We start from the raw sequence: 57671 nt of genomic DNA, 5'->3' as shown, positions 1-57671 counted from the left end.
CTTCTTTGCAGGCTTTGTTGATTGTGTTGCAGGCGGCGGCGGTATGATCACCATTCCAACTTACTTAGGAGCAGGCGTGCCACCTAATTTGGTGTTAGGAACAAATAAAATGGTGGCTTCAGTTGGGACTTTAACTGCTGTAATGCGGCTTGTGCGTTCGGTAAAAGTTTATTGGCGCAATATTCTTTTAGGCATTTTCTTTGCTTTTTTGGATCACTTTTGGGGGCGAAATTAAGCGCTTATCTTAGTCATAATACTATGACGATTTTACTTATTATTGTGATCCCTACAATATTGATTATTGGACTTTTTAAAAGCTATCGAGAGCAAAGTGAATATACACTGAATGGTTGTTTTTTTGTCAAACTTGCGCTGATAAGTTTTATTATTGGTGGTTATGATGGTTTTTTTGGGCCGGGGACTGGAACATTTTTATTTCTGGCATTTATGTATTTGTTATCAATGTCAGCAAAAGAGTCTGTCACTAATGCTAAAATTATCAATTTTGTCGCTAATTTTAGTGCATTGCTGTATTTCTTATTTGCTGGAAGAATTGACTGGAATATTGTTTTAATTGCGCTTCCAGCCTCAATATTGGGCTATCAGCTTGGCGCGCATTTTGTGCTTAAGGCTGACCTTAGATGGGTGAAAAAAGTAGTCACAGTCGTGCTAATTGGGCTTATGGTGAAGCTTGTTTTTTTGAGTTAATACTTATTTCATAAAAACTTGTCTTTATGCCTTGACAGTCAGACTAAAGCGCTCTAGAATGCATCCTGTTTTCGGAGCAATGCTCCACCTAGGCAGATACAGTTTTTGTGTCCCCATCGTCTAGAGGCCTAGGACATCGCCCTTTCACGGCGGTAACAGGGGTTCGAATCCCCTTGGGGACGCCAAGCATTGAAGGTCGCAATTTTGCGGCCTTTTTTGTTTCTGATGTTTTAATTTGATTCAGTATAACCCTGTCATATCTTATGATGCAGTCATGACGATTTAATGATACCTTTGTCTTCATAAAGCTAATTAATATGCATTATAACAATGCGCTTTATTTTATTAGTGGGAAGGTTGGCAGAAGCGCTATCGATATCAATAACAGGTTATATTTGTTTTATTATTTACAAAATATGGACTTATCAATAGTTTTAATCTTGTGTTTAGTGATGTTTACACTCAAGTTTTGTATATTTTTTATAAAAATGTAATTTATTTTAAATTTTTTATTGTGACCATGCTGGACATGCTTTGGGATCGTCGGCATGATGAGCGTGCTCTTGTGATAAGGGCGTGGGAAATCAATAAAAGATGATGGAGTATAAGATCATTATGAAAAAGAAAATTATCCTTGGTTTGGCAGGTTTATTAATCTCGAGTTCAGCATTTGCAGGATTTCAATTGATTAGTAATGTAAGTTCAATTAATGCAAAAACAACTGTCGTTAGCTGTGGGGGAGGGAATCCAATTCCAGCGATCTTCAATCAAAATGTTCAGTGGGGTGTGGTCAAAATGATTTTTCTGGGTGGGAAATCTTCTGCAACCTGTACATTTACATATACCCCGAGTAATACAGTGATTGGTACAGGAATGCTGACTATTGCAAATGATTTACATTCTGGAACTGTAACAAATATCACATCAGGAGCAAACTATAAGGTTGATGTTTCTGGTAACGGCACTGAAAATGTTAATTTGACATTAAGCAGTAAATAAAAGAGCTAACGCTTAGGCTTGAGTATGCTCTGGAAAAACTAAGGAAATCTGCTTCAAGGATGAAGTACAAAACAAACTTATATATGTTATAGCTATATTTTTTGTGGTTATAGCAAGCGGGAGCTTTTAAAGAAAGGGAGGGGAATGTGCGTAATTTACTTGCGTTTGGTTTAATGGTGGTTGGCTATGGCACATGCTTTGCAAGTGCCTATCAAATTTTTGAGCAAGATGCTGCAAGCCTTGGGACAAATCATGCAGGCTCTGCAGCTGCTGCCAATGATGCATCAACTGAGTGGTATAATCCTGCGGGGATGACAGAGTTAAAGCAACAACAGCTAAGTGTGGGCGGAGAAATGGTTTATACCAGAATTATGTATTCAGGGACACAAACCACAGGATATATTTCACCTATAACTCCATCATCACCTTTTACTGTTAATGGTGGAGGCTGGACACCTGTGCCGAATATTCACTACGTTCTTCCCGTTAACAACTGGGCATTTGGTATTGGTGTTGTAGCACCTTTTGGTGCTGAGACAAATTATGGGGATGGAACACAGCTGAAATATACTGGAACAAAAACCCAGCTTCAAGCAATAGATATCACCCCTGCAATCGCTTTTAAACCATGGCAGTTCTTATCTTTAGGTATTGGTGCGGATATCGCTTATGTCACAGGTGAATTCGATAATGTAGCAACAATGAGTGGGAGTGCTTTTGATTCAACTTCCACCAATAAAGGCCATGACGTTACCTATGGGTATCATGCTGGATTTTTAATTAATTTTAATAAGAATAATCGTTTTGGTTTGGCGTACCACTCTAAGATGGTTGCAAATTTGCATGGGACTAGTGACTTAGGAGACCCTATGGGAACCTTTGTAACGTCAAGCCACAGTGATTCCTTTGAGACACAAATTATTTTACCCGCATGGTGGAATGCCAGCTATTACTTTCAAGCAACACAAAAGTTAGCATTAATGGCTTCTGTTATGTATACCGAATGGGATGCTGTTGGTGATATTACGCTGAAAAATGTTGTGGGAGTAAACTCCTCATTAATCAGCGTTGATATTCCTCAAAACTATAGCAATACTTGGAATTTTTCGCTAGGGTCGAGTTATTGGTTAACTCATAGTTTGAAACTGAAATTAGGATTTGGCTATGATATGACACCTACAAATGATCAAGATAGGAATATACAGGTGCCAGATCAAAATAGGTGGATTATATCAACTGGAATTGAGTATCAGTTGTTAAAGTCGCTTTCTATCGCTTTAAGTTATGCGCATTTCTTTGTGCAGAACGCGAGCATTAATAATACAGTTAAAATTAATGGCGTAGACCAAACAACAAATGGTACAGTGGAGTCCTCAGCAGACCTAATTGGCTTGCAGCTAAAATGGAATTTATAAGCTAGCTGAAAAGTGTTAATGATCTCAAATATTCTCGGTACTTTACATCTTTCTATTGAAGAGTAGATGGTTTTTTCTGTGGCAGTCATAGACTAAATGAACTTAATTTGTTACGTTGTTAGTTGTTTCAAGGAAAGGAGAAATTAAATTGATTAAGGACAACGTTATGAATAAGTCACTTGCTATTATTGGACTTTCGGTACTTACTATGGGCGTTTCGTTTGCAATGCCAGAAGCGGTTCCTGTAACAAAGCCGATTATACTAACAGCGAATCTCTCTGTGCCGCAAGAAGCTTCACAAACAAGTGTGAAAACACCTGCAGTCGCTCGTGGTACAAGCTCTTATTTGTTTAACCCCAAGACAAGAGAGTTAGATTTCACAATCGATTATGCAGGCTTAAGTAGTGCTCCTTTTATGGCGCACTTTCACTTAGGTTCAGCGACAACCAATGGACCGATTTTGCAAACTATTTTTGGTAAGCCAGATAAGCCTGCTATGCCTTTGATTAAGGACTCTCAAAAGCAAGACTATGGTGTGCTCACAGGGAAATGGATTGTACCTAAAGATGAAGTTCAAGATCTACTGCACGGTAGAATTTATGTAAACCTTCATACGAAATTGAATCCTGGCGGTGAAATTAGAGGACAACTTTTGCCGGCTTAATTCTATTTCTTTAATATGGCACCAATGGATGCCAAGCGCTTTTTCAAGCTTGGATGTGTTGAGAACATATCTTCCATGTTGCCTGCTGCAAATTTTGCACTTGCTGGATCATATAAATAAGAAGCACGGCGCATGCGCTCATTTGCCGTTTGCTTATAGCTTTGAGCGGTTTGTGGCTCAGCATGATTTTCACTTATTTTTATTAAGGCATTGGCCATAGGTCTATTATCACGCATTAACTCAACAGCGCCAGCATCAGCCATATATTCACGTGTGCGAGATAAAAAGAGCATTAACATTGAGGTGATGATAGGCAAGATAAAGCGTAAGATCATGACAACCATGAAAATAATCGCCATAACATTATTGCCATTGTTATTATCACGCCTGTTTGAGCGATTACCGCCAAATAATAGTGACCAAAATAAAAACTCAATCATAAACATCAGCATATTGGATAGTACAATTGTGAACAAATTAAGCTTGATATCTTGGTTGCGGATATGGGTTAGCTCATGCGCCATAACAGCTTGTAGCTCTTCTCGGTTGAGCTTTTGCGCCAATGCTCTTGTTACAGCGACCATTGAGGACTTTTCAGAAAAACCAGATGCAAAGGCATTCATATAATTCGCTTCAATAATATACACTTTGGGTATAAAAGGCATATTCGCGGCAATTTTCATCTCCTCTGTCACATTGTAGATTCTCTGACAAAGTGGATCGGGATCGCCGGGGTGGATTTCATGGTACTCGGTGCCAGCGAGCATGATTTTGTCATAATAGCTGAACGTGACAAGCAGCCAAATAAGGGCAATGGCACTTGAAATAATCGTTGCCCAAGGCACAATTTTAAGTGTGATAAGTGCACAAAATACAGCAGAAAATGGAATCGTGTAATTTGGATAATAGCTTGTGATTTGTGTGTAGCGCCAAATAACATCAATTAAAAGGCCAAGCGCAAAGAAGATAATTAAAAAAAGTGCGATGACAATGTAGGATTTACGTGTGTTTTTGCGAACAACTTCACGCCAATCCATGCTTTGTATATCAAGCATCTATAATTCCTTTATAACTCTACGCGTGTATTTTCAAGCTCTGCACGCTTCTCATCACTGCCAACATTCCAGTAGATAAATTCTTTATCAAGCTTTGATTTGAACATATTAACAACAATGCCTGCAATCATGGATTTTTTGTGCGCATTATATTTTTCTATTCCATCATTAAAAGCCTGTTTAGAGAACGCAAGCTTATTTTCGGTGGAGGTGATTTCCTCTTGTAATTGCAGTACATTTTGATTGGCTTTTAAATCAGGATAATTTTCAAATTGCACATTAAGGCTGCCGGCAATTTTAGAGATCTCATTTTCAGCGGCCATACGGGTTTGTACATCACCCTCAGATTTAGCATTATTCGCCTGTGTTCGAAGATCAGTGACATCTTTAAGGACGGTTTTCTCATAATCCATATACTTTCTAACGGTATTGATCAATGAGTCAAAGACTTTGGCGCGGCGATCAAGTTGCACATCAATCTGGCGCTCAGAGTTATCTACAGCCTCAATTTCAGCAATAAGACTATTATATGTTTTAATCACATACGCGATGATGATGACAACGATCACGATAATAATGATTAGTGTGATCATAAAGGTATTCCCCGTTGGTTTACTAATAGACACATATCAATTTGCCACGGATGATGCTGGCATTCAAGCATATTGTCATTCATAATGTCGATTATTTTCAGTGAGATATTGCTTAAATATGCAAGATAGTGTTGTAATTGAGCCAAATATGCCAGCAGATAGTGCGGTAATTTGGCTGCATGGCCTAGGTGCTGATGGTCATGATTTTGAAAGTGTTATTCCAGAGTTGAACCTGCCAGAGAATCATAGGGTACGATTTATATTCCCACATGCCCCAATTCAGCCTGTTACGGTGAATATGGGTTATGAAATGCGAGCATGGTATGATATTAAGAGAATTGATGATATTGATAGAGAAGTAGATCTTAAAGGTATTGAGGATTCTATCGCGCGTATTCAGGCATTGGTGGAAAGTGTAATACAATCAGGGATTTCACATGAGAGAATCCTTATAGCTGGCTTTTCACAAGGCGGGGCAGTGGCTTTATTGTCAGCATTAACGCTAGCATATCAATTTGCAGGCGTGATGCTTTTGTCAACCTACTTACCGGATTGGGCATACTTTAAAGAGAAGCTAACAAGCGCAAATAGAGCGACAGAGTTTCTTATTGCGCACGGTGAGAATGATCCTATTGTGCCAATTCAAGCAGCAAAAATAATGCTGAGAACACTAGAAGAGCTGGGTTTAAATGTAACTGCACATTACTATCCTATCGAGCACTCATTGTGTTTGGAGGAGATTAAAGTATTAAGTCAGTTTATTCAGACGCAGCTAAAGATTCAATAAGGATTCACATGGAAAATCTAGCGCCAAAGCAGCTTGTGATCGCAACCAGAGAAAGTGCCCTTGCGCTATGGCAAAGTCAATATGTATTGTCGCTGATTGAAAAAAGTGCGCCGGAAACGAAGTGTACTTTATTAAAAATGAAGACCAAGGGCGATAAGATTTTAGATCGTGCATTAAATGAAATTGGTGGCAAGGCGCTTTTTATGAAAGAGCTTGAGATTGCGATGGAAGAAGGTAAGGCTGATATTGCTGTTCACTCATTGAAGGATGTGCCTTATGAGCTCCCAAAGGGGTTTTCTTTAGTGGTTTATACTAAAAGGGAGAATCCACATGATGCTTTTGTCAGTAACCATTACCATTCGTTGGATGCACTGCCAAAAGGTGCGGTAGTGGGAACATCGAGTCTAAGAAGAAAAGCACAGATTTTAGCCTATCGAGATGATTTGATTATCAAAGAGTTAAGAGGAAATGTCAATACTCGGCTCAATAAGCTTGATAATGGAGAGTATGATGCCATTATCCTTGCCGCAGCAGGCTTGATTCGCCTTGGATTTGAGCAAAGAATTCAGATGCTTATCCCTTTTTCTATTTCTCTTCCAGCTGTTGGTCAAGGGGTTGTTGTGGTTGAATGTTTAAATAAAGATCAAACATTGATTGAGAGCTTATCGGCAATTAATCACACTGAAAGCATGCTTTGTGCAAACGCTGAACGTGCTTTTAATGAAGCGCTTGAAGGGGGCTGTCATGCGCCAATTGCTGCGCATGCATCATTTAAAGGCGATCTATTACAACTCTCTACAATGGTTGCAAGTGAAGATGGGCAAAGGCTTCTCAAGATGAATGTGAAGGCATTAAAGGATGAAAAGCCAGATGAGCTTGGGCGAAGAGCCGCTAAGAAGATGATTGCGCGTGGTGCAAGAGAAATTTTAGATAATAAGGGATAGCTGCAATAGATGAAAAAACTTGATCAAGCAAAAATTTGTGCGCTTACTAAAGCTGCGCATGAATCACCAAGAAAGCGTAGTCACCATAACTTTCATGATGAGTTATCAGATCCGGTTAACCGGCTGTGTATTACCTTAACAAAAGGGACTTATATCAGGCCACATCGTCACTCAGAGCTACATAAGTGGGAGATGATTATTTCGCTTTTTGGTAAGATTACAGTGCTTATTTATGATGACAGTGGGCGGGTGGTAGATAAATTTATCTTAGCATCTGATGACATAAAACTGTTTGAAATAAAACCAAATACATGGCATTCTATGTATGTGGTATCTGAAGAAGGTGCTTTTTTTGAGGTGAAGCCAGGTCCGTTTAAACCAGCCTGTGAGAGTGACTTTGCGCCTTGGGCGCCAAAAGAAAATGAACCAGAAGTAAAGCATTTTCTTCTCTGGGCTGAAAAGGCTAAAGTTGGGGATTATTACCAAGCGAGCTAACGAGGGCCTTATTGATGAGGCTGACCAACTATATGAAACTTAATTTTTAATGGGGTATGTTAAAAAGAGAATGATATAAAGGGGATGGCGCTATATATTGTAGAAGATAGAGCTAGTATGGGGTATTGGCTTTAAGTATATGATCTGTAGTGTTGTATGAATCAATAAATCCCTTGATATGGTTTTCTTTTTAAATATAAAGAGAGGATTGAATAGGTGGTATTATCGGATCAAGACTATGCCGGTATCTATAAAATTATTGATAACAATAGAAATCATGAAAGAGTGGTTCGCTATATAAAAGATAATGTATTATCAGATTTGTCAAATAATACGGCATATTTAGATATTGGCGCAGGTGATGGCAAAATTACATGTCAAATTGCGCCTTATTTTAAAGAAATAATGGCAATTGAGCCAAATCCTGTATTTTTTGAAGGTCTTAGAGGCACAAAAGATGCAAAGTGTATAGAAGCTGATTTTTTACAAGTAACACTGACGGGGAAGTATGATTTTATTCTCTGTTCGCATGTGCTTTATCATGTTGACCCTAAGGATTGGACTCGGTTTGTTGACAAGGCTTATGCGCATTTAAATACAAATGGAAAAATGCTGTTTATCTTAGGTGGCGATCGAGGGGATAATTTTGAGCAGTATAAAAAGCATAATGATAACTATGCAAGTTCGGCAATTTTAAGAGAAATTTTAACCCAAAAAGGGATGGCGTTTTCAGAGGAAATTATAGAGGATAGCTATCAAACAGATTCATTTAGAGACATGTTATCCTTGAGTAAATTTTGTATTTTAGAGAATTGCTTTAATCAATATGCTGAGAAAACAATAGATAGCTTTGGTGTAGAAAAAGCAGAAGCGCTTTGTCTTGAATATGCAAAGAGTAAAAAAATCAACGATGGACTATATGTCATGAAAAGAGCACCTGCCTATGTTACTATTACCAAGTCACAAGGGTTGTAAGCTTAGTTGGTCAGCGAACAAGATAGGCAACATAATGTCTAACATGTGCCTCTAGGTCCTTATCTTTAATCCACTGTGCAATGTTTCCATAGGGGTTGGCATCACGAAATTTTTTGCGTGCAAGTTTGATATGTGTTCTTACGGTTTCATGGGAGCAGTTTAAGATTTTGGCAATATGTACAGTGCCATAGCCTTCTGTATTCAGCATCCAGCAGCGTATTTCCTGTGGCGATAGTCGAAAATCTCCAGCTTTGAATGCTTGCAATAGCTTGTGTAGAAAAATCTGCTCTTTAAGTGCTTTTGATTCATAAGCTTTGTTAATAATCTTTTGTGCTTTTTGTTCAGTGGTTAATGCACTAACCATTTCATCGAAGTTTGTCGTCAGTATATTATATTGTTGAACATGGTCGTTAATATAGAAAAAGTTAAACTTACACTTAAGCGTAATGGTGTTATTTGTAGCTTGAATGCCTAAAAAATTTCCAATGTGTCGGAGCTTTTGTTCCACTTCCAGATAAACGATATCATTATCATAGCTTTTTTGTAAGTAATTAATCTCGAGTATCTCAAACATGCTATGATACATCTTAAGATCATTAATGATTTCATTAGGACCCTTTGAAAAGTCAAATAATGAAATATTCAAGCTGTTTTCCGGGATAAACTTAGCGACAGCGGAGTAGTCTTTATCTATTAAAACACGATGAATATAGGCGACGCATGCGTCAATACGTTCACTTGACAACTCTACACTCCTTGTTGCTAATCACACATATGTATAATATCACGACAAATAAAATTATGGTATTGTTCACAAAATGATATAAGATTCTTTTGCCTTTAAAGAGAAAAATATCGACAAGCTAGAGAAAATATTATAGACTCACACGCCTGTGAGCAGCATATCTTTTTAAAATGAAGATAGAAGCTAGATAAGTTTGCAAAGACTTTATATGAGCTTGACTTGTCAGTTGGGTGTGATGCTGCAAGTGTGAGGCGCTTTTAAAACTAAGTTAGTAATATATATAGTAAATGAGGATAGAGTAATGAAAAGAACATTTCAGCCAAGTAACCTTAAAAGAAAAAGAACACATGGTTTTCGTGCAAGAATGAGCACATTAAGAGGCCAAAAAGTGATTCGTAACAGACGTGCAAAAGGCAGACATAAGCTTGCTGCGTAACACGCTGGCAAAAGAGAATATCCTTCGAGGCAATGAAATTTCAGCTGCCTTTGATCATATCTTTCATAAAATCTACACCCCACATTTTAGCTTTCTGATTGCTGAAAAGAGCGATGAGATTCCAGCTGTGGGCGTTATTATTGCAAAAAAAAAAGTAAAATCCGCGGTGAAACGCAATTTATGTCGCCGTTTAATCAAAGAGTCATTTCGCAGACATAAGCACTTATTTGTCGGCAAAGCAGTTGTTGCTATTGCTACAAAATCAGCTAAATCTGCGCAAAAAGGTGAACTATGGCAATCGCTCGAGCAGTTTATAAGCGCCTCAGAAGTGTTATAGCTTTACCGTTTATCCTAATCATTCGTTTTTATCAGCTGGCGATTAGTCCAATGCTTGGTACTCGCTGTCGATTTTATCCAAGCTGTTCACAATATGCGCTGGAAGCAATTAAATTGCATGGAATCCTGATTGGTCTTTGGCTAATGAGCAAAAGACTGGTAAAATGCCATCCAGGCTCAGAAGGTGGGTTTGATCCTGTGCCTGTAAAAAAGGCGCATAAAACCTCTTGCTGCGATAAGAAAAAAGTTGAAAAAACAACAAACGAAACGTGCGTAAAAGAGAGTAGAGAAAAGGTTTAAGTTAAATGAAATCTAATTATATCAGAATATTTTTGTTGGCAATTATAGTGGTGATTTTTCTATCACTGACCTCAAAATGGCAGGAAATGTTTGCCCCAAAGCCAGCACCTAAAGCGCAAGCATCTGAGCTGTCTCAAAAGACTGCAAATAATGCGGCTACAACGACAAATAAAAACACATCTCAAACAACGCTCTCTCAAAGTGCTGATAATGCCCCTGTAAGTACGCAGAGTTATAATGTTGCTGACCATAAGCCAATCACTATTAATACAAATGTATTTAAGAATTTGCAAATCTCTCCAGTTAATGGTGCTATTATTAATGCAGCACTGATTGACTACAACATTAGCCTTGATAATAAAAACCCGATGCCACTATTGAATAATGACAAGGCATCTCGTTATATTGCGGAGTCTGTACTTGTCGTTAATGGTAAAAGAGAGAACATTCTCTTTAATCACGAGTCAACAAAGAAGGTTTCTGATGGTGTTGTTGTCACTTTAACTGCAAATGTTAATAACCTTGCGATTACACGAAATTACCACATCGATGAAAACACCTATGCAATTACGGTTAATCAGTCAGTTAAAAATAACACAGGTAAGCCGGTTAGTATTGCATTTGATAGTGAGATTACACGCAAAGTCAATCCTGAAAGTCATAGCTTTAGCCTATTAGATGCGCATTCATATTCCTTTACAGGAGTAGGTCTTTCTTCTACTCAAAAGCCTTTCCAAAAAGAAGCCTTTAAAGATTTAGCAAGTAGCGTAGCACCAACTGAAGTTTCAACCAAGACAGGTTGGGCTGCAATGATACAGCATTACTTTGTAAGCCTTTGGGTGCCTAATAACCCACAAGCAAGCTATAAAGTCTATGCAGATAAAGTTGATACAAATATCTATCAAGCGGGTATTGAAACCCTGCCGGTTGTTTTAAATGAAAATGCAACGATGACTAATAGTAATGTGCTTTATACAGGGCCGACTATTACCAAAAACTTAGAGGCAATGGTCAGTGACTTTGGTGCAGCGACACCTCAAGGTTTAGACAAGCTTGTCGACTATGGTTTGTTGTCTTTTATTTCGGTGATTATTTTCTGGTTAATGGGGATTATTCATAGTGTTGTAGCAAACTGGGGTCTTTCGATTATCCTTGTTACTGTGTTGATCAAAATTCTATTTTACCCACTTTCAGCAAAGAGTTACCGTTCCATGGCAAAAATGCGTATGCTACAGCCAAGAATGAAAAAACTCCAAGAAATCTATAAAGGCGATAGGCAAAAGCTTGGTCGCAAAATGATGGAAATGTATAAAGAAGAAAAGGTTAACCCAGCAAGTGGTTGTTTGCCTATTCTTATTCAGATTCCGGTATTTATCGCACTTTATTGGGTGCTTTTGGAAAGTGTGCAGCTTCGCCAAGCACCATTTATTTTCTGGATTCATGATTTAGCATCAAAAGACCCTTATTTTGTATTGCCAATTTTAATGGGTATATCAATGTTTGTGCAGCAGAAGATAAGCCCAACTTCAGCTGACCCAACACAGGCAAAAATTATGATGTTTATGCCGGTGATTTTCACTGTGTTCTTTGCATCATTCCCAGCAGGGCTTGTGCTTTATTGGTTAACAAATAACTGTATTAGTATTTTGCAACAATGGTATATCACAAGAAAATACACACAAGAGCAAAAAGCAAAGCGCACATAGTCTGCTTAATCTGCAAAATATTTTAATTTAACTACACTCTAGTTGACGCAATTCAATGGATGAATCTATATGGTTGTTAGAGTGTATTTTACAAGACGTTATCATTTCTCAAGTTATTTTATTCGCTTGCTTTCTTGGTCTCACTTTTCACATGTTGAGGTGGAAGTGGATGGATGCTGTTACAGTTCAAATGGATCAAAGGGTGTATATGAGCGAGATACAAAGGCGCTTTATCATTCTCAAGATATGCTCGAGATTTGGGAGAGCAAACTTGATGACACACAAAAGGATAAACTCATTGGTTTCCTAAAAGCTCAACTTGGAAAAAAGTATGATTATTTTGCAGCTTTAGGACTTGGGCTTTGGCGACGTGATTGGTATCACAATGAAAATAGATGGTTTTGCTCTGAGATTATTGATGCGGCATTTAAGCATGCTGAGCATCCGCTTACCAATAAGTACTTTGCCTCCTATCGCCTAACACCCAATGATCTACGCACTTCAGTTAGATTAAAGCGTATAAGTATCAAAAAAAACATTCATCATAAGTCTATTTGGAAGAAGATTTTGAATTTTTTCGGTATTGCAAGCTAAGGGGTCAATATATTGTTTTATTTTCTTCAATCTCTTATCGGCTATAAAATTCGATCTACTTTTAAGATAACAAATCCAATCAAGCTGATAGCGATGCCGGCAAGAATGAATATAATCGGTAAGGTGGTCATTTTGAACATATCAATTAGATAGATCGATAGCGCGGGTATTGGTGCGCTAAATACAGAGTAGCTTAGGTTATAAGAAAGCCCAATGCCACGACAGCGAAATCCAGTACTAAAACTATTTGCAATAATCACTGTATAGGTTGAAGCGAGTATGCCAAAAAGAAAACTGATGGTCATAAATAGCGCGATAGATAAATGCCCTTCATTGGCGCGCTGGTAAAATACAATGGCTAGAATAGCAATCATTAAAATGGAGGTTGTATATAGCATGCGCTTTTTGACATAATCACTCATAAAACCGCCAATAATGCAGCCTAGAATCATGATAATTGAGCCAGAGAACAACATATCGCCAATGAGTTTATTTGAATAGGAAAAGTAGCTATTAAGGTAGCTCGGCAAAAACAAAAAAAACTGAGTGGTAAGCATTGCTGGGGCAGCCACAATTAACATGGATGCAATGATATTGCGTCCCTTTGGTTCTTTCACTGCGCCTTTTGACTGCATGTTCTTTTGATAGTCAAGAAACTCTGGTGTCTCATAGAGTGTTTTACGCAGAATATAGATAACAAGTGTTAATATCCCACCAATTAAAAAGGCAATACGCCATGCATGATCAAATACAAAGCTGCCCTTTGTGAATGAGCTTAGCATCATGTAAACAAATGAAGAAAGTAAAATGCCGACACTGAGAAATGCAAATACGATGCTAACAGCAAGGCCTTGTTTTTTAGGGTAATGTTCAGTGCTAAAGGCAATTGCCGTTGGAATTTCTCCGCCAATGGCAAGTCCTTGAATTAATCTCAGAATAATAAATATCACCGTTGCAGCAATGCCAATACTGTCACTATCAGGCAAAACTGCCATAAGCACTGTGGAAATCATTAAAGATAGCATAGTATAGAAAAAGCCTGTTTTTCTTCCATATCGATCTCCAATAAAGCCAAATAAAAGCCCCCCGATCGGGCGGATAATATAGCCTAGGGCGAATATTAAAAAAGTGTATAGCGTTGCGATTATTGGATGTGAGTTGGGAAAGAAGCTTGTGCCAATCATTGGTGCAAATAGCGCAAAAATGGCAAAGTCATAATACTCAATGCCGGCACCCATGCCAGCTAACATAGCAGTTTTGATTTTCATTGATAAGGTAAATGCGATTCAATCACTTAAGCCTCCATTGTTGTATTTTTTAGGTAAATGTCAACTTGTAATGTAATAAACGGAAGTAAAATAGCTGTATTTGTGCCTAGAGAGATGTGGAATAATTCAGAATTAACATCTGAAAACCAGCTGTCAAGTGGTATACTAAAAAGAGTTTATTGCAAAGAGCTTTTATTTTATGTCCCGTGTGTATTCAACTGAAAAAAAACACTCTATATATCAAGCGTTGCTGCAAAATGTGCCGCTTATCTTAGATCAAGAGAAGGATCTGATTAGCATTATGTCAACGGTTTGTTGTGAGCTTAAAGCTGCATTTAGCTACTTTGACTGGGTGGGCTTTTATCGCCATAGTGGTAATAGTTTACTGAAAGTTGGGCCTTATCAAGGCGGGCACGGCTGTTTAAGTATTCAATTTGATAGAGGGGTTTGTGGAAAAGCTGCGAGTGAAAGAAAAACACAAATCGTTGATGATGTGAATCTTCTGCCTTATCATATCGCCTGCTCAAGTAGCACTGTCTCTGAAATTGTTGTGCCGTGGGTGGTTGGTAACAGACTAATTGCTGTACTTGATATTGACTCTGATGATAAGGCTTGTTTTGATCAGTTGGATAAAGAGTATCTTGAGCGGCTTCTGAGCATATTAGGTGATGCAATTAATGATGAATGAAAAAGAGTTAAAAGCGCTTTTTCAATCAGCGGGACTTAGCGTTCGTGAATCACAGCTGAATATGGTCAATGCCGTGAAATCAGCGCTTATAAATGCTGAGAATCTAGTCATTGAGGCCCCGACAGCAACAGGAAAAAGTTTTGCCTACTTACTTGGCGCTATTTTATATAACCAATATCGTGAATCTAAAGGAAAAGAGAAGCTAAATATAATCGTTTCAACGGCAACAGTTGCGCTTCAAGAACAGCTGATTCATAAAGATTTGCCTTTTATCCAATCGCTTATTGGTGAGGATAAAAAAGATGCTCCCAGTCTCTCTTATACCTTGGCAAAAGGGCGATCACGCTATCTGTGTCCGCGAAAGCTTCATAGTTTTGATTCTAGTGATTCAGCACTAACCGAAGAGGCAGAGAAACTTGATAGATTGTATCAAAAAGACTGGAGTGGGGATTTTGATGATTTAGAGGTGCCGATTTCAAAGGCATTGAATCAGGAGATTTACAATAGCAGCAATGCTTGTTCTTTTTCGCGCTGTGAATACTACAAAACCTGCCCCTTTTTAACTGAAAGAGCAGGGCTTAGAAATCAAGATATTATTGTTGTAAACCATAGTTTGTTATTAGCGCATCTTAATTTAGGCGATGGGGCGATTTTGCCAGCTTTTGAAAAGAGCATTTATATCATTGATGAATGTCACCATCTGCCAGATAAGGCGCTCGATGCTTTCTCGGCCTATAGCTCATTAATCGGGTCACAAAAATGGGTAAATGATGTTGATAAGTTATTAAATGCGCTGCCTCAAAAGCTTGTTGAAAAGAATATGCGTGAGAATTGGCAGCTTATTAAAAAATCATTAATTGAATCGTTAACTGCATTTCAACAAATGCTCCACCCATTGTATCAAAGTGCAACTAAAGAGGATGCTATCTGGCGCATCAAATCGATGTCAGATGAAATGCTGGAAGTGGCTGGGAGTATCAAAAAAGCTGCTGATTATTATGTAAAAGAATGTGAGAGTTTGAAGCGAAAGCTTGAGGACTTTGCTGAAACAAGTGATATACATAAGAAAGACTCACTTGAGAAAACCTTCACACAACTTGGTTTTCTGTTAGAAAGATCGCAAAATTTGCAATCACTTTATACGCTTTTGTTAAATACAAATAGTGTCCCTCCAGTTGCTAAATGGCTTCAGCCTCATGCATCATTAGAGGGAAAAGAAACCGATAAAGGACAGCAAAAACGCCCAGATGATTTGCTGGCTCACCATCAATTTGAAGATTATGACCTTCATGCTTCCCCTGTTGAGGCTGCCTCATTACTAAAAAAAATGTTTTGGGGAGAAGTTCAACATGGTGTAATTCTGTGCTCAGCAACGGTTCGCTCCTTAGGCAAATTCGATCGCTTTTTAAACGCAACGGGACTTAAGAATAATGCGAAGACGCTCCTTTTACCCTCGCCGCTTCCTTATCATAACTCTACATTGTCCATTCCAGATATGCGTTTTATGCCACAAGCACAAGAAGATCATATCAAGGAGACAGCAGCACTTTTAAATGAGCAGTATTTAAAAGGTCATCCAGATGGCGCGCTTGTTTTATTCACAAGCATCTACGCAATGGAGCGGGTCTACTCTCTTTTATCAGCTGAAATTAAACGTTGTGTGTTGGTGCAGGGTGATCGCTCCAAGCAGATGATGATTGCACTGCATAAAAAGAAAATTGATAGTTTTAAACCATCGGTTATTTTTGGTGTCGATAGTTTTTCTGAAGGGGTAGACTTGGCAGGAGCCTATTTAACAAGACTGATTATTCATAAGCTGCCCTTTCAAGTCCCAACCAATCCAATTGATAAGACGCGCTCTGAATGGCTGGAATCAATAGGGCGAAAACCTTTTATGGATATTTCATTGCCACAAGCATCATTAAAACTCACGCAAATGGTTGGACGATTGGTGCGCCAAGAAACAGATGTGGGCGAGATTATTATTTTAGATTCAAGGTTGAAGCAGAAATTCTACGGCAAAGCGCTCTTAGCAGGGCTGCCGCCTTTTGCTATCAAAAAATGATGTTTATACCACTCGCAAACCATTTTACCCTATTTCTGCCATTGAATTTATTGTTCTTTTGAGTCATCGGATATTGCTAATAGTCCCAGCTATTACCTGCAATCCAATGACTCAAAACTATCAAAAACTTCTTCAGCATTAAACACCGAAAAATGATTTGCGAGTGGTATATTCATTGGGTATTGGGTGTGAAAAAAAAGTGGTATAAGACTATCAACGGGAGTTTAGATGATGAGAAGGGAGGGGGGAAATCCCCGTCAGATAGTCTTAAACTTTGAAACTTGCTTCAAGGAGGTCGATATCACAGATATACCGAAAGAGAAGGGAGAGAGAAAAGCGTTCTCTGTAAGACCAACTCTCCTTGAGTGAGTTCATCATCTCAATCTAAACTTAAGATAAACTTAAGAAAACTTAAAAAAACCTAAAAACTGCTAATTTTTTCGAAAAAAGAATACTTTCAGGTATACTGCCTATATATTTTGAATCACATAAACATATTATTGATCAATGAGCTGTATACTATATCATAAAAAAGACTATTACCGGGCACTTGAAGAACCGGAGCAAAAAACACATGCCTCTCCTTTTAGACGAGACTATGCGCGCGTGATCCATAGCGCATCATTTCGAAGGCTTCAGGGTAAAACGCAAATTTTCCCTTGTGTTGAGAGTGATTTTTTTCGTAATCGTTTAACACACTCTTTAGAAGTTGCACAGGTGGCCAAATCTATCGCTTCAATGGTTAATGATGCTCATGCAGGAGTGCAAATTGACACAGATTTAGTTGAAACAGCAGCGCTTTGTCATGACATTGGGCATCCTCCTTTTGGGCATAATGGTGAAAAGGCGCTTCATGCTAAAATGCGTGAATATGGTGGGTTTGAAGGGAATGCACAAACGCTTCGAGTGGTCACAAAAACAGAAAAAAAAGTTCTTTTGGGTGATGTGCCTGTCTATGATGGAGTGGACAATCGTTATGGGCTTAATTTAACGTATCGTACATTGGCATCACTTTTAAAATATGATCATGCGATTCCTGCCTATATTGTGAATTTATCTGATACGCCGATAAAAGGCTATTATGCAAGTGAAAAACAACTTGTTCACAATATCAAAAAGCATGTCTTAAGCCCCTATTCGCCAGAGGATTATAAAGGAAAAGCATTTAAAACGATCGAGTGTGATATTATGGACCTTGCCGATGATATTGCATATTCAACCTATGATATTGAGGATGCGTTTAAAGGTGGTTTCCTTGATCCGTTGTCTATAGTGAATGCTGGTGATGATCTTTTAATGAAGGTGCAGGAGGAAGCGCATCTAGGTGGGCTTAAAGTAAGCCTTAGTGAGATTCGTGAGATTTTAAAATCTATATTTAATGGCATTATTAACTTTAATGCGCCAATGAGTGATATCTATCAGCGCTCTCAGTCTTTGGCAAATTCAAGCTATTTGCGCACACGCTTTACTTCAAATTTGGTGCATTATTACATATCGAATGTTCAATTTACGTTGGATGCAGCGTGCCCTGTTTTATCAAAAGTCTCTTTAACACAAGAGGTGCAAAAGCAAGTGGAGGTGTTGAAATATTTTATTTATGCCTCAGTGATTAACTCACCTAAAATGAACATTATTCGCTATCGCGGGCGTGATATTATTTCAGCGCTATTTGATATTTTGATTGATACAGAAGAAGAAACTTCGCTTATCCCAGAAGATGTTGGTGAAGTTTTTTACTCTTTCTCAAAAGATGATCAGGCAAATAGGGCGCGGGTTATTTGTGATTTTATTGCCAGCATGACAGATCGTTATGCTATTGAGCTTTATAGCCGATTTAAATCAGATACCCCGCAAACTATCTTTAAGCCTGTCTAGTCTCACGTTTATTTATCTAAAATACTTTGTAATAAATCTTTTAAATTAGTGCATCAATTGATATTTCCAAATACCGATAACTGAATTAATATAGCTCTATCAAGTAGATACTTTAAACGTTTATCGGGAGGTTTGTAGATGGACTTTGTGCTAGAAGAACATTATTTGGCAAAAATTACGCCGTTGGTGATTAGCAGAGAAGTTATTAAGGGACAAAATAACTTATTTGTAAAAATAAAAAAGGGAAAGCATGTTGGTATTGGTGAGAGTGTGATACTGGGCGATATGGATGAATCTAAGGCACGTATTTCTCAATTTCTTATGACACTTGATAGTTACATGCCTGTGCCTGCCTATGAGAAAGCGAAGGCATTTGGGTTGAATGCAAGAGAGATTGCTTTGGTTGATCTTGCGCTCTGGGATTTATTAGCAAAAGAAGCAAAAAAGCCACTTTATGAGCTATTGGGCTTAGAGTATAAAGCAGTTGATACATCTATTACTGTTTCTATTGGTAAGCCAGAGTGGGTCTATCAGCGCACGCTGGATTTGATTGTGCAGTATAACCCGAAGTTAATTAAAGTTAAATTAGGTGCTAAAGAAGGCATTAAAGCTGATAAGCTCAGTTTTCAAAGCGTGATCTCGGCGATTAAGGACAGTGCAAAGTCAGATCAAATAGAAGTGTTTGTTGATGCCAATGGTGGCTGGTCGCTTGAAAATGCAAAAGAGATGATGAGCTGGCTTAAACAATATGATATAGCCTACGTTGAACAGCCACTGGCAGAAAAAGATGAACATCAGTTGCCTTTATTATATCAAGATCGTGTGCTGCCCATTTTCATTGATGAGTCATGTAAGTTTGCATCGGATGTGGCAAGACTTCATCAATGTATAGATGGTGTGAACATTAAGCTTTTAAAATGTGGCGGCATTACCGAGGGGCTGAGAATTATCCACTGTGCTAAAGCGCATGGCCTTAAAACCATGATTGGTTGTTTTGGTGAGACGGAAATATCCATCAGTGGCGCGGCGAGTTTGACGCCACTCCTTGATTATGTTGATCTCGATTCGTTTATGAATTTAGATAAGAGTTCATTACATGGATTTAATAGTCAGTTATATTACAAAGATGGTGAGTTAAACTATACCCCGGTGTGCACCGGACATGGAGTGGAATATGTTGGAAATGAATAAGGTTGCCATTTATTTGGATGATGATATTGGCGCTAAATTAAATAAACTTGGGATTTCAGTGATCCTTTTTGCTCCTGAGAAGGTGCTTTGTGTGATTGCGAAAGGCAAAGCAGGTACGCATGTTAGTGACTATGTTGAATATTTACCTTCTGTTGAGATTGTCTCTGATGTGATTGAAGCAAAAAAACTAGGTGCAACCAGTGTGCTTTATGGTATGGCGCCAAATGGTGGGAAGATAAGCGATGAAATTATTGATAGCATTGATATTGCCATTTCTTATGACATGCAGGTGGTTCATGGTTTTCATCAATCAAGTGAGCTTTTAGAGCGCGAGAGTCAATACCCAAATCAGGTAGTGAATTTAAGAAAGCCTGAGGCTAAATATTTATGTAAGGCAAAGGCCTCTGCAAGAAAACTTAATAATAAACGTGTTCTTTTGGTTGGCACCGATATGGCAGTTGGTAAGATGACTGCGGCATTAAAGCTCACGGAGAAAGCCTGTGCGCTTGAAATGAATGCTGAGTTTTTAGCAACGGGACAAACAGGCATTGCTATTTCTGGTTCAGGGGTTCCACTTGATGCTGTGGCGCTTGATTTCACAGGAGGTGCAGTTGAGGTGTTGGTAGAGGACTCTGATGCAGATATTGTCTTTGTAGAAGGACAGGGTTCTATCTTAAATCCAGCAAGTGCGGCAACTTTACCACTGATTAGAGGCTCTGCGCCAACGCACTTTATTTTGTGTCATGATGCATCATTAGAGACGCTCAAAGACTATCCAGATATTAAAATTCCAAACTTGTTAGAGGTTATTGAATTATATGAGAATATCAGCTCGGCATGTGGGCTTTATGCATCTGCCAAAACCATTGGTATTTGTGTCAATACCTCACGCATTCCAAAGGAAAAAAGGGCTAAATATCTTCAAGATTTAAGTGCAGCGACCTCACTGCCAGTTGTTGATCCGGTGAGTGAGTATGATAAGCTTGAATCAATACTAATTAGCTTAAAGGAGCCATCTTTGGCATAAATTAAGACGCTTCATCATGATCGATGGTTCTTCCTTTTGATGGAGTTGAGCCATCTGTATTCTCAGCTGTTTGATTCATGCGTTTTTTCAGCATTTCATTAATTTTTCGTTTAGTAATCCATGCGTAGACAAAAAAACATAATGTTAAAAATACAAGAAGCGGCAAAAGTAAAATGCCAACAATCAGTAAGAATAGAAATTGGATAGGGTTGAGTTTTTTCATTTAATTTATTTTCCTTTAATTACAACTTTAATTTCTGCATGATGAGAGTTGGTGTGGCCTCAAGCTTGAGTTTGCCTCATTATCTCAAATATGCTTATGTATCAATATGGCGCTATATGATTATTTTTCAACTCTTTGTATGGCAAATATCATTTTAAAATAATCAGTATAACTATTGTGAATATTAGTCGGTTTTTTTCTAGGGGCCTTGTGGTATAATCGCCAAAGTTGAGATTTACATAATGGAAAAATGTGCTATGGTCACCAGCCGATTAAGACCTCAAGTTGATAGGGTTTTTTGGTGTGATTTACTGATACTAACGATCGTAATGGCAATAGGACTTTGTCTTTATGGAATACCGGTTCTTTTTACGCCAGATGAAGGGCGCTATGCTGAAATCGCAAGAGAAATGCTGGTAACACATCAATATATTGTGCCGCATTTAGATGGAATTATTTATTTTGAAAAACCGCCAATGATCTATTGGTTAACGGCACTTTCGCTAAAACTCTTTGGCTTGAATGATTGGGCTGCAAGGCTGCCAAATCCGGTTTTATCGTTAATCGGTATCTGGATGAGTTATGTGGTTTGTAGAATTGTTTTTCAAAAGCGTTCATTAGCGCTTTGGGGTGCGATTATAAGTGGGACCTCACTTTTGTATTTAGGGGGCGCACGTTACTTAAACCTTGATGCGGGTGTCGCCTTTTTCTTAAATGCAACAATGCTTTCTTTTTGGGCGTCGATGCAATATAGCAAAAAAAGTTATCAAGGTAATCTCTGGCTTCTAGTTGCTTTTATATTCTCAGGCCTTGCTGTGATGACCAAAGGGCTAATCGGAATTGTCTTTCCAATGATGATTATTGGTCTTTGGTCGATTTTCTTATCTAGATGGGATGTTCTAAAAGATATTCGCTTATATCTTGGCTTAATTGTTGTTGCGATCATCTCTGTGCCGTGGGTGATTATGGTGAATAACATTCATCATGAGTTTTTCCATTACTATGTTATTGTGCAGCAAATTTTACGCTATGCAACGGATGAACAAGGTCGACAGATGAGTAAATTTGTCTATTTTGGCATCTTTATTATTGGCTTTTTCCCATGGTTTGGCTTTTTGCCGCAGGTGTTTAATAAGCTTATTTCAACTTGGCGTGTTAGAAGACATCATGCTGATGAATGGTTTTTGTTTATTTGGGGAATGGCAATTTTGCTGTTTTTTGCCTTTTCAAAATCAATTTTAATTGGCTATCTCATTCCAATTGTGATTCCATTTTCAATTTTAATTGCGATGCGAATTGAATTTTCACTCTCACAGAAAAAAGATGCCAGATCCACAAAAGCAAGCTTCATTGCAGCTTTAATATTGTTTGCTCTTATGGGGATAGCCTTTATCGTCTTGCCATTTATTCCTAATTTCTCGATGTTCTTTAATGAAATTGCAGCGTATTTTTGGCCAGCGGCTGTCGTTTGTTTTATTGTCTCGATCTTTGGCTTTAGGCTTCTTAGGAAAAAGGCATACAAGGCGATGATGTTAAGCTTTGTTGTTACCATGATGATTATCTTAAATTTAGGTTGGTCGGGCGCGCAGTATTTTGCTCAAAAATCAGTGAAACCGCTTATCCCAGTTGTTAAACCAATGTTAAAAGCCTACCCAAATGCCATTGTTGCCAACTATGGTGGCTACTTTTATGATGCACAGTTTTATTTAGATAGACTTACTTGGATTGTAGCTAATGCAGGTGAGCTTGAGAATACCGCTAATATGCCAAACTCAGGCGCAGAAAAAACGCTAAGAACCGCTGAGCAGTTTTGGCCAATATGGAAAAGTGATCAGCGCGTATTTATGTTTACTGACAAAAATAATTATGAGCGCTACTTTGTTTCTGGGAAAGAGCATGGCATTTTGCTTGCTCACACACCCAAACGCTATTTATTAACAAACCACCAATTACCCTATAAGCTTCGTGCATCTGGGTTTAATTTAAACGCTTAAGGTTGAAAAATGACAATTGTAATCTGGTCACTTTTATTATTCGGTGTTTTTTTAAATGCCTGCGCACAACTGTTTTTAAAATTTGGTGTAGATCGTATTGGTGAGTTTAGCTTCACCTTACAAAACTTAATTCCAATCGGTTGGAAACTGGCAACCAATTATTTTGTTATTTTGGGACTTCTTTGCTATGTGATAAGTGTTGTTGTCTGGTTGATGGTGTTGTCACGAATTCCAGTTGGCATCGCCTATCCAATGGTATCAATTGGCTATATTATCACCGCAATTGCTGGGTATTTTTTATTAGGTGAGAGCTTAACAGTAACAAGAGTTATTGGTATCCTAGTGATTATTATAGGTGTGTATCTTGTTGCAAGAGTATAATTTTAATGTGAGAGAAACATGAGAGATTCGTTTTTACCTTTTTCAAAGCCAAGTATTTCTGAGGCTGCAATTAATGAAGTAACAGATAGCATGCGATCTGGCTGGTTAACTACAGGGCCAAAGCTTAAAAAGTTTGAGCAGATGTTGGCAGAATATTTACATGTGCCGCATGCACTTTGTATGAGCTCAGCAACGGCAGGTCTGCAACTTGCATTAATGGCACTTGATATTCAAAAAGGTGATGAAGTTATTACAACCCCAATGACCTTTGCTGCATCGTTAAATGTAATTGAAATGGTTGGCGCTACAGTCAAATTGGTGGATGTTGAAAGAGATACTTATAATATTGATGTTACTAAACTTGAAGCGGCAATTACCAAAAATACAAAAGCCATTATGCCCGTACACTTTGCTGGGCTTCCTGTGGATTTGGATCCCATTTATGCTTTGGCAAAGAAGTATAACCTTGCTGTGCTTGAAGATGCCGCTCATGCGATTGGCGCGGAGTATAAAGGCAAAAAAATAGGCTCTTTTGGTGATCTTCAGGTATTTAGTTTTCACCCAAATAAAAATATGACAACAGGTGAGGGTGGTTGCCTGTCAACCCATAGTGACAAAATTGCTGAGCAAATCTCACTTTTGCGCTTTCATGGTATGGATAGAGAAGCATGGAATCGTTTTGGCAAAGATGGTAGTCCGCATTATAAAATTATCTATCCTGGGTTTAAATACAATATGATGGATATTCAGGCAGCTATTGGCATTCACCAGCTGCCATTTTTGGATGAGTTTATTGAAAAAAGAACAGCTCTTGCCAAACGTTACTTAGAAAAATTAAAAGATTTTGAGTATTTGACTTTACCTAAGTCACCTGATTATCAACATAAGCATGCTTGGCATCTTTTTGCGCCAACCCTAAATGATAAGCTGGCCAAAATTTCTCGCGATGAGTTGATGGCAAAGTTAAAATCGATGAATATCGGCTGTTCGGTGCATTATGAGGCGACACATTTATATCCGTACTATGCCAATAAATATGGCTTTAAATTAGGTGATTTTCCAAATGCCGAAGCCATTGGAAAGAATGTGATTAGTTTGCCATTATTTCCAGATATGACAATAAGTGAGCAAGATGATGTTCTAGATGCGCTTGAGCAAATATTTAATACAAGTATAACAAATTAACAAGCTATAAAGAGACGAGTAGTAATGAGTGATCATAAGCCTTATTTAAGTGTGGTGATTCCAATTTATAATGAAGAGGAAGTGCTGCCAACTTTGTTTAAACGCTTATTTCCAGCGCTTGATAAGACAGGGAAAAGCTATGAAGTTATTTTTACCAATGATGGTAGTAAAGATAAATCTATTGAACTGTTAAAAGAAATGCAAGATGAAAGGCCAGCAGAGGTCAAAATCATCGATTTTAACCGAAACTTTGGTCAGCATATGGCGATTATGGCAGGCTTTGAGCATGTCTCTGGTGATGTGATTGTCACGATGGATGCAGATTTGCAGAACTATCCAGAGGATATTCCACTGTTATTAGAAAAAATAGAGGCAGGTCATGATGTTGTGGGTGGCTATCGAATGGATCGTCAAGATAAAAAATGGCGCTTGTTTGTATCAAAACTGCATAACTCATTGCGATTAAAACTGACAGGGGTTGATATGGTTGATGAGGGTTGTATGCTACGAGCCTATACCCGTGAAGTGATTGATCGAGTCGTTGCAACAGGGGAAAACTCTACATTCTTGCCAGCGCTAGCGCATAGTTTTTCTTCCAATCCGACAGATGTGGGTGTCAGACATGCAGCAAGAGAAGAGGGAACCTCGAGTTATAATTTGTATAAACTGATACGCTATAACTTTGATTTTTTTGCTAATTTTTCCAAGGCGCCTTTAGAGTTTTTCACAATGAGTGGGTTTATTGTTGCCTTTATTAGTATCTTGCTCTTTGTGTACCTTATTGTGAAGCGCGTGATTTTTGGTCCAGATGCAGATGGTGTGTTTACACTTTTTGCTGTGGCGTATTTTCTCATTGGAATGCTTTTGATGGGGCTTGGTATCGTTGGAGAGTATATTGGACGCATTTATGAAGAGGTTAGAAAGCGCCCAAGGTTTATTGTTAGAGAGTATCTTGATACTGATCAGCAGAAAAAACCTAAGCCCGCAAAGTATATAAAAGACTTAGAGGATAGCTTAGATACTGAAGAGGCTGCTGATAAAACAGCGCAAAAAACAACAATAAAAGATAAAGATAGTAAAGAAAAAGAAGAAAATACAAAAAAGAAGGATAAAGAATAATGTCCACAAAATTATTGGTTCTTGGTGTTAATGGCTTTATTGGCAGTAGCATGGTTGAGAAAATTTTGGCTGAAACAGATTGGGAAATCTATGGTATGGATCTCTCTGATCATAAAATCCAAGCGTTTCTTGATCACCCACGTTTGCATTTTGTTAAAGATAATGTACTTGAAAATACAAAGTGGGTTGAAGAACACATTCAAAAATGTGATGTTATCTTCCCGCTTGTGGCAGTGGCTAACCCTGCGCTTTATGTCTCAGATCCGCTATTTGTTTACAAGCTTGATTTTGAATCAAATATGGATATTATCAAGCTATGTGTGAAACATAAAAAACACCTGATATTCCCTTCTACCTCTGAGGTTTATGGAATGAGTGAAGATGTTCCTTTTAATGAGGAAACAAGTGCACTTGTAACAGGACCAATTAATAAACCAAGATGGATTTATTCGTGCTCTAAACAGCTTCTAGATCGTGTGATTCATGCTTATGGCATGCAAGAGGGGTTAAGCTATACGCTATTTAGACCGTTTAACTGGATTGGTCCAAAGCAAGATGAAATTAAATCCTCTAAAGCAGGGAGTGCACGTGTGCTTGCGCAGTTTATCTCCAATATTTTAGATGGAAAAGATTTGCAGCTTGTCGATGGTGGTTTGCAGCGCCGCTGCTTTACTTATATTGATGATGGTATTGATGCGTTAATTGAAATTATTAAAAAGCGTGATACCAGTGCTTATCAGCGTATATTCAACCTTGGTAATCCTGATAATGAGCACTCTATTAAAGAGTTGGCTGAGATGACAATCGATGCTTTAAAGCGCTATCCATCCCTTAAAAAGAAGGCAGAAAATGCTAAGATCATTGTAACCAATTCAGATCAATATTATGGTGAGGGCTATCAAGATGTGCAAAGACGTGTGCCTTCTATTGAGAATGCAAAACAAGCACTTAGCTGGGCGCCAAAATACTCAATGAAAGAGGCGCTTAAAAAGACATTTGATTATCATTTAGTGTAAAGTTAAACCTGCTTCTCCCAGACTTCAAAATCAAAATCAAACTCATTGTTTTGATCTTTAGCATAATGACGCTGACCAATGCGTTTAAACTCACTTTCCTGCCATTTAGGGAAAAAAGCATCAGCTTTTATTTTCGCATTTACCTTTGTGATATAGAGCCGATGAACGTGAGGCAAAAATAGCTCATATATTTCTGCGCCACCGATAATAAATATCTCCATATGTGGCTTTTCTTTTGCAAGATTAAGGACTTTATCAATGCTATCAATAATGATGCACTTCTCTTGTTTGAAGCTGCTATTGCGCGTTAAAATGATATTTTTTCGATTAGGCAATGGGCGCCCAATTGATTCATAGGTTTTTCTACCCATCACAATGTAATTATGCTCAGTGACTTGTTTAAAGTTTTTTAAATCATCTGAAAGTTTCCAAGGGAGGGTGTTTTTGATGCCAATCCCTAGGTTTTGATCATAAGCAACGATAATAGAGAGCATGGTAAGATTAGGTTAATATAAAGTAGTAATGAGGGCTATTGTAACGAATATGCTTATCAGAGAATATGATTATTTTTTAAATTTCTACTGCTTGGAGATGCTAAGTGTATGATGCGCTCTTTGAGTGATAAAATAGCCACAGGTTAAAAGTGCAATAATGATAAACACAAAGCTTAGCGTATAGGAGAGTTGTTTAATACTTTCTAAGGGTAAATACCCCATGATAGTCACGACAAGTGTGGCCATTCCCATATTAATAAAGGACATCATGCCGCTGCTACTGGCTTTATCAGTAGCATTTTGTATTGCTAAATGACTGCCAGGACCCATTATTGCGCCCATGATTAAATATAGAAACATGGTAATGCCAAAAAATACGCCTGCGCTTGCCAAATGACTTACTGAGAGAAGTAGCAGTCCTAAAATAAAAGGTATCGATAATGTCATTAAAATTAGCAGAGTTTTTGCTGTTGAGTATCTTTTCAGTAAAAAAGAAGCCAGAAAACTACTGACAAACATGCCTATGGTGTTAATGATATTCCAATAGCCATAGCTATCTGGGCTTAGATGTAGCACATTCTCTGCATACAAAGGTGCAATTGCTGCATAGCCATAGGAAAATATGGATAAAAGGCTAATTAATAAGGAGAAGATGATTAGCTTTGGCGATTTCAATGCTTGGGTGTAATTGTAAGTAATACGAGACAAGCTAAGAGGTTGTTTATCCTCAAGCGTTTCTTTAAATTGCCAAGTCAAACCCAGCATAATCATCCCATGGAGCAAAAGAAGGTAAAAACAGTCATACCAGATAAGATACTGTGTAATCACCCCACCAAGTGTGACTGAAATGGCAATGCCAATCGTAAAGGCAAGAGTAGAAAATGAAAGAGCGTGCTTTGCTTTACTCTCTGGTAATAACTCATGAATCAGTGTATAAGTAATCGAAAGGCCAGCGGAAGCGCCAAGTGCAGTAACCACTCGTCCAATAAGAAGTAGCGCATATAGGTTATTATAAGCGGCATAAAGAGAGATGATAATTCCGATAAGATTAAGCGTTAACCCACCTCTTAGTGCACTTAACCGGCCATAGCGATTAGATAATGGTCCATAGATTAGTTGCCCTAAAACATAACCTAATAAAAATATTGAGACAACCCAGTTTAGTGCGCCACTTGAGAGCTGAAACTGTATCTGAATATCATGCAGCCCAGGTGTGATAATGGCAGCAGATAATGATGCAATGCATATATAGCTTAATAAGATCGCAATTTTTAAGATGCCGATTGTTTGCATGTTGTTCACTTCGTGATAATGGAAAGTGTGGATAAGTTTATACAATCCTTAAATAACCTATTATAATAATAAGGACTAATTTTTGTTTGAATGTAACATCTGTTGCTCTGGAAACAACTGATACGGAGAGAGGATAAGTAAATGAAAGAGCCGATCCAGTTTATCGATGATAGTAGGCTGCCACTATTTGCTATTACAGAAGAGAATCAAGGTGCAGCGCTTGATGCACATTGTCATAGTAAGGCGCAAATCACTTATGTTGAAAAGGGCTTGATGAAAATTGTTGTAGGTCAGGATATCTATCTTATTCCTTCTGGGTTTTTAATTTATATTCCCAGTAAGTTGGTGCATAGTGCTGAGGTACAAAGTCAAACAACAGCGCATCATTTATATTTAGAAACAGACTATACCCATGAACTGACAAATACTGCATTGATGTTGTTTGCAAGTGGGTTATTAAAAGAGCTTATCATCAAGTTAACACAAATGAGCCTCCATAACCCGGATATTGATAGAGCGTATCTTTCGGTGCTGAGGCTTGAGCTTTTGTCTTTACAATCTGAAGATGTCTATAGACTTTCTGTTCCTAGCCATCCAAGGCTTCAAAAGGTGCTAGAGTATATTAATGAGCATCTCAACCAGCCAATACAGCTTCAATGTGTTGCAGATTATGTTCATCTAAGTACGCGCCATCTCTCGCGAATTTTTAAACAAGAAACAGGAATGTCGTTTTCTTTGTGGCTGCAAAATTATAAATTGCTCATTGCAATTAAGCGCTTAGCAGTCGTGAAAATGACATCGGTTGTTGCAAGAGAGCTTGGTTATGATAGTGACAGCGCATTTATACACATGTTTAAACGCCTAAGTGGTGGGAAAAAGCCTTCAGATTTTTATTAATTGACGCTTAAAAGGCAGAAGAGTATTCAACTAGTATTAGTTAGCAGCCTGCGCAATGCCTTGCTTAATAGCGGTATTACTAACCGCTTTGGAGACACATTCTCTTAGCCTTGGGTCCATAGGTTTTGGAATAATATACTCAGGGCCGAATTGTAAAGCGTCAACATCTGGGTATAGATCAACAATATGCTGTGGAACAGGCTCTTTGGCAAGCGCTTGAATGGCTTTCACCGCAGCAATGCACATGCTCATTGATATTTTGGTTGCTTTTACATCCAAAGCTCCCCTGAAGATATAAGGGAAGCAAATAACATTATTCACCTGATTTGGATAGTCTGAGCGGCCTGTTGCCATAATTAAATCATCACGGGTTTGAAGGGCAAGTTCGCGCTTAATTTCAGGATCTGGATTAGATAAAGCAAAGACAATGGGTTTAGCTGCCATTTTTTTCAATTGATTAGCGGTGAATAAATCTGGTCCTGACACACCAATGAACACATCTGCGCCATCAATAGCATCATCAAGTGTGCGCATTTCGGTGCGTCTGGCAAATGCAAATTTGTAAGGACCAAGCGCCTCGCGCTCTACATGAATTACCCCTCGTGAATCAACCACCGTAATGTTTTCCTTGCGCGCGCCCATACGAATTAAAAGGTGTAAGGTTGCAAGACCTGCTGCGCCCGCGCCAAGGCAGACAATTTTAGCGCTTTCAAGGTCTTTCCCTTGGATCTCAAGCGCATTTAATAAGCCTGCGGCCACCACAATAGCAGTGCCGTGTTGATCATCATGAAAAACAGGGATGTTTAAAGATTTTTTAAGTTCATATTCAATTTGAAAACACTCAGGCGCTTTAATATCTTCAAGGTTAATCCCGCCAAAAGTAGGTGCAATATTCTCAACAGTGCGAATAAATTGGCTGACAGACTCCGTATTGACTTCAATATCAAACACATCGATATCAGCAAATTTTTTGAATAAAACCGCTTTTCCTTCCATAACAGGCTTACTGGCAAGTGCGCCAAGGTTACCAAGCCCTAAGATCGCTGTGCCATTACTAATCACACCAACAAGATTCCCCTTATTGGTATAGCGGTAGGCGTTAATTTCATCTTTAGCAATTTCTCTAACTGGAACGGCAACCCCTGGGGTATAAGCGAGCGCTAAATCTTTTTGACTCTCAGTTGGTTTAGTTACTTCAACGGCAAGTTTTCCAGGTTTTGGGAATTCATGATATTCCAATGCTTCTTTAGCAAGGTCATTCATCGGTATTTCCTCTTTGATTGTAATATATTTATCGACATAAAACTTAAGTATGGCAGCTCTTTGGATAAAACAAAAGAATGGGCATGCAAGTTGTATCGTTATTTTTTTGTCTAAAAAACATGCTAGGCTTAAATAAGCTAAAAATGCTTTGCTATAGGCATATCAAACATAGCAATTAAATAAGTTAGATCTGAACTTAACGGTGGAATAAGCTTATGAAATATGGAAGGATTTTAGTTTTTGTCATATTGGGAATTTTAATCAACCTTAATGCACAAGCACTCAAAAAAGAAGCACCTGGTAATATTGATCAGAAGCTTCTGCTGGGGTATGAAATTGCAATTTTGCAAGATCATCACATTGGCTCTAGTCAAATTCTAAAGACGATAGATAGTTTAACAGAGCAAGCAATAAAGCTTCGTATGAGCAATATTGCCGGAGATTATGGCAAGTTAGTGCGAAAGATGAATAAAATAAAACTTGAGTATTTTAAAGAGGTGAAGTCTTATATTAAGGCTTCAGTCGTGGGCTATGCTGTATTTTTATCTAAACAGATGAGTGTGGCAGAACTAAAATTGCTCAAACAAGCGCTGCTTAAATTTAATAAAAAAATAGCTTCTTTAGAGACATCATTTGCCAATGAAAAGGTGAGCGTGTATTTTCAAAAGGTTTATCCAAAACTATCAAAAATGCGAAAGGCAATGCTGGAAGAGGCTTTTGGGTTAACTGGATATAGTGGGGTGTTTTCGAAAACTTGGTTGCTAATATTAAAACTAAAAAGCATCACAAATGAAGGGCCTGTTGTGCTAGATAAAGCTCAGATGAAAGCACAATGGCTGATAGGTAAAGAAAGTCGCATTTATACATATCGAGTATGGAGTGATCAAGATTTATCTGAGTTTATTCAGCTTCTTAAGACACCTATTATGAGAAAAAGTGTTCAGCTATACTTGGAGTTTTTAGAGAAAGAAACCAATGCCATTGTTGAGATAGGTAAGCCTTATTACGCAAAAATTCAAAATGCGCTATATGCGTATTATCAAAAAGATCGAGATGACTCTAAAGCAATATCCGTTCAGCACAGTAACATTACCTATAATACAATGTTCTTTGAGTTGGTGGTGCAAAAAGGGCTGATATTGGATGATGCTATGGTACAAAAGCATTTTTGTGCTATGCCTAAGTGGAAAAATGAGATATACGCTTTAGAGCGGGTCGATGCGGTTTTTAAAAACCAAAAGGGGGAGATAATAATGGAAACAACTATTCACCGAGAGGATTGTCTCGAGTAACTCTTATTTATGTTATGGCCATCTTTTTTAAGATTGTTATTATTTAAACTATCAAAAATGTTTCTAGACATATACAGCAGTCAAAGAATTAAAGTTTTTCATGTAAACAACTCTCTTGATTAATTATATTGTTTATGGTTCCATCAGTAATTGGGAATGTAGACAATATTGTTCCAGTTTATATTAAGTGATAGTGATCGGGAGGAGGAAGATGATAATGAATAATAAAAAAATTAAATGTAAAATCTGTGAAGATTCCCTAAAAGATTGAATTTAGAGCTTTAGGGTGACACAGTTAGGTGGGCAGTATCTATTATACTTAGATCACGTTAAAGAAATACAAGATGAAATCACTGACTAATTTTATTATTTTCTTGTGCGCTCAAAACTTTTCAGTTATTGCATTTAGATTTTTCCAGCTTCTGTTAGCTTGGGTAACGCTGTCAGAAACACATTCAGGCTATACCTTAGGAGTAATTGTAACTATATCGTGGGTAGCGAATATCATATGTTTACCATTTTCTGGCTATTTCCTAGATCGATATAAAAAGGGGGTAGTAGTTTTTCTTGCAAACCTAATTTCATTGATACTGATTTTAGTATTCTACATCAATTTAGTATATTATGCTTACAATATAATGATTGTTGTGCTTATAACAATCATACTTAGCGTCGCAGACTCAGTTCTCCTGTCATCCCCTAATACAATTATCCCCTTTATTGTTGAGAAAGAAAGACTGAGTAAATTTACAGGGTTTTGGGCAACCCTTGCTTCCTTGCAAACCATTATTGGTGCATTAGTCGGAGGCGGAACTATTGCTTTAGTCGGGAATCAGATATCAATTTTAATAATTGCTATTTTGTACCTNATTGCACTACTTTTTAGTTTCCTTTTAATGAGGAATAAGCTGCTATTGCATGCTTCCATGGTCAAAGGGCAAAAGTTTTATATGCAGCTTCTAAAAGGTTTTAGTGTGTTGGTAAAATTAACCCCCGAACGCTCTCTATGTTGTGTTGGGATGACTGTTAACTTTGTTATGACTCCACTGTTGATGATCTTATTACCTGTATATATTAAAATATTTCTTAATCTACCAATAATATATCTAGCCATTATGGAGATTTGCTTTGGTTTAGGTCTGCTGATTACAAGTCCATTTGTGGGGAAGCTACTTTCTAATAATGTGAAAAGACTGAGTCTGATTTTAATGGGAAACAGTTTAACCGCAGTTAGCATTATGCTATTCCCAATAGCCGGTCCATTATATTTTAAATTAATTCTGCTCTTTCTTATTGGAAGTGGTCTAGCACTAAATAATGTTTCGACAAGCTCTTTACGTGCATTAGCAGTTCCAGACTATATTAGAGGAAGGCTTGAATCGGCCATTTATTTTTTTTGTATTTTGACTATCCCCATTGGGAGTTATATTTTTGGATTATTTTCTCAGACAACACAAAGTCAACATATTACTGTCATTATGGTTATTATGGGGGCTATGATTTTAATTTCACTGCTATTTATTCTATTGTCGCCTTTAACATGCAAAACTTTATCACGTAAAGATAAGCACCTTAAAGATTATTATAAAGATAAATTTGCTAATATTCTTTAATAATTTACAAAAATAGGGGAAGTGAAAATGGTTAACTTATCCTATGAAAGTTTTCTGATACTCAAAATATTTAAGATAGTGATATGATTGTTTTGCCAGCAAATCCTTTTTAAAATAAGCCAAAACTTTTGGAGAAAATGTGAAAGGCGGTTTGAAGTTATACTTAAAAGGGATGTTAATGGGCATTTGCGATTTGGTTCCGGGCATATCTGGTGGCACCATCGCTTTTATCACCGGTATCTATGAGCGTTTGATTCGTGCTATTTATTATATTACACCCGGTACGGTTTGGCTTTTTATTAAGGGTGTTTTCACATTCAATAAAACAGAAGTGAAAGAGGGCTTTAGGCGTGTAGATGGTTTATTTTTGCTGATATTGATTGCAGGGGTACTCACCTCTATTTTACTGGGTGCAAGGCTGATGAGTTTTCTATTAGCGCATTACCCAACTTTCGTGTTCAGTTTTTTCCTTGGGCTTATTTTGGCTTCATCAAAGAATGTATATACTGAAATTGAAGTGCATTCAAATAAAAATTTAATGGTCGGTATATTGGGTGTTTTAATTGGTATTTCTTTGGTGTTTTTATCACCTCAGAGTATTCATGATCCTTCCATGTTATATATTGCAGTTGGCGGTTTTGCTGCCATTATGGCGCTTTTTTTGCCGGGAATATCAGGCGCATTTATTCTTTTGATTATGGGGCTTTATGAGTTTATTTTACAAGCAGTGCATAACCCTATTAAACACATTGATATTTTTTTAGTCTTTGCAGTTGGGGCACTTATTGGGGTATATATTATCTCAAGGATAATCACCTTTTGTTTTAAAGCCAATAAATGTATGACATTGTATTTTCTACTAGGACTTGTTGTTGGTACTTTGGGTGTGCCGGTCAAGAGAATATTTGAAGATGGGCATGACTTTGGCGTCGCTTCATTAGTAATTAGTATTATACTTTGCCTTTTGGGCGCGAGTGTTGCTTTGTTACCGAATAAGGCAAAGAAAAAGTAGCTTTACTATCTAAGTGAGTTCTTATTGCGCTTAAATTTATCAACAATGATATGCAGTAGAAACATTCCAACATGTCCTGCAAGATAATACCAAATAATATCTGCAAAGAACTCATGTAACTCCTTGATATCATGAATAAAGCTCTCCCCCATATATTGTACAGGGAGTACAAGCCATAACACCCCTAAAGAAGCAACCAAAAGTGCCAGTAAAAAGCCTAGCCCTTGCACCATGCCGGCAAGTCCAGCAAATGCTCTATCTGGAAGATTGAACTTCAAAAGCAGTTTAAAATCTTCATAGACAGTAATAATCCCCTTTTTGTTGTAAGGGAAAAGGTGAGCAAGTTTGTTTTTTTCAACAAGGCTGGCAGCACGGAAAAGATAAATCATGAGAAGAAAAAATACACTGACACCGATGATTTCATGAAATAAAAAAAGCTTTAACATCCAAGGCTCAACGCCTGGCTTTATTTTGTGGTGCATCCACTCAGAAGAAAGTAGCTGAAAGATAATCGCGATCGCAAACAGCCAATGAATTATATGTGAGAATAAATCAAAGTGCGTTTGCTTTTTCATTTTGTATTTATGTTATTCTTTAGGTGCGCGTGAAGCACGCTTTCTATCTGATTCAGTGAGGAACTTCTTACGCAAGCGGATAGAGCTTGGCGTGATTTCAACAAGCTCATCATCTTCAATAAATTCAAGTGCATATTCTAAAGTCACCTTAATAGGTGGTGTTAAAATAATACTCTCATCTTTACCTGAAGCACGCACATTTGATAGCTGCTTACCTTTGCATGGGTTAACCGTCAGATCATTATCACGGGAGTGAATACCAATAATCATTCCCTCATACACTTCAACGCCATGGCCAATAAATAACTTGCCACGCTCTTGTAGGTTGAAAAGTGCAAAAGCTAGTGCTTTACCTGCACCATTAGAGATTAAAGTGCCGTTTTGACGCGTCTCAACGATGCCTTTTTTCATTGGGCCATAGTGGTCAAATACCTTGTTGATGATGCCCGTTCCAGAAGTAATGGTTAAAAACTCAGTATAAAAGCCAATTAAGCCACGAGAAGGGATAATAAATTCAAGTTTTACGCGCCCTTTACCATCTGGCTCCATATTTCTAAGCTCACCTTGGCGAAGTCCCATTTTCTCCATAACGGTACCTTGATATTCATCATCAACATCAATAATCGCGTGCTCATAAGGTTCACACATCTGTCCATCAATTTCCTTGAAAATTACATGTGGACGTGAAACAGCAATTTCAAAGCCTTCTCGGCGCATATTCTCAAGTAAGATAGATAAATGAAGCTCACCACGACCTGAAACTTTAAATTTATCCGGATCATCAAGCTGCTCAACACGAAGTGCAACATTGTGTAATAGCTCTTTGTCCAACCGGTCTTTAATTTGGCGAGAAGTGACAAATTTTCCTTCGCGGCCAGCAAAAGGTGAGTTGTTCACTTGAAAAGTCATTGAGATAGTTGGCTCATCAACAGATAAAGCTGGGAGTGCTTCAATATTGTCAGGAGAGCAAATTGTATCTGAAATATTAATGCCTTCAATACCAGTAATGCAAACGATATCACCTGCCGAGGCTTCAGGAACTTCAACACGCTCAAGTCCCATGTGTCCTAGAATTTGTAAAATACGACCTTGTTTTTTATTGCCATCTTTATCCACCACCACAACAGGAGAGTTTGTTGTAATCTTCCCGCGTTTAATACGACCAATACCGATTGTGCCGACAAAGCTTGAGTAATCCAAAGAAGAAATCTGCATTTGAAATGCCCCAGATTCATCCACTTCAGGTGGTGCAACATGGTCAATAACCGCTTGGAATAATGCATCCATATTATCAGGAATATCATTTTCATCTAACGTAGCATAACCATTTAATGCAGAGGCATAAATAACGGGAAAATCTAACTGTTCATCGGTTGCACCCAAACGGTCAAATAGATCAAAGACTTGATCCATCACCCAGTCAGGACGAGCCCCAGGGCGGTCAATTTTATTGATAACAACAATAGGCTTCAAGCCACGTGAAAATGCTTTTTCTGTTACAAAACGTGTTTGTGGCATAGGCCCGTCAACAGCGTCAACTAATAATAGAACAGAGTCTACCATTGACATAACACGCTCAACTTCACCACCAAAATCAGCATGCCCCGGTGTATCGACGATGTTAATGCGATAATCTTTCCATTTGATGGCAGTGTTTTTTGATAAGATGGTAATGCCGCGCTCTTTTTCTAAATCATTAGAGTCCATCACGCGCTCAAGCTCTTGATTGCGTGTTTCAACCGTACCAGATTGTTGTAATAGCTTGTCTACAAGTGTTGTTTTGCCATGATCTACGTGTGCGATAATGGCGATGTTTCGTAAATTCTCAATCATAATAAAAAGAAATAAGTCTGTACATTCATTAATTGAATAGAGATTGTACGGCGAAATTGAAAATACGCAATCTTTTTGTGTGTTTTACTGTAGGATCAATCTGTTTATTAACCAATCAAAGTGAAATATTTTTCTCTTTTGTGATCTTCACCAGCTTGATCATATTGTTTTGAACTTTTTTCACTTCAATAATGTAGTTATTAATTCGAAGACAACAATTACCAATTGGAATGTCTCTTAATTCATCAATAATAAAGCCAGAGATCGTTTTTGCCCCATGTGTCGGGAGTTGTAAATGAAGGTGGCGGTTGATTTCACGAATGGTTGTGTCGCCTGTTGCCGCATAGGTATTATCAGCACTTGAGCGAATATGTGTATGTAGGTTATAGGTGTCAGAGAACTCTCCAACAATCTCTTCGATAATATCTTCCACGGTAATAATGCCCTCAATGCTACCATACTCATCGACAACGGTGGCAAAACGCATCCCCTTTTGTTGAAAGTTGATAAGCTGTGCTTTAATGGAGATATTCTCAGGGATGTAGTAAGGGTCTCGAAGTAAAGTCAAGATATCCTCATAAGTGGGTTTGTTGTCTTGAGCGATAAATTTAAGTGCACGTTTTGTTGAAATGACGCCAGCAATATTCTCAATATTGTCATAGCAAGCAAGGAGGATAGAGTGTTTGGCATGGATGATTTGATGGATGATTTCATCAATTTCAAGGCTGAGATTGATATACTCAACGCGATGATGTGGAATCATAACATCTTCAACTTTGATCATATCAAGCTCCAGTACACCGATCAGCATATTCTTATTTTGTGAACCAAGTTTACTTTTAGACTCATGAACAACAGTGTGTATTTCCTCACTGCTTAAGGGTTCCGCATTGACTTTGTGTTTTATTTTGATGCCAACACAGCGCAATAACCCATTTGCAATAAGATTCAATAAAGCAACGATAGGGTAGGAAATAAAGAGTAAAAACCAAAGGACAGGCGAAGCAGGGAAGGCAATTTTTTGTGGGAAAATAGCAGCAAGCGTCTTAGGGATAATCTCAGCGAAAAGTAAAATAAAGAGCGTTAAGATGATAGTGGAGAGAAAAATTCCCATGTTCCCAAAGTGCGATTCGGCATAGCTTGTTAAAATCGCAGAGGCAATGATGTTAGCAAATGTATTGCCAACTAAGATCATCCCAAGAAGTCGATCTGGTCGTCTTGTCAGTTTTAAGCTTCGTTCAGCGGCTTTATTTTTTTGCTTTGCAAGATGACGTAATTTATATTTGTTTAATGACATCATTGCTGTTTCAGAGCCTGAAAAAAAGGCAGAGCATAAAATCAAAATAACAAGTGCAATAACGGTAAAACTTAGATCCATGTGATATGAAAACTGCTATACATAGTTTTATCATAGCAGCTCATCGCAGCAAATGGCATTAAATTTACATCCATTCAAACGGAAATAGATGAAAAGTTTTGAGTGCATGTTATAATGCCGTGAAATTTATTTTTCAAATTGCAGCATAGCCGATAACCATGAGCGATATTCATCAACATAAAATACTCATCCTTGATTTTGGTTCACAATATACACAACTGATTGCCCGTAGGGTGCGTGAAATTGGTGTGTATTGTGAAATTTACCCTTTTGATGTTGATCCTGAATACATTGAGCGTTTTGCTGCCAATGGTATTATTTTATCCGGGGGACCTGAGTCAGTACATGAAAGTGACAAGGTGCGTGCCCCTGAATGTGTTTTTAACCTTGATGTGCCGGTATTGGGTATCTGCTACGGGATGCAGACGATGGTGCATCAATTTGGTGGCAAAGTTGAAGCCTCCAATGAACGCGAGTTTGGACACGCTAATATTGAAACATTGGCAAACCAAAGTCTATTTCTAAACACGCCTTTAGAGCAAAGTGTTTGGATGAGTCACGGTGACAAGGTGACAAATGTGGGCAAAAACTTCAAGATGATCGCAAGCTCAGCAAATGCCCCAATTGCAGCTGTGGCTCATGTTGATAAGCTATTTTTTGGTGTGCAATTTCATCCTGAGGTGACTCACTCTGAGTTTGGCAAGGCAATTCTTGAAAACTTTGTTTGTGGAATTTGTCAGTGTGAAGCGCTATGGAACCCAGCAAGTATTATTGAAGATGCGATAGCACGTATTAAAAAGCAAGTTGGTAAAGATCAAGTGATCTTGGGCTTATCTGGAGGCGTTGATTCTTCTGTTGTTGCAGCGCTATTACATAAGGCGATAGGTGATCAGCTAAGCTGTGTGTTTGTTGATACAGGGCTTTTGCGCTTATCAGAAGGTGATCAAGTAATGAAAACCTTTGCTGATAACATGCATGTAAATGTCATTCGTGTTAATGCAGAGGAGCGCTTTTTGGCAAAGCTTAAAGGTGTAAGTGATCCCGAGAAAAAGCGCAAGATTATTGGGAACTTATTTGTTGATATCTTCGATGAAGAATCCGCAAAGCTCACTAATGCAAAATGGTTGGCACAAGGCACAATCTATCCAGATGTGATTGAGTCGGCTGGAAGTGCAACGGGGAAAGCGCATGTTATTAAGTCACATCATAATGTTGGTGGCTTGCCAGAGGATATGAAACTCGGTCTTGTCGAGCCATTAAGAGAGCTATTTAAAGATGAAGTGAGAAAGGTTGGAGTTGAGCTTGGGCTGCCGTTTCGTATGGTGTACCGTCACCCATTCCCAGGGCCAGGGCTTGGTGTGAGAATCTTAGGTGAGGTTAAAAAAGAATATGCAGATATCTTGCGTCAAGCTGATGCTATTTTTATGCATGAGTTAGAAACAACCGGATGGTATGATAAGGTCTCACAAGCCTTTGCAGTATTTTTGCCCGTGAAGTCAGTCGGTGTGATGGGTGATCAGCGTAAATATGATTATGTCGTTGCGCTTCGTGCCGTGGAGACAATTGATTTTATGACAGCAAGATGGGCGCATTTACCCTATGAGTTAATTGAACGTTTATCAAATAGAATTGTTAATGAAGTCAATGGTATTTCACGTGTAGTATATGATGTAACAGGTAAGCCCCCTGGTACGATTGAGTGGGAATAACAAATCACGGTATGATTTAACATAAACTTTCTTTGTTTTTCTTGAGAATCTGGCCATAGTGGAGGATACTATGGCACAATAAATGTATTAACCCTTTAGCTTTTACATGTCGAAAATTGATCGTGCGGAATATCCGCTATTGGCAAAAGTTTCTTCTCCTTTAGATCTGCGAAAGCTTAAACTGCAAGATCTAGAACCGCTTGCTGAAGAGATTCGTACCTTTTTGATTGAAACGTTGGATGTTTCAGGTGGGCATTTTGCCAGTAGCCTTGGTGCACTTGAGATTACCTTGGCACTGCATTATGTTTATAATACGCCAAAAGATCGTTTGATCTGGGATGTCGGTCATCAAACCTATGTGCATAAAATTTTAACTGAACGTGCAGATAGACTGGTTACCATCAAAAAGCCAGAGGGACTCTCTGGTTTTCCTAAGCGCTCAGAGAGTGAATATGACACCTTTGGTGTTGGGCATTCAAGCACATCAATCAGTGCAGCTCTTGGTATGGCAGAGGCAAATAAACTCCTAAAAAATAATGCCAAGTCAGTTGCGATTATTGGGGATGGTGCATTAACAGGTGGGATGGCATTTGAAGCGTTGAATCATGCCGGTGGTATGCATGCAGATATGCTTGTGGTATTAAATGACAACGAGATGTCTATCTCTGAAAATGTCGGTGCACTGACCACACATTTAACCAAATTACTCTCAGGTTCTACATATAACACAATCCGTGAAACCGGTAAGAAAATCCTCAAGAAATTACCGGGGGCTTTTGAGGTTGCCAAACGTCTTGAAACACAAGCAAAGGGAATGTTTGTTCCTGCTAATTTATTTGAAGCACTTGGGTTTTATTATGTCGGTCCGATTGATGGTCATGATGTGGGTGCTTTGGTTGAAGCGCTTCAAACCTTAAAAGATCATAAAGGGCCTAAGCTTTTACATATTTTGACAAAAAAAGGCAAAGGCTATCAAAAAGCAGAAGAAGATCCGATTAAATTTCATCATGTGAATCCTAAGTTTAACTCCACACTTAAAGGCAGCTCAGCATCAAAGCCAAGCTACTCCAATATTTTTGGTCGCTGGATCTGTGATATGGCGAAAAAAGATGAAAAATTGATTGGCATTACCCCTGCAATGCGTGAGGGATCTGATTTGATTGCCTTTTCTAAGGCGTATCCAGATCGCTATTTTGATGTTGCCATTGCCGAGCAACATGCGGTAACCTTTGCTGCAGGAATGGCCTGCGAGGGCTTTAAGCCGGTTGTTGCCATCTACTCTACATTTTTACAAAGAGCCTATGATCAAGTGGTTCATGATGTTAGTATTCAAAATTTAGATGTGCTCTATGCTGTTGATAGAGCTGGGCTTGTTGGTGCTGATGGGGCAACACATGCTGGAAGCTTTGATTTGAGCTTTATGCGCTGTATTCCAAACACACTTATTATGACGCCCAGTGATGAGAATGAATCGTATCATATGTTAACACTTGGCTATCAATATAACGGGCCTGCCATGGTGCGCTATCCTCGTGGTGCTGGTATTGGCGCTGAGATAACAGAAACTTTGGATTTAGCTTTAGGGAAATCCAAGATGCTTCATAAGGGCAAGAAGGTAGCAATTTTAAACTTTGGAACGCTTTTACCAATGGCTCTTGAAGTGGCTGCGAAAGTGAATGCTACGGTTGTTGATATGCGTTTTGTTAAGCCGCTTGATGAGGATGTGATCAAGGAAATTGCGCAAACGCATGAGCTTATTATCACGCTTGAAGAAAATTCAGTTATGGGGGGCGCAGGCTCTGGCGTAAATGAGTATCTTATTGCAAATGATCTTATGAGCACAGTGACAGTTAGAAACTTTGGTTTGCCTGATTACTATCAAGATCATGGCAATAAAGATGATATGTTGGCATCTGTTGGCATTTCAACTGAACATATATTTGAAACAGTACAAAAACTCATAAAAGGGTAAATGCTATATGGATATAACAGGTGGTTGCATATGCGGCAAAGTCAAATATACACTTAAGGAAATGCCAGTGATGATGGGGAATTGCCATTGTCTTGATTGTCAGAAGTGGACGGGCTGTGCCTATAAGCCTGTATGCATGTTTAGTAACAAGACGTTAAAGTTAGAAGGTGAGATTCGCTATTATACTAAAGCGGCTGATTCAGGTGAAATGATTCATCGTGGGTTTTGTGCCTCTTGTGGAGGAGATGTTGTTACAAAGTGCGATCAATTTGTTGAATATGTTATGATTGGAGCAGGCACACTTGATCAGCCTTCTGTATATAACCCGAATATTGATTTTTATACAGATAGTGCGCAAAAATGGGATTGTTTTTTAGATCACACCCATAAGTTTTCTCGTCAAATAGAGCGTTAAGGGTAGCAATTTCTCTAGTCCTACGTGATTAAAAAGTGCCATCACACAATATTTCTCCAATATGCAAGCAACTTTTCTGGCGATTAATGCAGGAAATGATCTTATTTTATATGGAGGTGGCTTTGGTGCAGATGCAAGCAAAGAAACAGATGAGCTCTATCAAAATATGACAACACTTGCTAAAGAAAGCCCTCAAATTCAGCAGAAAATACTGCTTTCTGCAACTAGAATTGCAAAGCTTAAAGCAAAGATCCAATAGTGTGATGCTCGACCAATGAAAGAAAAGCTACTCATTTCAGGCTGTTTACTAGGGAAAAAGGTAAGATATGATGGGTGTCATAAGAAACTCGATTGTATTGATCAGTTATTTAAGACATTTGAAATATATTCGGCATGTCCTGAGGTTCTAGGAGGTCTTCCTATCCCTAGACTACCATCAGAGGTTCAAGGGAAGCACGTTATAGATACGAATGGCTGCGATGTGACAGCATATTTTAAAAGAGGTGCTGAAGAGGCATTAAAGATATGCAAAAAAAATTCAATTAAGACTGCCCTTTTGAAAGAACGCAGCCCAAGCTGTGCCACTAAAGTAATGTATGATGGAAGCTTTACTGGAGGCTTAATAGATGGGATGGGAATAACAACACGTATGTTGAAGGAAAACGGCATAAGTGTTTTTTCAGAAGAAGAGGTCACTAAGTTAATTATGATGTACGTAAAATAATCTAAATTGGTAAGTTATTACTATTTCATTCCCCGTATTTGGCTTATAAAATAAATGAACATAGAACTTGAACACGTCCATTCGCAGGGATGGGGTAGCATCCTATGCTTTTAAATGAGGGGAATTTAACAGCATAGGCTCTGCTGTAAAAACCAGCGATATGCAAGTTTCTTTACAAGTTGGAGTCTGCTCGTCAATAGACCAGAGGCTCATTTGTAGTTAGTGACAACCAGAAGAGGCGCTTTGTGGTTGGCAGCCTTTTGCACAGTTTTTTCCTAATGACAGCTCAAAGCGTATTTTCTGTGAGAAATATTTCATGGCAAAGATAAGTAGTGCCATATAGAGGATAATTGCTAATATCCAGCTTACAGCGTGAAGTGGCATAGTAGATAAGAGACTAATTTGATAAGCGATAACGCCGGCGGCATAAGCAAGTGAAATACTCCAAATAACAGATAAAATTGCCCAGCCACGTGTTGCTTCACGGGCCATCGCACCAATAACAGAAGCACAAGGGACATATAAAAGGACAAAGAGCATATAAGCAAATGCAGCGGCAACTGAGCCAAAGGCAACCATCATCGTTCCCATAGCAGTTTTATCCATATGTGCATCGGCCTCATTAGCCGCAAATGGGTTAATAAATGCACTTAGATTCATGTTGGTAAAGCCAGATACCGTATCTTGCCATGCCTCTTTTAGCCCTTGAAGTAGATCAAATTTTTCATTGGCAACGCTTTCAAGTGAAGCGGGCTTTTGTTGTGTATACAGGGTGTTTAATGTGCCAACAACAACCTCTTTTGCTAGTGTTCCTGTGATCAGTCCAACAGTTGCTTGCCAGTTATCTTGTGAGACCCCCATAGGTTCAAGTACAGGCGTAATGACACGTCCTGCATGAGCAAGAATAGATTGCTGAGAACCACCCGCTACCACTTTACCATCGACTTGGATGCTGTTTAATGTACCAATAAGTACGCAAATAGGCACAATAACTTTGCCTGCTCTGAAAATAAAGCGCTTGAGTCTATTCCAGCTATGAAGTGATACGCTTTTTAAATTTGGAAGATGATAGACAGGAAGCTCCATTACAAACGGTGCGCTTTGTCCTTTTAATACGGTATATTTTATGACATAGCCTGTTAAGATGGCGCCTAAAATACCAATTAGGTATAAGCTAAAGACGACAAGGGCGCCGCCAACTGGAAAAAAGGCCGCAGCAAATACAGCAAAGATAGCAAGACGTGCGCCACAGGACATAAAAGGTGACATCATAATCGTCATTAGCCTATCCCGCCTTGTCTCTAGTGTTCTTGTTGCCATAACAGATGGGACATTACAGCCAAAACCAACAATCAAAGGAACAAAGGCTTTACCCGGTAAACCAATGGCTTGCATAAAGCGATCCATCACATAAGCTGCTCTTGCCATATAGCCTGAATCTTCTAAGAAAGACAAAAATAAGAACATACAGCCAATTTGCGGAATAAAGGTCAACACGGTATTAATCCCAAGACCAATACCCTGTGAGATAACAGCGGTCAGCCAAAGTGGTAATCCAAGATAGATCCCAAGATGTGTTAATCCATCGATAAAGATAACACTTGATGTATTGTCAAATAGGGGCTGAAGGGCACCACCAATGGTGATGGAAAACTCAAACATCAAATACATGACAAATAAAAAGACAGGGATGCCAAGGTATTTATGCATACAAATGCTATCGATTATTTCCGTTGCTTTATGGCGTGTGATTTTTTTGTAATCACAACTCTCTGCTATAAGTGCATTGATGGCATTATACCTTGCTGAGGAGAGGTTAATCTCAAGGCTGTTATCTTCTCTTTCAGGCAATAAACTTTGAAGTTGTGAATAAGCTTTATCATTTAATAGCGCTCTAAGTGCAGTACTTTTCTCAACAAGTGCGCTGGCAAGCCAAAGTGCTGGATAGTCTGTGTTGGTTTGGCTTATTGTTTCAGCTAATTGATTTATCTTTTGAGGATAGTAACGTTTCAGTGAAAAATTGGGTAGGCTTGCTGTTTGTGTCAGGGCATCTTTAAGTACATTAATCCCCGTTTTTTTGCGGCCAATAATAGGGAATATCTCTACGCCTAGTAAGCTTGCCAGTTTATTATAGTGAATCACAATGCCTTTTTTATTGGCAACATCAACCATGTTAACAGCAAGAATAACCGGAATATTCATTTCAATCAGCTGCATGGTGAGATATAAATTTCGCTCCAGATTAGAGGCATCAATGACATTAATGACGGCATCAGGCTTTGATTCAATAAGAAAGTTAGTTGCCACTTGCTCATCTAGGGAGGAGGCATCTGAGGCAGTCAGTGAGTAGATGCCAGGAAGGTCAATCAGTTCAATCTTTTTGCCATGATGTGTGAAAATACCTGATTTTTTATCAACGGTAACACCACTCCAGTTTCCAACTTTTTGGTTGAGCCCTGTAAGCGCATTAAAAATAGTGGTTTTTCCGCAGTTTGGGTTGCCTATAATTGCATATTTCATAGAGACTCAACCTCGATGTATTGTAACTCTGACTTACGTAAAGAGACTGAGAAATTTTTGATGGTGATATGATAGGGGTTGCCAAAAAGCGCTTTTTTCTCAATATAAAATTGTGACTCAGGAATAAACCCTAATGACAGGAGTTTTTGCATATAGTTATGCGGACAGCTTTGATGAAAGCCTTTTACTTTATAGTGACGCTTTGTTTGAAATTCCATAATCCTATCATTTTAATAAAACCCTTGTAGATTCGTGATTATATTGTGAGCGGATATTGAAGTCAACAATAATGATAGTCGTTATCATGTTTATGCGTTCCAAAAATAGATGAATTGAGTAACACTATTGTATTTTGACATTTGATCTATTAACTTTCTAGTAATCAGTAGCTAACATAAATCTTAGCTGTCCTATGACAATTGAATTTGAGCGCATATCACCTAAATATAAAAACAAACTTGCCAATATTTTATCTGACCCTATGAATAATAAGTTTAATCCTGCACCGCCAACCTATATGGAGAGTCTTTCAATTATTGAAAAATGGATAGAGTTTACAAACCAATCTTTTATGTATCAAGTTGCCTTGATTAATAAGGAAGTAGTTGGTATGGGTGGCGTGAGTCTAAAAACATTACCCGATTTTGGTGAGTTTGCTAATTTATACTTTAGAGTGTCACATCGTTACATTAATCAGGGAATTGGCAGAGCAATTGCAATGAAGGGTATAGAAGATGTCAGAAAGCATGCGATAAGATGTATCGCGATCACAAGAAGAAATAACTTGCCCGCAATAGGCTTACTGAAATCATTGGATTTCTCAGAGGTAAAAATATGCTCTCCAGAACTTGACTCAACACAAGTTTGTTTTGGGCAGCACCAGTTTTAGTCTATTGTTTGAATAGTACTTAGTGTTTCTTCAGCCCACTGTATTTCAGCATTAATGCGTTTATCGTTATAATTATATACCATCAATAAATAAGGCTGATCTTGGCGGCTATGATGATCAGTTTTAATATGTTCAATAACTTCATATAGCTGTGTTTTAAGTAGTTGTAAATAGTTCAGGTAGTGCTGAACATGTAAGCTTAGGTGCTCTTGGTCAATTGCAAAGCCATTACTGAGCTTGAGTAATAACTCATTTCTTTCTTTTGATCCGTATGTGATTGGTTGGCAGAGCCACTTGTTCAGATAGGATTTTCCTTCAGAAGTAATGCTATAGATGCGTGTTTTACGTTTTCCTGCTTGGGGGTCAAAACTTGATTGCACAAGCCCTTCTTCTTCTAGTTTTTTGAGCATAGGATAGATTTGGGCATTACTTTCAGACCAGTAAAAATTTGCAATTTTTGAGAATAACATTTTAATCTTATAGCCTGAAATTGGATGCTTGTTAATCATACATAAAATCGCATAACGCGAAGTATTCTCTCTAGCCATATCACTTTATACCTTTAAATAATTTATAACTATAGTTAAGCGGTCATAAATTATCATCCTCAAATAATATTTGCATTTTACGTAGCTCTTTAGTATAGTCAATAGGTATTAAATACCCGTATTAATTATCCGTTGAGGTGACTATGTCTAAATTGACTATATTAATGGTTTTAAGTGTTTGTATTATTACCCCTTTTGCAAATGATATATTTATTGCCTCTTTTCCAAGTATGCAGCTGGCTTTTCATAGTGATAAAATCACCTTGATTATGACAAGTTTTATGCTGGGTCTGGCTATTTCACAGCTGTTTTATGGTCCGCTGCTTGATCGCTTCGGTCGAAAGGTGGTGTTGCTTGGTGGCTTGGTGATTTATTGCATAGCATCTACTTTTATTCTTTTCTCAGGAAATATTTTAATGCTATTAATATTAAGATTCTTTCAAGGTGTTGGTGTGTGTAGTACTATTGTCTCAGCAATGGCAATTGCCCGAGATGTGTACAAAAAAGAAGAGCTCGTAAAAGCGATGGCAACGATTATGGCTATTATTGGCGTTTGCCCAGTATTGGCGCCACTTTTCGGCAGCTTTTTGCAAAGTAGCTTTGGTTGGAGAGCTTCTTTTGTTTTGTTGTTGGTACTTGGGATAGTATATTTTTTTGTTGTTTTATTTTTGTATAAAGAGTCAATCAAAGAAAAAAACATGCATGCATTAAAGCTGAGTATGTTATATAAAAACTATATCTCACTGTTACAGAAAAAAGCATTTACAGGCTATATCTTAGTGAGTGCATGCTCATATGGTGTGTTATTCTCCTACGCCGCAGCAAGTAGTATCCTTATCATCAAGCACCTTCACTATTCCGTAATGAGTTATGGCGTACTCTTTGCACTTAATGCATCGGCAATTGTTTTAATGTCTATCTTAACGCCAAGACTAAGTGCTCGCTATGGTATTAGTCGCATGGTTATCATCGGCTGTATATTCATTTTATTGGGCGCATTGTTTGCAATATTGATGGGAGTGCTGATAGGGGAGAATATATATACTTTAATGTTGCCGATGTGGATAGCAACCATTGGCATTGGGATGATAAGACCAAGTGCAAGCGCTGGAGCAATTGCTTTAGCTGAGCATAAAATCACAGGTTCAGCAGCTGCGCTCTTTAATTTTTCTTCATTTGTTGGGGGTTCCATTGCAACTTACTTGATTGCTAATTTTACACTGACTGTGGTTAACTATGGCATCTTTGCTTTTATCATCGCGTGTATTGCTATTTGTCTTTCTTTGTATGTATATCACGCTGAATTTGTTCATAACTTTCGTTGTGATGGAATAAAAGAAGCCTAATAATTGCCTATAGGATTATTTTTAGTAGAATGACCGAGAAAGGAGGGCTGGAGAACAAGGAAGAATAGACAAAAAGGAAAGTACATGAGCCCGTTTAGTCAAAAACTAATCTCGTTGATTAGTAAATATAGGATCGTTTTTTTATATAGTAGCCATGGTAGTAATGGTAACTATGCAACCGCCGCTTTAGCGAGATTATTTGAAGAGTCAGCCTCATCAGATCCTGAGGCGTTTAAAAATTTAAAAGGGAAACTTGTAATTGGTGTAGAGGGAATACAAAGAGCTTTGAGTTTACCGCAACAAAGAAGTGAGCAAGCAGTTCATGGCTTTGTTGGGCGGCATGAAAGAGCGCTTGGATTTCAGCCACTTCCATCTCAAGTTATCCAACAAATCAATAGATCATATGATTATTTTTCGCACCGTTCAAAAATTGATATAACAAGTATGGAAGATTTGTCAGTATATCCTCTAGATAGTAAATTCTATCCACAAAATGGGCTATGGTCACCAGCACGGAGTTTACTCTTTAGCGAAGCGCATAAGCAGCATTCACGTTTAGGACATGCACAAGTCGAATTTCATGCATTAGATACTCCCGCAACTGACTATGGATTGACAAGAGATAGAAATGAGCTTGCTTTTCATATTGAGGGGTCTGCAAGCTTTTTCCCCTATGAAAAGCGTGACATTATGGATAAATATGATCAAGAGATACGAGAAATGAAAGCGCAATATAGAACGATTGCAAAGGAGCCTCATGTGGCGGAGTTTATTTTTCACCGACAAGCAATATCACGTTTATGCACTAAGCACTATGCTCTTTTACGGGTAAGATTAACGAATAATGATATGATTGCACAAAATATTGCATCGGTAATGCGAGAAACAAAAAGCCAACAGGAAGAAAGCACCTATGTTATTTGTTTCGGCAGTGCGCATATGGTGAATTTTGAGAATCCAAGACCAAGGCAACAAAGAGATATTATTTACTCAATGCACCATGAATTAGCACGTATTATGCAATCAGAAGGGGGCTTTGATCAAAATAGTATGGCCGTTGTTATTTGCGATAGTGAAAATGGCTTTCCAGATCTATTTGCTCCTGTTATTGGAACAGCTGTAAACTATCAGTCTTTTGTGGAACAGTATTTAGAGTATATCTACCACACAATTAGAACAGAGCAAAAAGGTGCTGATGATACCAATACGCTCAGGGTATGTGCTAGTTATAAAAAAGGTTTTCCCTATTTAATAAGTCCGCACCTTTATTATTCACAAGTGCATTTAAGCCCTGAGATAATGGCATATTATAAGCGTTACCAAGAGAAAATGGAAAAAAACAGATTGTTACAATCAACAGACTCAAAATCATGCAGTGTTATGTAAATGACTGTTTCTCCAAGGTGTCTTGCAGTTTCACTTTAGCATTATTAAGCAACGGCTGACCGTGCGCGCTTAGTAAATGTTTAAACTCAAGTGATATCAGTTCACCAAATGCATCAGTTGTAACGCCCATTGCCTGTAGCCAAATATCCGAGATAGATGCTTGGCCAAACATGCCTTGTTGCTCATAGAGCTTCGCTGTGGCGTCACTAAAATAAGGATCAGGCAGTTGCCAGTTTTTAATGCTATCACAGCTGATTAAAATGCCGCCTTCAGAGTTAATGTGGATACACGCCTCAGGGAAATTTGTGTTTTTGAATATAAAAAGTGAGCTATTTTGAATTGGCAATGATGTGCTTTCATCTAAGCTCACATCAACTGGCGTGCCGTTTTCATCTTTCATGCCTTGAAGGGCCCATAGTTTTGCTTGATAACGGTTGATATAGAAGTGATCATCCTTGCCATGAAAGCTTCCAATTCGAATAACATGCTTTATTTCACCTAGTTGCTCAAGTTCCGCTAAGCCTGCATCAGATAATTTAACTGAATTAATCAGGGTTAAGTCACGGCCTTCACGAAGAATGACCATATTTCTTGAGTGTTGAAGATGATTGCCTTCAAATTCTACATGATTGCTTGCGCTTACCATGTAGATATTGCTCAATACTGCTTTAATTTTGCTATGTGATGCACTCATTGGTAATTCCTTATGCATTATGATTGAAGTGGGGCGCTTATTTTATCGATGTGATATAAAAAGTCCATACTGGAATCAATTCATTTTGGTACATTGGATTAAAATGTAGCAAGAGTGCAAAATGCTCTGTGATTAGTATATGCTTAATCATAACTGAGGATACTTTGTGAGAAGGATATGAAGCAGTTGTTTATCATTGTATTATTAATGCCAGTGTTTTTATATGCCAATAAATCTGAGAAAGCCATTTTTGCAGGGGGCTGTTTTTGGTGTATGGAGGCTGACTTTGAGCATTATCAACAGCTGGAGGGAGGCATTATTTCAGTCACATCTGGCTATGATGGCGGCAGTAAAGCAAATCCAAGCTATGAGCTTGTTTCATCAGGGACAACTCACTATAAAGAAGTGGTTGAGGTGGTGTATAATCCAGAGAAAATCAGCTATGAGCAACTCGTTAAATTCTTTTTTATGCATATTGATCCAACAGTTAAAAACAGGCAGTTCTGTGATGTTGGTGCCCAGTATGGATCAGCCATTTACTATCTTAATGATACACAGAAACAACAAGCCATGAGAGTGCTAAATGAAGTAAAAAAAGAGCTCAAGGTAAATATATACACCGAAATACTTGCCTCAACACACTTTTATCCTGCAGAGAAATATCATCAAGAGTACTATAAAAAGAACCCTTTGCGTTATAAGTTTTACCGATGGAATTGTGGCAGAGATAAGCGAATTCAAGCAGTGTGGGGGAGTAAGAAGCTGGGTTATATATAGTTTGTCTTGATTGTATCGGTCATTACATATCTGGGCAATAGTATATAAATTATTAATATGTGATTTGCATTTACATTATTTTTTTATATGTTAAATTATCTTTGAAGAGGGCAAGGGGCATTATCAGTAAAATTTCGGTAGAGATAAATTAATACTATATCGACTATTTTCACCAGTTTCAGGTGAATGTATAAAATTAATAGGAGGGGAGTAAAATGAATAGCAAATTATTGAGTATTCAGGAAAGATTTTTTCATAATAGACACGCGGTTGAGGTTGCATATAGCACGATACAAAAATTATTTAGAGACAATAACTTGTTATTTGAGGATAAAAAAGAGTTACCCGTATCCATGCAGCCTTCAGTTATCGAAAAAGAAAGTATCGATGAAAGAAGAGGCAAGGAATATGGAAGCAGAGTTAAGAAACAAATGATATGAAGAACTAATTAAATTATAACAACGGAATTCGAATTAGTCTTTTAATCGCTGCCATTGTGATATGACAAGGAATCATTAAAATACTATCGGACTTCTATTTGAATTTTAAAAGCACAGAAAAGAAGCGAATGAAAAATAAAGTGAAGAAGACTATAACGCTAGCCTTGCTGGCTATATCATCATCTATGTATGCAGAAGAGAAGGCGACTGTTAAAGCAGGACCCACTATGCAACCATCTAGAATGGGCCCACCAATGCTGCGTCCTGAACAACAGGATAGCAGAGCAACATATATCAATATGAAGGAGCTTCAATTTGGTAATGTAACGCTTAACCCTTCAGATTTAAGTTTTACAGTCAGTGAAGATCAATTAAGTATTCCACTCAATGATGGTTTATCTTATAACGTTCAAATGAGTAGCGCTATTACTCAATCAGTCTTTGGGTATATCCCTACTGTTCATGCACTCAGTATGCACAAGGATGTCTTCATTTTTACCGATATAGACGGATCATCTGTTACCTTTGCCAGGTTAAATACACACGCCAATCTCTTTAGAAGTAAGGAAGGGTATTATGCTTATGCAACAGGAACCTCAGGTTTTGGAACAATGACTGTTGCTGTATATCGACCAGATGGGTCTCACCTTACCTTCTACCCATTCGAGCCAAATATGGTTAGATGGGAAGTTTTTCACGGAACGGCAAAGAAGGTCTACAGTGCCCATAATCTAGATAGCTATACTTATGCAGGAAGATACAATTGTTCTATGACACTGAGCACTGGATATCAACAAAGTTGTCAGTCAAGATTTAATTATGCAGTTAATATCACTGTTAATAATTGGGTTAAAATAAATAACGGTTTTGGTCAATGGACCATTAATAATTACACTACGGAATACCCAGACGGAAGCTCATCTTATTTTCTTACAAAACACAAATATCAAAATCCACTTGGACTAGAAGTATCTGTTTTCAATTCAGGCAATAATCACTACACAGAAAAATCTCATGCAAAATTTACATTTAAGAATATTGAAAATCTTTTTTCTATAGATATGCAAGCAGATACATCGCTCATTTATAAAAGGGGTCAAAACTTCAAAGTCCGAGTTGATCTTCCAAATGGTGATTACATTGATTATCACTTTAAAAGATGGCAAAAGAACGACAATCGTTTTCCTACTTTTGAAGCAACTCAGACCAGAGGACAATACTTATATAAAAAGATATACGATAAAAATGACCGATTACTATACTCAGAGACAAATACCTTTAGTAATGTAAATGGCATAGAGACAGTGACAAAAACAGATTTTTATCAAGACGGTGTCACATTTTCAATAGAGTATCAAAGTTATGATACATACAACAATCCAACGAAAGTTGTAGAAACTGCATCTAATGGGGATAAAAGAACAACAACCATTACTTATCATAAAACAGGATCGCCCTCTCTAACAGGATCAGTCTTTCTTATTCAACCAGCAACAATTACTAAGACAGATAAAGACGGCAAAATTCTGTATAAAGAAGAGAATGTCTATAACGCTCAAGGCTTTAAAACAAAAAGCACCGTTAATGGGATTATTACTCATTATACATACGATGAAAAGGGTAACTTAAAGACAAAAAAAGATGCTTTAGGCAATCAGATTCAATATCTGGATTATTGGGGAGGTCAGCCACAGAAAGTCATAGACCCAGAGGGAAATGTCACGCAGTACACATATGATAAACGTGGGCTTAAGCTATCACAAACTGACCCTAAAGGAAATGTTACCCGTTGGACGTACGATAGTATGGGTCGCATGACCAGCATGACCCCACCGATAGGATTAGCCACGAGATACACTTATAAGGATGGTGGACGCACCGTAGAGGCCACTAAAGGTTCCTTGAAAATTACAAGCACTAGTGACGGCTTTGGTCGACAGCTAAGCACGGTAAGGGAAGGTTTCTCTGCAACGAGTTATAAGTATGACGATCTAAATAACAGGAGCTTTGTAAGTTATCCATGCGCTACGCTTAGTCAGTGTACCATTGGCAGAGTAACGACAAAGGATGCCCTTGATCGAGATGTTAGACTCGTAACGAATACGGAGGGCTTCTAAGATGAAAATTAACGCTACACTAGCCCTTACACTTCTTTTAGCAGGCACTGCAAGTGCTGAGTCGTATACATGGATATCTGAGTACAATGCTAATCCAAGTACAAAACAGTATCTTGTCCACGTGGTGAAAACACCAAATGGTTATAGTAAGAATAAATATTATACAAGGTATGGAGATCAAGAGATACTTTGGTCAAACCAAGCTCAATACGACGGGACAAAATGGATAATTCATCAAGCTAAAACAGATGTCTTAGGTAGAACAAAGGAGTTAAGTCAAAATGGAGAAAAGCGAACCTATACATATGATCCTATTAAGTTGGGTCTGGTTAAGACAAAGGTGGATCCTGAGACAGGCACAACCACCTATGAGTATGATGCTGTTGGTAGAAAGACCAATAGTCAGATAGACGGATCATATTCCATTAATTATACATACAACAAGGACGGACAGCTTAAGACGGTTTCTGCAGTTGACTTAAACACAATAACCAACGACTACGATGTCAATGGCAACCTAAGCACGAGTGACAACCGTGAGTCAACACTTTCATATGAATATGATGCGATGAATAGAGTGACCAAACAACGCATCAGTTATGGTGGCTCTAACTATGATTTGCATTATGAGTACGACAGTTACGGCTATCTAAAGACTGTTGCTTATCCAGATGGTTACTCTGTAGATTATGCACCCGATGTGGCAGGAAGACCCAAGAAGGTAGGCACACTTGTCAGTGATATAGAGTACACACCATATGATACGGTGAAAGGCGCTAAATTAGGCAGTACAACGGTTACTAAGATGTATGACAGTATGAGTCGAATCACCAACATCACTGCTGGTTCTTATGTGAATAAAAGTTATACATACGATGGTGAGAACAATGTTACCTCCATTACTGACAATTTAAATGCCGGTAACAATCAGCGCTTCTCGTATGACGGTGTGAATCGGTTAACACAAGCAAACGGACCGTACGGCACCATAGACTATGCGTATGACTTAGCAAATAACATGACCAAGCGAGGAAATCAGAGTTTTACCTACACCAACATGAAGCAGGATGGCTTGAGCTATGACAAGCATGGGAATGTCATTCAAAAGGGTGCTGATCGATATGTATATAATCCGCTGAATAAGATGACTAGCTTCACCGGGAATGGAAAGACCATCTCCTTTATCTATGATCCACGAGGCAATGTGGTAGCCACTACTGAGGCCGGCAAGGAGTATGTCATTACTATCTATGACAATCAGCACAAATTGATGTATCGCAAGGACTTAAATACAGGTGAGGAAACGAATTATGTCTACCTGGGCGGACAACTTGTAGCTACCATTAAGGGATCTAGGACGATATATACCGTTACAGATCCACTAGGCTCTCCACTGGCTGAGATTGAAGGCGGCTCTGTCTTTAAACAGACCTATAAGCCATATGGAGAAGAGACTAGAACTAGACCTGTCATAGAAGATCACGTTGGCTTTACGGGCAAAGATAAAGTGGAAGGCATAAACTTGATAAACATGTCTGTCAGGTACTATGATTATAAATCTGGACGCTTTATGGCAATTGACCCGATAGAGCCTACTGTAGATAACATCTTCTCCTTTAACCGCTACGTCTATGCGAATAATAATCCAATGAAATATGTGGATCCGGATGGGCTTTTTCCAATACCTTTACTTGTATTTGGTTTTATGTCTATAAATTCAACTTTTGGATATTTTATCGGTAACAGCACATGTGGTACAAAATGCGGAGTAATAGGTGCTGCATCTGGAGCTGCTCTTGGATTTATAACACCTATGCTATCAGGAATTGCAGCGCCAGCACTAGCAGAAGCTAGTTTTGCTTTTGGTACGGCGAAAGCTTTTTCAGACGTCAATCAAAAACCATTAAATTCAGTAGCTACAGGATTAGATGTATTATCATCTATAGGATTAAGTAAAGGAATAAATAAAGCTATATCAAAACTTATTAATCCAAACATAAGTTCACTTGCAACAAACACAATAACAGGCGCACCTATTAACCGTGAAGGGGATACCATGGGCACAAAAATATCGAAAGGAATACAACAAGGAGCTAATAGTATAGAAAAAAAGACAGTGTCAGCAGCACAAAAAGCAGCATCTCAAGAAATGATGAGTAGATCAATTAGAGTTTGGTGATATATGGATTACAATATGATAATAATATTAGCTCCAATATGGGCGCTGTTTTTCTTTTCATTTCATCAATATTATTTAATAAAGAAAAACAAGAGAAGAACAAAGATATTTTTTATAGTATGGGGTTTTTTTCTTGTAATATCAGATCTTCCATTGCTATATAAAATTTTATTTGGAAAATTAGATGGCGTAGAAAAATTTGAATACAAAGGAATAGTTTCAACCGAATTATCGGCGTTTATATATGTTATATCAATCTTTTTTATAATTCAGCTAGTAGGTTTTTTGTATTGTACTCTTATTTACGATAAAAGGAAGAAAGGTAGATTATGAGCAAGGGAGTAATACACATGACAGAGTATATAGATAAATATTTTAGCAAGAAAGCCATCATAAATCTTTGTATATGGCTTATTGTCATTCAAATTTCTTTCGTTGTCGTGACTGTCTTGAATACAATGATAGGGATTGCTCCATTGCAACAAGAAGACAAAGAATTCTCATTAGCAATTGTGTACACCTTGCTCTCTATCGGACCAGCAGCATTGACGATCATTGGTCTAACACTGAAAGTAAGATTATTGTTCTGGATAGGCTATTCTATAAATTACTGCCTATCTTTAATATGCGTCTTTTGCGCTTTTTCTGAAGCTGGAAATGTTACTCTTGTTCAATTAGGAATAACAATTCTTTGTCTGTGGTTTCTAGCAACGATATTAGGATTAGGATTAGGATTAAAAGGTTATATGAGATAAGACATGTATATTTTGTTTCTCATTCCGAGCTTTACGATCATATTAATGATTGCTCATTATTTCTATAAAATTCAAATAAGAGAAGAGAGGCCATCAAAGTTATTTATAAAAGGATGGGCAATAATATTTGTTCTGTCTCATTTGTCATGGACATTCTCCGCAAGCATTCCTATCGCGCACTACAACTTGATTGTATTTATTGTTCAAATAGCAGTTATCGTTAAATTGTGGTACAGGTATCATATAAAGAACAAAGAAGCGGCACGCTTTGATTTCAGTGGAAAAAAAGAGAAGCCGATGACGGTGCTAGGAATAATAATGATTATATTATACATAATTGTTATTATTATATGAAAGAATATATAGATAAATATTTTGGTAAGAATGCGATCATTACTCTTTGCACAATTCTTATTTTAATTCCGAGCATTCTTCTTTTTTTTGACAATTCTAAATTTGATAATTGGCATTACGCCACTGCAAGAAGAAGGTAGTAGCTTAACATTAGGTATATTTTTATACTACTTAGTCGCCCCTGAAAAATTCCTTAAAGCTATATAAGTAGTGTGTTAGCACTTGAAATTTCGCAAGCTAAATTGCAAGATTTATGGTATCAACCATGCAAAACCTTGCAATTTCATGCGTAATAAAGAGCAAAAATTCAAAGAAACCAAAGACCTATTCAAACCAGAATTATCAGAGCAAATTGATCTTTCTCATAAACTTTGCTTATTAGCTGATTTTATTGATTGGGAGAAGCTGGATG

The 57671-nt window shown here is 38.0% G+C and carries 54 protein-coding genes, 1 tRNA gene and 1 pseudogene (1 of these 56 running past the window's edge); 41 read left to right on the top strand and 15 right to left on the bottom strand.

The window, feature by feature from the left end; translation table 11 throughout:
* The 5 genes and pseudogenes from A37Q_RS0106425 to A37Q_RS14810 form a co-directional block, all read left to right on the top strand.
* Nucleotides 1-708 (top strand): annotated as a pseudogene (locus A37Q_RS0106425) (sulfite exporter TauE/SafE family protein); it begins 44 nt to the left of the window's first position.
* Nucleotides 709-817: 109 nt separating this feature from the next.
* A tRNA-Glu gene (locus A37Q_RS0106420) sits at nucleotides 818-893 on the top strand.
* A gap of 430 nt (nucleotides 894-1323) precedes the next feature.
* Nucleotides 1324-1707: a hypothetical protein gene (locus A37Q_RS0106415; RefSeq protein ID WP_018299460.1), complete on the top strand. Its 384-nt coding sequence runs from the start codon at nucleotides 1324-1326 to the stop codon at nucleotides 1705-1707.
* Nucleotides 1708-1853: 146 nt separating this feature from the next.
* On the top strand, nucleotides 1854-3122 hold the full coding sequence (locus A37Q_RS0106410; protein WP_026196562.1) for an OmpP1/FadL family transporter: 1269 nt from the start codon (nucleotides 1854-1856) through the stop codon (nucleotides 3120-3122).
* A gap of 166 nt (nucleotides 3123-3288) precedes the next feature.
* A complete protein-coding gene (locus A37Q_RS14810; protein WP_018299458.1) occupies nucleotides 3289-3786 on the top strand; it encodes a CHRD domain-containing protein in 498 nt (165 codons plus the stop codon).
* A gap of 2 nt (nucleotides 3787-3788) precedes the next feature.
* Here the strand turns inward: A37Q_RS14810 and htpX are convergent, their stop codons facing one another.
* Both htpX and A37Q_RS0106395 read right to left on the bottom strand, forming a co-directional pair.
* On the bottom strand, nucleotides 3789-4841 hold the full coding sequence (gene htpX / locus A37Q_RS0106400; protein WP_018299457.1) for a zinc metalloprotease HtpX: 1053 nt from the start codon (nucleotides 4839-4841) through the stop codon (nucleotides 3789-3791).
* A gap of 11 nt (nucleotides 4842-4852) precedes the next feature.
* Complete coding sequence (locus tag A37Q_RS0106395) at nucleotides 4853-5434, bottom strand: LemA family protein (protein WP_018299456.1); 582 nt, start codon at nucleotides 5432-5434, stop codon at nucleotides 4853-4855.
* Between the two features lie 118 nt (nucleotides 5435-5552).
* Between A37Q_RS0106395 and A37Q_RS0106390 the strand changes: the two genes are divergently transcribed.
* The 4 genes from A37Q_RS0106390 to A37Q_RS0106375 all read left to right on the top strand — a co-directional run bounded on the left by A37Q_RS0106390 (nucleotide 5553) and on the right by A37Q_RS0106375 (nucleotide 8635).
* Nucleotides 5553-6221 (top strand): alpha/beta hydrolase, encoded by a 669-nt coding sequence (locus tag A37Q_RS0106390; protein ID WP_018299455.1) that lies wholly within the window; start codon nucleotides 5553-5555, stop codon nucleotides 6219-6221.
* Between the two features lie 8 nt (nucleotides 6222-6229).
* The gene (gene hemC, locus A37Q_RS0106385) at nucleotides 6230-7165 is read left to right on the top strand and encodes a hydroxymethylbilane synthase (protein ID WP_018299454.1); all 936 of its coding nucleotides are present in this window, start codon (nucleotides 6230-6232) and stop codon (nucleotides 7163-7165) included.
* A 9-nt stretch (nucleotides 7166-7174) separates the two neighbouring features.
* Nucleotides 7175-7660: a WbuC family cupin fold metalloprotein gene (locus A37Q_RS0106380; protein WP_018299453.1), complete on the top strand. Its 486-nt coding sequence runs from the start codon at nucleotides 7175-7177 to the stop codon at nucleotides 7658-7660.
* A 216-nt stretch (nucleotides 7661-7876) separates the two neighbouring features.
* Complete coding sequence (locus A37Q_RS0106375) at nucleotides 7877-8635, top strand: class I SAM-dependent methyltransferase (protein ID WP_018299452.1); 759 nt, start codon at nucleotides 7877-7879, stop codon at nucleotides 8633-8635.
* A gap of 10 nt (nucleotides 8636-8645) precedes the next feature.
* Here the strand turns inward: A37Q_RS0106375 and A37Q_RS0106370 are convergent, their stop codons facing one another.
* A complete protein-coding gene (locus A37Q_RS0106370) occupies nucleotides 8646-9380 on the bottom strand; it encodes a LuxR C-terminal-related transcriptional regulator (protein ID WP_018299451.1) in 735 nt (244 codons plus the stop codon).
* A 301-nt stretch (nucleotides 9381-9681) separates the two neighbouring features.
* Between A37Q_RS0106370 and rpmH the strand changes: the two genes are divergently transcribed.
* The 5 genes from rpmH (at nucleotide 9682) to A37Q_RS0106345 (ending at nucleotide 12752) form a co-directional block, all read left to right on the top strand.
* Nucleotides 9682-9816 (top strand): 50S ribosomal protein L34, encoded by a 135-nt coding sequence (gene rpmH, locus A37Q_RS0106365; RefSeq protein WP_018299450.1) that lies wholly within the window; start codon nucleotides 9682-9684, stop codon nucleotides 9814-9816.
* Nucleotides 9806-10153, top strand: a complete 348-nt coding sequence (rnpA, locus tag A37Q_RS0106360) for a ribonuclease P protein component (RefSeq protein WP_018299449.1) — start codon at nucleotides 9806-9808, stop codon at nucleotides 10151-10153. The genes rpmH and rnpA overlap by 11 nt, the downstream gene beginning before the upstream one ends.
* Complete coding sequence (gene yidD, locus A37Q_RS14805) at nucleotides 10108-10452, top strand: membrane protein insertion efficiency factor YidD (protein ID WP_083906994.1); 345 nt, start codon at nucleotides 10108-10110, stop codon at nucleotides 10450-10452. The genes rnpA and yidD overlap by 46 nt, the downstream gene beginning before the upstream one ends.
* 5 nt (nucleotides 10453-10457) lie before the next feature.
* Nucleotides 10458-12158 (top strand): membrane protein insertase YidC, encoded by a 1701-nt coding sequence (gene yidC, locus A37Q_RS0106350; protein WP_018299447.1) that lies wholly within the window; start codon nucleotides 10458-10460, stop codon nucleotides 12156-12158.
* Between the two features lie 69 nt (nucleotides 12159-12227).
* On the top strand, nucleotides 12228-12752 hold the full coding sequence (locus A37Q_RS0106345; RefSeq protein WP_018299446.1) for a hypothetical protein: 525 nt from the start codon (nucleotides 12228-12230) through the stop codon (nucleotides 12750-12752).
* A gap of 41 nt (nucleotides 12753-12793) precedes the next feature.
* On the opposite strand, the gene A37Q_RS0106340 is transcribed toward A37Q_RS0106345, so the two are convergent.
* Entirely contained in the window at nucleotides 12794-14020 is a 1227-nt protein-coding gene (locus A37Q_RS0106340) for an MFS transporter (protein WP_018299445.1), read from the bottom strand.
* 199 nt (nucleotides 14021-14219) lie between these two features.
* On the opposite strand from A37Q_RS0106340, the gene A37Q_RS0106335 reads away from it, so the two are divergent.
* The 5 genes from A37Q_RS0106335 (at nucleotide 14220) to A37Q_RS0106310 (ending at nucleotide 20866) form a co-directional block, all read left to right on the top strand.
* On the top strand, nucleotides 14220-14708 hold the full coding sequence (locus A37Q_RS0106335; RefSeq protein ID WP_018299444.1) for a GAF domain-containing protein: 489 nt from the start codon (nucleotides 14220-14222) through the stop codon (nucleotides 14706-14708).
* On the top strand, nucleotides 14698-16773 hold the full coding sequence (dinG, locus tag A37Q_RS0106330) for an ATP-dependent DNA helicase DinG (RefSeq protein WP_018299443.1): 2076 nt from the start codon (nucleotides 14698-14700) through the stop codon (nucleotides 16771-16773). The genes A37Q_RS0106335 and dinG overlap by 11 nt, the downstream gene beginning before the upstream one ends.
* Nucleotides 16774-17280: 507 nt before the next feature.
* A complete protein-coding gene (gene dgt / locus A37Q_RS0106320) occupies nucleotides 17281-18648 on the top strand; it encodes a dGTP triphosphohydrolase (protein ID WP_018299441.1) in 1368 nt (455 codons plus the stop codon).
* 138 nt (nucleotides 18649-18786) lie between these two features.
* A complete protein-coding gene (locus tag A37Q_RS14800) occupies nucleotides 18787-19839 on the top strand; it encodes an enolase C-terminal domain-like protein (RefSeq protein WP_018299440.1) in 1053 nt (350 codons plus the stop codon).
* Nucleotides 19823-20866: a DUF1611 domain-containing protein gene (locus A37Q_RS0106310; protein ID WP_018299439.1), complete on the top strand. Its 1044-nt coding sequence runs from the start codon at nucleotides 19823-19825 to the stop codon at nucleotides 20864-20866. The genes A37Q_RS14800 and A37Q_RS0106310 overlap by 17 nt, the downstream gene beginning before the upstream one ends.
* A gap of 1 nt (nucleotide 20867) precedes the next feature.
* On the opposite strand, the gene A37Q_RS0106305 is transcribed toward A37Q_RS0106310, so the two are convergent.
* Complete coding sequence (locus A37Q_RS0106305; protein WP_018299438.1) at nucleotides 20868-21089, bottom strand: hypothetical protein; 222 nt, start codon at nucleotides 21087-21089, stop codon at nucleotides 20868-20870.
* 242 nt (nucleotides 21090-21331) lie between these two features.
* Between A37Q_RS0106305 and A37Q_RS0106300 the strand changes: the two genes are divergently transcribed.
* Genes A37Q_RS0106300 through A37Q_RS14795 form a run of 5 tightly spaced genes read left to right on the top strand, consistent with a single transcriptional unit; the run spans nucleotide 21332 to nucleotide 26784 of the window.
* Nucleotides 21332-23083, top strand: coding sequence for a phospholipid carrier-dependent glycosyltransferase (locus tag A37Q_RS0106300; protein WP_018299437.1), 1752 nt, complete (start codon nucleotides 21332-21334; stop codon nucleotides 23081-23083).
* 9 nt (nucleotides 23084-23092) lie between these two features.
* A complete protein-coding gene (locus tag A37Q_RS0106295) occupies nucleotides 23093-23464 on the top strand; it encodes an SMR family transporter (protein WP_018299436.1) in 372 nt (123 codons plus the stop codon).
* 18 nt (nucleotides 23465-23482) lie between these two features.
* Nucleotides 23483-24649 carry a DegT/DnrJ/EryC1/StrS family aminotransferase gene (locus A37Q_RS0106290; protein WP_018299435.1) on the top strand — a complete coding sequence of 389 codons (1167 nt, stop codon included), beginning with the start codon at nucleotides 23483-23485 and terminating at the stop codon, nucleotides 24647-24649.
* Nucleotides 24650-24673: 24 nt separating this feature from the next.
* A complete protein-coding gene (locus A37Q_RS0106285) occupies nucleotides 24674-25768 on the top strand; it encodes a glycosyltransferase (RefSeq protein WP_018299434.1) in 1095 nt (364 codons plus the stop codon).
* A complete protein-coding gene (locus tag A37Q_RS14795) occupies nucleotides 25768-26784 on the top strand; it encodes a bifunctional UDP-4-keto-pentose/UDP-xylose synthase (protein ID WP_018299433.1) in 1017 nt (338 codons plus the stop codon). The genes A37Q_RS0106285 and A37Q_RS14795 overlap by 1 nt, the downstream gene beginning before the upstream one ends.
* Nucleotides 26785-26786: 2 nt before the next feature.
* On the opposite strand, the gene A37Q_RS0106275 is transcribed toward A37Q_RS14795, so the two are convergent.
* Nucleotides 26787-27278: a dihydrofolate reductase gene (locus tag A37Q_RS0106275; protein ID WP_018299432.1), complete on the bottom strand. Its 492-nt coding sequence runs from the start codon at nucleotides 27276-27278 to the stop codon at nucleotides 26787-26789.
* Nucleotides 27279-27362: 84 nt separating this feature from the next.
* Nucleotides 27363-28571 carry an MFS transporter gene (locus A37Q_RS0106270; RefSeq protein WP_018299431.1) on the bottom strand — a complete coding sequence of 403 codons (1209 nt, stop codon included), beginning with the start codon at nucleotides 28569-28571 and terminating at the stop codon, nucleotides 27363-27365.
* Nucleotides 28572-28712: 141 nt separating this feature from the next.
* Here A37Q_RS0106270 and A37Q_RS15830 point away from each other — a divergent pair, with 141 nt between their 5' ends.
* Nucleotides 28713-29468 (top strand): helix-turn-helix domain-containing protein, encoded by a 756-nt coding sequence (locus A37Q_RS15830; RefSeq protein WP_018299430.1) that lies wholly within the window; start codon nucleotides 28713-28715, stop codon nucleotides 29466-29468.
* Nucleotides 29469-29504: 36 nt separating this feature from the next.
* Here A37Q_RS15830 and A37Q_RS0106260 read toward each other — a convergent pair whose 3' ends face one another.
* Nucleotides 29505-30731, bottom strand: a complete 1227-nt coding sequence (locus A37Q_RS0106260; RefSeq protein WP_018299429.1) for a malic enzyme-like NAD(P)-binding protein — start codon at nucleotides 30729-30731, stop codon at nucleotides 29505-29507.
* A 215-nt stretch (nucleotides 30732-30946) separates the two neighbouring features.
* Here A37Q_RS0106260 and A37Q_RS0106255 point away from each other — a divergent pair, with 215 nt between their 5' ends.
* The 3 genes from A37Q_RS0106255 (at nucleotide 30947) to A37Q_RS14785 (ending at nucleotide 34648) form a co-directional block, all read left to right on the top strand.
* Complete coding sequence (locus A37Q_RS0106255; RefSeq protein ID WP_018299428.1) at nucleotides 30947-32023, top strand: hypothetical protein; 1077 nt, start codon at nucleotides 30947-30949, stop codon at nucleotides 32021-32023.
* Nucleotides 32024-32367: 344 nt separating this feature from the next.
* Nucleotides 32368-33636: an MFS transporter gene (locus A37Q_RS0106250; protein ID WP_018299427.1), complete on the top strand. Its 1269-nt coding sequence runs from the start codon at nucleotides 32368-32370 to the stop codon at nucleotides 33634-33636.
* Between the two features lie 139 nt (nucleotides 33637-33775).
* Nucleotides 33776-34648 (top strand): DUF368 domain-containing protein, encoded by an 873-nt coding sequence (locus tag A37Q_RS14785; RefSeq protein ID WP_018299426.1) that lies wholly within the window; start codon nucleotides 33776-33778, stop codon nucleotides 34646-34648.
* 5 nt (nucleotides 34649-34653) lie between these two features.
* Here the strand turns inward: A37Q_RS14785 and A37Q_RS0106240 are convergent, their stop codons facing one another.
* The 3 genes from A37Q_RS0106240 to A37Q_RS0106230 form a co-directional block, all read right to left on the bottom strand.
* Nucleotides 34654-35223 (bottom strand): cytochrome b/b6 domain-containing protein, encoded by a 570-nt coding sequence (locus A37Q_RS0106240; protein ID WP_018299425.1) that lies wholly within the window; start codon nucleotides 35221-35223, stop codon nucleotides 34654-34656.
* Nucleotides 35224-35235: 12 nt separating this feature from the next.
* Complete coding sequence (gene typA, locus A37Q_RS0106235) at nucleotides 35236-37056, bottom strand: translational GTPase TypA (protein WP_018299424.1); 1821 nt, start codon at nucleotides 37054-37056, stop codon at nucleotides 35236-35238.
* A gap of 115 nt (nucleotides 37057-37171) precedes the next feature.
* The gene (locus A37Q_RS0106230) at nucleotides 37172-38434 is read right to left on the bottom strand and encodes an HlyC/CorC family transporter (RefSeq protein ID WP_018299423.1); all 1263 of its coding nucleotides are present in this window, start codon (nucleotides 38432-38434) and stop codon (nucleotides 37172-37174) included.
* 158 nt (nucleotides 38435-38592) lie between these two features.
* Between A37Q_RS0106230 and guaA the strand changes: the two genes are divergently transcribed.
* The 5 genes from guaA (at nucleotide 38593) to A37Q_RS0106205 (ending at nucleotide 43254) form a co-directional block, all read left to right on the top strand.
* Nucleotides 38593-40143, top strand: coding sequence for a glutamine-hydrolyzing GMP synthase (gene guaA, locus A37Q_RS0106225; RefSeq protein ID WP_018299422.1), 1551 nt, complete (start codon nucleotides 38593-38595; stop codon nucleotides 40141-40143).
* A 106-nt stretch (nucleotides 40144-40249) separates the two neighbouring features.
* Nucleotides 40250-42115, top strand: coding sequence for a 1-deoxy-D-xylulose-5-phosphate synthase (dxs, locus tag A37Q_RS0106220; RefSeq protein ID WP_018299421.1), 1866 nt, complete (start codon nucleotides 40250-40252; stop codon nucleotides 42113-42115).
* A gap of 7 nt (nucleotides 42116-42122) precedes the next feature.
* Nucleotides 42123-42530: a GFA family protein gene (locus A37Q_RS14780; protein ID WP_018299420.1), complete on the top strand. Its 408-nt coding sequence runs from the start codon at nucleotides 42123-42125 to the stop codon at nucleotides 42528-42530.
* 61 nt (nucleotides 42531-42591) lie between these two features.
* Nucleotides 42592-42789 (top strand): hypothetical protein, encoded by a 198-nt coding sequence (locus A37Q_RS0106210; protein WP_018299419.1) that lies wholly within the window; start codon nucleotides 42592-42594, stop codon nucleotides 42787-42789.
* Between the two features lie 15 nt (nucleotides 42790-42804).
* Nucleotides 42805-43254, top strand: coding sequence for a 2-thiouracil desulfurase family protein (locus tag A37Q_RS0106205; RefSeq protein WP_018299418.1), 450 nt, complete (start codon nucleotides 42805-42807; stop codon nucleotides 43252-43254).
* Nucleotides 43255-43473: 219 nt separating this feature from the next.
* On the opposite strand, the gene feoB is transcribed toward A37Q_RS0106205, so the two are convergent.
* Both feoB and A37Q_RS0106195 read right to left on the bottom strand, forming a co-directional pair.
* Nucleotides 43474-45774: a Fe(2+) transporter permease subunit FeoB gene (gene feoB, locus A37Q_RS0106200; protein ID WP_018299417.1), complete on the bottom strand. Its 2301-nt coding sequence runs from the start codon at nucleotides 45772-45774 to the stop codon at nucleotides 43474-43476.
* Nucleotides 45771-45992 (bottom strand): FeoA domain-containing protein, encoded by a 222-nt coding sequence (locus A37Q_RS0106195; RefSeq protein ID WP_018299416.1) that lies wholly within the window; start codon nucleotides 45990-45992, stop codon nucleotides 45771-45773. Before A37Q_RS0106195 ends, feoB begins: the two co-directional genes overlap by 4 nt.
* Nucleotides 45993-46186: 194 nt before the next feature.
* Between A37Q_RS0106195 and A37Q_RS0106190 the strand changes: the two genes are divergently transcribed.
* Nucleotides 46187-46663, top strand: a complete 477-nt coding sequence (locus tag A37Q_RS0106190) for a GNAT family N-acetyltransferase (protein ID WP_018299415.1) — start codon at nucleotides 46187-46189, stop codon at nucleotides 46661-46663.
* On the opposite strand, the gene A37Q_RS15825 is transcribed toward A37Q_RS0106190, so the two are convergent.
* Nucleotides 46660-47211 (bottom strand): helix-turn-helix transcriptional regulator, encoded by a 552-nt coding sequence (locus A37Q_RS15825; protein WP_051074479.1) that lies wholly within the window; start codon nucleotides 47209-47211, stop codon nucleotides 46660-46662. The genes A37Q_RS0106190 and A37Q_RS15825 overlap by 4 nt on opposite strands.
* 143 nt (nucleotides 47212-47354) lie before the next feature.
* Between A37Q_RS15825 and A37Q_RS0106180 the strand changes: the two genes are divergently transcribed.
* Both A37Q_RS0106180 and A37Q_RS0106175 read left to right on the top strand, forming a co-directional pair.
* Nucleotides 47355-48557, top strand: a complete 1203-nt coding sequence (locus A37Q_RS0106180; protein WP_083906992.1) for a multidrug effflux MFS transporter — start codon at nucleotides 47355-47357, stop codon at nucleotides 48555-48557.
* An 84-nt stretch (nucleotides 48558-48641) separates the two neighbouring features.
* Nucleotides 48642-49943 (top strand): hypothetical protein, encoded by a 1302-nt coding sequence (locus A37Q_RS0106175; RefSeq protein ID WP_018299412.1) that lies wholly within the window; start codon nucleotides 48642-48644, stop codon nucleotides 49941-49943.
* Here the strand turns inward: A37Q_RS0106175 and A37Q_RS0106170 are convergent.
* Nucleotides 49936-50637: a hypothetical protein gene (locus A37Q_RS0106170; protein WP_018299411.1), complete on the bottom strand. Its 702-nt coding sequence runs from the start codon at nucleotides 50635-50637 to the stop codon at nucleotides 49936-49938. The two genes, A37Q_RS0106175 and A37Q_RS0106170, sit on opposite strands and share 8 nt — an antisense overlap.
* Before the next feature lie 177 nt (nucleotides 50638-50814).
* Between A37Q_RS0106170 and msrA the strand changes: the two genes are divergently transcribed.
* From msrA to A37Q_RS0106140, 5 genes are all read left to right on the top strand, one after another.
* A complete protein-coding gene (msrA, locus tag A37Q_RS0106165) occupies nucleotides 50815-51414 on the top strand; it encodes a peptide-methionine (S)-S-oxide reductase MsrA (protein WP_018299410.1) in 600 nt (199 codons plus the stop codon).
* Nucleotides 51415-51629: 215 nt separating this feature from the next.
* Nucleotides 51630-51854 (top strand): hypothetical protein, encoded by a 225-nt coding sequence (locus A37Q_RS0106160; RefSeq protein ID WP_018299409.1) that lies wholly within the window; start codon nucleotides 51630-51632, stop codon nucleotides 51852-51854.
* Between the two features lie 128 nt (nucleotides 51855-51982).
* Nucleotides 51983-53971: an RHS repeat domain-containing protein gene (locus A37Q_RS0106155; protein WP_018299408.1), complete on the top strand. Its 1989-nt coding sequence runs from the start codon at nucleotides 51983-51985 to the stop codon at nucleotides 53969-53971.
* Nucleotide 53972: 1 nt separating this feature from the next.
* The gene (locus A37Q_RS0106150; protein ID WP_018299407.1) at nucleotides 53973-56150 is read left to right on the top strand and encodes an RHS repeat domain-containing protein; all 2178 of its coding nucleotides are present in this window, start codon (nucleotides 53973-53975) and stop codon (nucleotides 56148-56150) included.
* A gap of 350 nt (nucleotides 56151-56500) precedes the next feature.
* Complete coding sequence (locus tag A37Q_RS0106140; RefSeq protein WP_154648636.1) at nucleotides 56501-56905, top strand: hypothetical protein; 405 nt, start codon at nucleotides 56501-56503, stop codon at nucleotides 56903-56905.
* The last annotated feature ends 766 nt before the right edge of the window (nucleotides 56906-57671 follow it).

The organism is Fangia hongkongensis FSC776 = DSM 21703 (assembly GCF_000379445.1).
Classification (GTDB): domain Bacteria; phylum Pseudomonadota; class Gammaproteobacteria; order Francisellales; family Francisellaceae; genus Fangia; species Fangia hongkongensis.
The sequence above is the reverse complement of the archived record's forward strand: the minus strand, read 5'-3'. Positions and strand labels throughout refer to the sequence as shown.

Bases quoted from the DNA above. Each gene is read 5' to 3' on its own strand.
- A37Q_RS0106300 (WP_018299437.1), top strand. From the start codon at position 21,332: ATGGAAAAATGTGCTATGGTCACCAGCCGATTAAGACCTCAAGTTGAT.
- yidC (WP_018299447.1), top strand. From the start codon at position 10,458: ATGAAATCTAATTATATCAGAATATTTTTGTTGGCAATTATAGTGGTG.
- dgt (WP_018299441.1), top strand. From the start codon at position 17,281: ATGAGCTGTATACTATATCATAAAAAAGACTATTACCGGGCACTTGAA.
- A37Q_RS14810 (WP_018299458.1), top strand. From the start codon at position 3,289: ATGAATAAGTCACTTGCTATTATTGGACTTTCGGTACTTACTATGGGC.
- A37Q_RS14780 (WP_018299420.1), top strand. From the start codon at position 42,123: ATGGATATAACAGGTGGTTGCATATGCGGCAAAGTCAAATATACACTT.
- A37Q_RS0106380 (WP_018299453.1), top strand. From the start codon at position 7,175: ATGAAAAAACTTGATCAAGCAAAAATTTGTGCGCTTACTAAAGCTGCG.
- dinG (WP_018299443.1), top strand. From the start codon at position 14,698: ATGATGAATGAAAAAGAGTTAAAAGCGCTTTTTCAATCAGCGGGACTT.
- A37Q_RS0106260 (WP_018299429.1), bottom strand. From the start codon at position 30,731: ATGAATGACCTTGCTAAAGAAGCATTGGAATATCATGAATTCCCAAAA.
- htpX (WP_018299457.1), bottom strand. From the start codon at position 4,841: ATGCTTGATATACAAAGCATGGATTGGCGTGAAGTTGTTCGCAAAAAC.
- msrA (WP_018299410.1), top strand. From the start codon at position 50,815: ATGAAGCAGTTGTTTATCATTGTATTATTAATGCCAGTGTTTTTATAT.
- A37Q_RS0106340 (WP_018299445.1), bottom strand. From the start codon at position 14,020: ATGAAAATCAAAACTGCTATGTTAGCTGGCATGGGTGCCGGCATTGAG.
- A37Q_RS0106270 (WP_018299431.1), bottom strand. From the start codon at position 28,571: ATGCAAACAATCGGCATCTTAAAAATTGCGATCTTATTAAGCTATATA.
- A37Q_RS0106275 (WP_018299432.1), bottom strand. From the start codon at position 27,278: ATGCTCTCTATTATCGTTGCTTATGATCAAAACCTAGGGATTGGCATC.
- A37Q_RS0106310 (WP_018299439.1), top strand. From the start codon at position 19,823: ATGTTGGAAATGAATAAGGTTGCCATTTATTTGGATGATGATATTGGC.
- A37Q_RS0106150 (WP_018299407.1), top strand. From the start codon at position 53,973: ATGAAAATTAACGCTACACTAGCCCTTACACTTCTTTTAGCAGGCACT.
- hemC (WP_018299454.1), top strand. From the start codon at position 6,230: ATGGAAAATCTAGCGCCAAAGCAGCTTGTGATCGCAACCAGAGAAAGT.
- A37Q_RS0106210 (WP_018299419.1), top strand. From the start codon at position 42,592: ATGCAAGCAACTTTTCTGGCGATTAATGCAGGAAATGATCTTATTTTA.
- A37Q_RS0106345 (WP_018299446.1), top strand. From the start codon at position 12,228: ATGGTTGTTAGAGTGTATTTTACAAGACGTTATCATTTCTCAAGTTAT.
- A37Q_RS0106395 (WP_018299456.1), bottom strand. From the start codon at position 5,434: ATGATCACACTAATCATTATTATCGTGATCGTTGTCATCATCATCGCG.
- A37Q_RS0106240 (WP_018299425.1), bottom strand. From the start codon at position 35,223: ATGAAAAAGCAAACGCACTTTGATTTATTCTCACATATAATTCATTGG.
- A37Q_RS0106305 (WP_018299438.1), bottom strand. From the start codon at position 21,089: ATGAAAAAACTCAACCCTATCCAATTTCTATTCTTACTGATTGTTGGC.
- typA (WP_018299424.1), bottom strand. From the start codon at position 37,056: ATGATTGAGAATTTACGAAACATCGCCATTATCGCACACGTAGATCAT.
- A37Q_RS0106205 (WP_018299418.1), top strand. From the start codon at position 42,805: ATGAAAGAAAAGCTACTCATTTCAGGCTGTTTACTAGGGAAAAAGGTA.
- feoB (WP_018299417.1), bottom strand. From the start codon at position 45,774: ATGAAATATGCAATTATAGGCAACCCAAACTGCGGAAAAACCACTATT.
- A37Q_RS0106290 (WP_018299435.1), top strand. From the start codon at position 23,483: ATGAGAGATTCGTTTTTACCTTTTTCAAAGCCAAGTATTTCTGAGGCT.
- dxs (WP_018299421.1), top strand. From the start codon at position 40,250: ATGTCGAAAATTGATCGTGCGGAATATCCGCTATTGGCAAAAGTTTCT.
- A37Q_RS0106415 (WP_018299460.1), top strand. From the start codon at position 1,324: ATGAAAAAGAAAATTATCCTTGGTTTGGCAGGTTTATTAATCTCGAGT.
- A37Q_RS0106255 (WP_018299428.1), top strand. From the start codon at position 30,947: ATGAAATATGGAAGGATTTTAGTTTTTGTCATATTGGGAATTTTAATC.
- A37Q_RS0106195 (WP_018299416.1), bottom strand. From the start codon at position 45,992: ATGGAATTTCAAACAAAGCGTCACTATAAAGTAAAAGGCTTTCATCAA.
- A37Q_RS14795 (WP_018299433.1), top strand. From the start codon at position 25,768: ATGTCCACAAAATTATTGGTTCTTGGTGTTAATGGCTTTATTGGCAGT.
- A37Q_RS0106180 (WP_083906992.1), top strand. From the start codon at position 47,355: ATGTCTAAATTGACTATATTAATGGTTTTAAGTGTTTGTATTATTACC.
- A37Q_RS0106155 (WP_018299408.1), top strand. From the start codon at position 51,983: ATGAAAAATAAAGTGAAGAAGACTATAACGCTAGCCTTGCTGGCTATA.
- A37Q_RS0106140 (WP_154648636.1), top strand. From the start codon at position 56,501: ATGACAGAGTATATAGATAAATATTTTAGCAAGAAAGCCATCATAAAT.
- A37Q_RS0106295 (WP_018299436.1), top strand. From the start codon at position 23,093: ATGACAATTGTAATCTGGTCACTTTTATTATTCGGTGTTTTTTTAAAT.
- rpmH (WP_018299450.1), top strand. From the start codon at position 9,682: ATGAAAAGAACATTTCAGCCAAGTAACCTTAAAAGAAAAAGAACACAT.
- A37Q_RS0106160 (WP_018299409.1), top strand. From the start codon at position 51,630: ATGAATAGCAAATTATTGAGTATTCAGGAAAGATTTTTTCATAATAGA.
- A37Q_RS0106175 (WP_018299412.1), top strand. From the start codon at position 48,642: ATGAGCCCGTTTAGTCAAAAACTAATCTCGTTGATTAGTAAATATAGG.
- guaA (WP_018299422.1), top strand. From the start codon at position 38,593: ATGAGCGATATTCATCAACATAAAATACTCATCCTTGATTTTGGTTCA.
- A37Q_RS0106390 (WP_018299455.1), top strand. From the start codon at position 5,553: ATGCAAGATAGTGTTGTAATTGAGCCAAATATGCCAGCAGATAGTGCG.
- A37Q_RS15825 (WP_051074479.1), bottom strand. From the start codon at position 47,211: ATGGCTAGAGAGAATACTTCGCGTTATGCGATTTTATGTATGATTAAC.
- A37Q_RS0106170 (WP_018299411.1), bottom strand. From the start codon at position 50,637: ATGAGTGCATCACATAGCAAAATTAAAGCAGTATTGAGCAATATCTAC.
- A37Q_RS0106285 (WP_018299434.1), top strand. From the start codon at position 24,674: ATGAGTGATCATAAGCCTTATTTAAGTGTGGTGATTCCAATTTATAAT.
- A37Q_RS0106335 (WP_018299444.1), top strand. From the start codon at position 14,220: ATGTCCCGTGTGTATTCAACTGAAAAAAAACACTCTATATATCAAGCG.
- A37Q_RS15830 (WP_018299430.1), top strand. From the start codon at position 28,713: ATGAAAGAGCCGATCCAGTTTATCGATGATAGTAGGCTGCCACTATTT.
- A37Q_RS14800 (WP_018299440.1), top strand. From the start codon at position 18,787: ATGGACTTTGTGCTAGAAGAACATTATTTGGCAAAAATTACGCCGTTG.
- A37Q_RS0106190 (WP_018299415.1), top strand. From the start codon at position 46,187: ATGACAATTGAATTTGAGCGCATATCACCTAAATATAAAAACAAACTT.
- yidD (WP_083906994.1), top strand. From the start codon at position 10,108: ATGGCAATCGCTCGAGCAGTTTATAAGCGCCTCAGAAGTGTTATAGCT.
- A37Q_RS0106230 (WP_018299423.1), bottom strand. From the start codon at position 38,434: ATGGATCTAAGTTTTACCGTTATTGCACTTGTTATTTTGATTTTATGC.